This window comes from Candidatus Nitrosopumilus sp. (assembly GCF_965223225.1).
GTDB lineage: Archaea > Thermoproteota > Nitrososphaeria > Nitrososphaerales > Nitrosopumilaceae > Nitrosopumilus.
The window spans coordinates 288,358-343,401 of the sequence record NZ_CBDCVU010000004.1 but is presented as its reverse complement, the minus strand read 5'-3'; the positions used below and the strand labels follow the sequence as shown (position 1 = coordinate 343,401).

At 34.8% G+C, this 55,044-nt stretch carries 69 protein-coding genes and 3 tRNA genes (2 of these 72 cut by a window edge); 21 read left to right on the top strand and 51 right to left on the bottom strand.

Annotated elements, in window-relative coordinates:
- The 8 genes from ACOQN3_RS02300 to ACOQN3_RS02265 form a co-directional block, all read right to left on the bottom strand.
- A protein-coding gene (locus tag ACOQN3_RS02300) for an inorganic phosphate transporter (RefSeq protein ID WP_420544875.1) crosses the window boundary here: on the bottom strand, window positions 1–814 show its 5' portion. The gene continues 173 nt to the left of window position 1, outside the view; only the first 814 of its 987 coding nucleotides appear in the window; its start codon is at window positions 812–814; its stop codon lies off the left edge, out of view.
- Between the two features lie 10 nt (window positions 815–824).
- Window positions 825–1,454, bottom strand: coding sequence for a DUF47 domain-containing protein (locus tag ACOQN3_RS02295; protein ID WP_420544874.1), 630 nt, complete (start codon window positions 1,452–1,454; stop codon window positions 825–827).
- Window positions 1,455–1,723: 269 nt separating this feature from the next.
- A complete protein-coding gene (locus ACOQN3_RS02290; RefSeq protein ID WP_420544873.1) occupies window positions 1,724–3,316 on the bottom strand; it encodes a hypothetical protein in 1,593 nt (530 codons plus the stop codon).
- Between the two features lie 199 nt (window positions 3,317–3,515).
- Complete coding sequence (locus ACOQN3_RS02285; protein WP_420544872.1) at window positions 3,516–4,127, bottom strand: substrate-binding domain-containing protein; 612 nt, start codon at window positions 4,125–4,127, stop codon at window positions 3,516–3,518.
- 91 nt (window positions 4,128–4,218) lie between these two features.
- Window positions 4,219–5,796 (bottom strand): 6-bladed beta-propeller, encoded by a 1,578-nt coding sequence (locus ACOQN3_RS02280; RefSeq protein ID WP_420544871.1) that lies wholly within the window; start codon window positions 5,794–5,796, stop codon window positions 4,219–4,221.
- Window positions 5,797–5,864: 68 nt separating this feature from the next.
- Window positions 5,865–6,650 carry an ABC transporter permease gene (locus tag ACOQN3_RS02275; RefSeq protein WP_420544870.1) on the bottom strand — a complete coding sequence of 262 codons (786 nt, stop codon included), beginning with the start codon at window positions 6,648–6,650 and terminating at the stop codon, window positions 5,865–5,867.
- Complete coding sequence (locus ACOQN3_RS02270) at window positions 6,647–7,645, bottom strand: ATP-binding cassette domain-containing protein (protein WP_420544869.1); 999 nt, start codon at window positions 7,643–7,645, stop codon at window positions 6,647–6,649. Before ACOQN3_RS02270 ends, ACOQN3_RS02275 begins: the two co-directional genes overlap by 4 nt.
- 228 nt (window positions 7,646–7,873) lie before the next feature.
- On the bottom strand, window positions 7,874–8,326 hold the full coding sequence (locus ACOQN3_RS02265; RefSeq protein WP_420544868.1) for a PRC-barrel domain-containing protein: 453 nt from the start codon (window positions 8,324–8,326) through the stop codon (window positions 7,874–7,876).
- An 87-nt stretch (window positions 8,327–8,413) separates the two neighbouring features.
- Here ACOQN3_RS02265 and ACOQN3_RS02260 point away from each other — a divergent pair, with 87 nt between their 5' ends.
- On the top strand, window positions 8,414–8,752 hold the full coding sequence (locus tag ACOQN3_RS02260; protein WP_420544867.1) for a nitroreductase/quinone reductase family protein: 339 nt from the start codon (window positions 8,414–8,416) through the stop codon (window positions 8,750–8,752).
- Here the strand turns inward: ACOQN3_RS02260 and ACOQN3_RS02255 are convergent.
- Complete coding sequence (locus ACOQN3_RS02255; protein ID WP_420544866.1) at window positions 8,742–9,536, bottom strand: ArsR/SmtB family transcription factor; 795 nt, start codon at window positions 9,534–9,536, stop codon at window positions 8,742–8,744. The genes ACOQN3_RS02260 and ACOQN3_RS02255 overlap by 11 nt on opposite strands.
- 147 nt (window positions 9,537–9,683) lie before the next feature.
- Here ACOQN3_RS02255 and ACOQN3_RS02250 point away from each other — a divergent pair, with 147 nt between their 5' ends.
- The gene (locus tag ACOQN3_RS02250; RefSeq protein WP_420544865.1) at window positions 9,684–11,927 is read left to right on the top strand and encodes a beta-propeller domain-containing protein; all 2,244 of its coding nucleotides are present in this window, start codon (window positions 9,684–9,686) and stop codon (window positions 11,925–11,927) included.
- Between the two features lies 1 nt (window position 11,928).
- Here ACOQN3_RS02250 and ACOQN3_RS02245 read toward each other — a convergent pair whose 3' ends face one another.
- Window positions 11,929–12,573, bottom strand: coding sequence for a hypothetical protein (locus tag ACOQN3_RS02245; protein ID WP_420544864.1), 645 nt, complete (start codon window positions 12,571–12,573; stop codon window positions 11,929–11,931).
- Between the two features lie 80 nt (window positions 12,574–12,653).
- On the opposite strand from ACOQN3_RS02245, the gene ACOQN3_RS02240 reads away from it, so the two are divergent.
- Complete coding sequence (locus ACOQN3_RS02240) at window positions 12,654–13,133, top strand: hypothetical protein (RefSeq protein WP_420544863.1); 480 nt, start codon at window positions 12,654–12,656, stop codon at window positions 13,131–13,133.
- Window positions 13,134–13,136: 3 nt separating this feature from the next.
- On the opposite strand, the gene ACOQN3_RS02235 is transcribed toward ACOQN3_RS02240, so the two are convergent.
- Together ACOQN3_RS02235 and ACOQN3_RS02230 are read right to left on the bottom strand one after the other, a co-directional pair.
- Complete coding sequence (locus ACOQN3_RS02235; RefSeq protein WP_420544862.1) at window positions 13,137–13,496, bottom strand: tetratricopeptide repeat protein; 360 nt, start codon at window positions 13,494–13,496, stop codon at window positions 13,137–13,139.
- A 49-nt stretch (window positions 13,497–13,545) separates the two neighbouring features.
- Complete coding sequence (locus tag ACOQN3_RS02230; protein WP_420544861.1) at window positions 13,546–15,012, bottom strand: peptidase; 1,467 nt, start codon at window positions 15,010–15,012, stop codon at window positions 13,546–13,548.
- A 152-nt stretch (window positions 15,013–15,164) separates the two neighbouring features.
- On the opposite strand from ACOQN3_RS02230, the gene ACOQN3_RS02225 reads away from it, so the two are divergent.
- The gene (locus ACOQN3_RS02225) at window positions 15,165–15,335 is read left to right on the top strand and encodes a hypothetical protein (RefSeq protein ID WP_420544860.1); all 171 of its coding nucleotides are present in this window, start codon (window positions 15,165–15,167) and stop codon (window positions 15,333–15,335) included.
- A gap of 51 nt (window positions 15,336–15,386) precedes the next feature.
- Here the strand turns inward: ACOQN3_RS02225 and ACOQN3_RS02220 are convergent, their stop codons facing one another.
- Together ACOQN3_RS02220 and ACOQN3_RS02215 are read right to left on the bottom strand one after the other, a co-directional pair.
- Entirely contained in the window at window positions 15,387–15,530 is a 144-nt protein-coding gene (locus ACOQN3_RS02220) for a hypothetical protein (protein ID WP_420544859.1), read from the bottom strand.
- A gap of 51 nt (window positions 15,531–15,581) precedes the next feature.
- On the bottom strand, window positions 15,582–16,469 hold the full coding sequence (locus ACOQN3_RS02215; protein WP_420544858.1) for a hypothetical protein: 888 nt from the start codon (window positions 16,467–16,469) through the stop codon (window positions 15,582–15,584).
- A gap of 111 nt (window positions 16,470–16,580) precedes the next feature.
- Here ACOQN3_RS02215 and ACOQN3_RS02210 point away from each other — a divergent pair.
- Together ACOQN3_RS02210 and ACOQN3_RS02205 are read left to right on the top strand one after the other, a co-directional pair.
- A tRNA-Glu gene (locus ACOQN3_RS02210) sits at window positions 16,581–16,655 on the top strand.
- A 175-nt stretch (window positions 16,656–16,830) separates the two neighbouring features.
- Window positions 16,831–17,487 carry a DNA repair helicase gene (locus ACOQN3_RS02205; RefSeq protein WP_420544857.1) on the top strand — a complete coding sequence of 219 codons (657 nt, stop codon included), beginning with the start codon at window positions 16,831–16,833 and terminating at the stop codon, window positions 17,485–17,487.
- Here the strand turns inward: ACOQN3_RS02205 and endA are convergent.
- Window positions 17,484–18,047 carry a tRNA-intron lyase gene (gene endA / locus ACOQN3_RS02200; protein WP_420544856.1) on the bottom strand — a complete coding sequence of 188 codons (564 nt, stop codon included), beginning with the start codon at window positions 18,045–18,047 and terminating at the stop codon, window positions 17,484–17,486. The two genes, ACOQN3_RS02205 and endA, sit on opposite strands and share 4 nt — an antisense overlap.
- Window positions 18,048–18,141: 94 nt before the next feature.
- On the opposite strand from endA, the gene ACOQN3_RS02195 reads away from it, so the two are divergent.
- A complete protein-coding gene (locus tag ACOQN3_RS02195) occupies window positions 18,142–18,651 on the top strand; it encodes a 50S ribosomal protein L16 (protein ID WP_420544855.1) in 510 nt (169 codons plus the stop codon).
- On the opposite strand, the gene ACOQN3_RS02190 is transcribed toward ACOQN3_RS02195, so the two are convergent.
- Window positions 18,643–18,906 carry a hypothetical protein gene (locus tag ACOQN3_RS02190; RefSeq protein ID WP_420544854.1) on the bottom strand — a complete coding sequence of 88 codons (264 nt, stop codon included), beginning with the start codon at window positions 18,904–18,906 and terminating at the stop codon, window positions 18,643–18,645. The two genes, ACOQN3_RS02195 and ACOQN3_RS02190, sit on opposite strands and share 9 nt — an antisense overlap.
- Window positions 18,907–18,969: 63 nt before the next feature.
- Here ACOQN3_RS02190 and ACOQN3_RS02185 point away from each other — a divergent pair.
- Window positions 18,970–19,043: transfer RNA gene (locus ACOQN3_RS02185), tRNA-Gly, on the top strand.
- 2 nt (window positions 19,044–19,045) lie between these two features.
- Here the strand turns inward: ACOQN3_RS02185 and ACOQN3_RS02180 are convergent.
- Together ACOQN3_RS02180 and ACOQN3_RS02175 are read right to left on the bottom strand one after the other, a co-directional pair.
- Window positions 19,046–19,477 (bottom strand): hypothetical protein, encoded by a 432-nt coding sequence (locus ACOQN3_RS02180; protein ID WP_420544853.1) that lies wholly within the window; start codon window positions 19,475–19,477, stop codon window positions 19,046–19,048.
- Window positions 19,470–20,798, bottom strand: coding sequence for a cation:proton antiporter (locus ACOQN3_RS02175; protein WP_420544852.1), 1,329 nt, complete (start codon window positions 20,796–20,798; stop codon window positions 19,470–19,472). The genes ACOQN3_RS02180 and ACOQN3_RS02175 overlap by 8 nt, the downstream gene beginning before the upstream one ends.
- Before the next feature lie 434 nt (window positions 20,799–21,232).
- Here ACOQN3_RS02175 and ACOQN3_RS02170 point away from each other — a divergent pair, with 434 nt between their 5' ends.
- Entirely contained in the window at window positions 21,233–22,741 is a 1,509-nt protein-coding gene (locus ACOQN3_RS02170; protein WP_420544851.1) for a chemotaxis protein, read from the top strand.
- Here ACOQN3_RS02170 and ACOQN3_RS02165 read toward each other — a convergent pair.
- The 4 genes from ACOQN3_RS02165 to ACOQN3_RS02150 are packed head-to-tail and all read right to left on the bottom strand — an operon-like array spanning window position 22,738 to window position 26,987.
- The gene (locus ACOQN3_RS02165; protein WP_420544850.1) at window positions 22,738–24,801 is read right to left on the bottom strand and encodes a cellulose synthase family protein; all 2,064 of its coding nucleotides are present in this window, start codon (window positions 24,799–24,801) and stop codon (window positions 22,738–22,740) included. The genes ACOQN3_RS02170 and ACOQN3_RS02165 overlap by 4 nt on opposite strands.
- Before the next feature lie 46 nt (window positions 24,802–24,847).
- Window positions 24,848–25,795 carry a 4Fe-4S dicluster domain-containing protein gene (locus ACOQN3_RS02160; RefSeq protein ID WP_420544849.1) on the bottom strand — a complete coding sequence of 316 codons (948 nt, stop codon included), beginning with the start codon at window positions 25,793–25,795 and terminating at the stop codon, window positions 24,848–24,850.
- A 36-nt stretch (window positions 25,796–25,831) separates the two neighbouring features.
- Entirely contained in the window at window positions 25,832–26,140 is a 309-nt protein-coding gene (locus ACOQN3_RS02155; RefSeq protein WP_420544848.1) for a hypothetical protein, read from the bottom strand.
- Window position 26,141: 1 nt separating this feature from the next.
- The gene (locus ACOQN3_RS02150; protein ID WP_420544847.1) at window positions 26,142–26,987 is read right to left on the bottom strand and encodes a sulfurtransferase; all 846 of its coding nucleotides are present in this window, start codon (window positions 26,985–26,987) and stop codon (window positions 26,142–26,144) included.
- 89 nt (window positions 26,988–27,076) lie between these two features.
- On the opposite strand from ACOQN3_RS02150, the gene ACOQN3_RS02145 reads away from it, so the two are divergent.
- Window positions 27,077–27,892, top strand: coding sequence for an NAD(+)/NADH kinase (locus ACOQN3_RS02145; protein ID WP_420544846.1), 816 nt, complete (start codon window positions 27,077–27,079; stop codon window positions 27,890–27,892).
- Entirely contained in the window at window positions 27,882–28,391 is a 510-nt protein-coding gene (locus ACOQN3_RS02140; RefSeq protein WP_420544845.1) for an NOB1 family endonuclease, read from the top strand. The genes ACOQN3_RS02145 and ACOQN3_RS02140 overlap by 11 nt, the downstream gene beginning before the upstream one ends.
- A gap of 122 nt (window positions 28,392–28,513) precedes the next feature.
- On the opposite strand, the gene ACOQN3_RS02135 is transcribed toward ACOQN3_RS02140, so the two are convergent.
- From ACOQN3_RS02135 to ACOQN3_RS02100, 8 genes are read right to left on the bottom strand one after another with little or no spacing between them, the layout of a single operon-like run.
- Entirely contained in the window at window positions 28,514–29,206 is a 693-nt protein-coding gene (locus tag ACOQN3_RS02135; RefSeq protein ID WP_420544844.1) for an ERCC4 domain-containing protein, read from the bottom strand.
- Between the two features lie 49 nt (window positions 29,207–29,255).
- Window positions 29,256–29,657 carry a prefoldin subunit beta gene (locus ACOQN3_RS02130; RefSeq protein ID WP_420544843.1) on the bottom strand — a complete coding sequence of 134 codons (402 nt, stop codon included), beginning with the start codon at window positions 29,655–29,657 and terminating at the stop codon, window positions 29,256–29,258.
- 23 nt (window positions 29,658–29,680) lie between these two features.
- The gene (locus ACOQN3_RS02125; protein ID WP_420544842.1) at window positions 29,681–29,926 is read right to left on the bottom strand and encodes a KEOPS complex subunit Pcc1; all 246 of its coding nucleotides are present in this window, start codon (window positions 29,924–29,926) and stop codon (window positions 29,681–29,683) included.
- Window positions 29,910–30,122, bottom strand: coding sequence for a 50S ribosomal protein L37 (locus tag ACOQN3_RS02120; protein ID WP_420544841.1), 213 nt, complete (start codon window positions 30,120–30,122; stop codon window positions 29,910–29,912). Before ACOQN3_RS02120 ends, ACOQN3_RS02125 begins: the two co-directional genes overlap by 17 nt.
- Window positions 30,123–30,135: 13 nt before the next feature.
- Window positions 30,136–30,942 carry an exosome complex protein Rrp42 gene (gene rrp42, locus ACOQN3_RS02115; protein ID WP_420544840.1) on the bottom strand — a complete coding sequence of 269 codons (807 nt, stop codon included), beginning with the start codon at window positions 30,940–30,942 and terminating at the stop codon, window positions 30,136–30,138.
- A 3-nt stretch (window positions 30,943–30,945) separates the two neighbouring features.
- Window positions 30,946–31,680 (bottom strand): exosome complex exonuclease Rrp41, encoded by a 735-nt coding sequence (rrp41, locus tag ACOQN3_RS02110; protein ID WP_420544839.1) that lies wholly within the window; start codon window positions 31,678–31,680, stop codon window positions 30,946–30,948.
- On the bottom strand, window positions 31,680–32,360 hold the full coding sequence (gene rrp4 / locus ACOQN3_RS02105) for an exosome complex RNA-binding protein Rrp4 (protein ID WP_420544838.1): 681 nt from the start codon (window positions 32,358–32,360) through the stop codon (window positions 31,680–31,682). The genes rrp41 and rrp4 overlap by 1 nt, the downstream gene beginning before the upstream one ends.
- The gene (locus ACOQN3_RS02100) at window positions 32,360–33,046 is read right to left on the bottom strand and encodes a ribosome assembly factor SBDS (protein WP_420544837.1); all 687 of its coding nucleotides are present in this window, start codon (window positions 33,044–33,046) and stop codon (window positions 32,360–32,362) included. Before ACOQN3_RS02100 ends, rrp4 begins: the two co-directional genes overlap by 1 nt.
- Window positions 33,047–33,244: 198 nt before the next feature.
- Between ACOQN3_RS02100 and ACOQN3_RS02095 the strand changes: the two genes are divergently transcribed.
- The 5 genes from ACOQN3_RS02095 (at window position 33,245) to ACOQN3_RS02075 (ending at window position 35,928) form a co-directional block, all read left to right on the top strand.
- Window positions 33,245–33,910, top strand: a complete 666-nt coding sequence (locus ACOQN3_RS02095; protein ID WP_420544836.1) for a DNA-directed RNA polymerase subunit D — start codon at window positions 33,245–33,247, stop codon at window positions 33,908–33,910.
- 68 nt (window positions 33,911–33,978) lie between these two features.
- The gene (locus tag ACOQN3_RS02090; protein ID WP_420544835.1) at window positions 33,979–34,302 is read left to right on the top strand and encodes a 50S ribosomal protein L18e; all 324 of its coding nucleotides are present in this window, start codon (window positions 33,979–33,981) and stop codon (window positions 34,300–34,302) included.
- On the top strand, window positions 34,295–34,759 hold the full coding sequence (locus ACOQN3_RS02085; RefSeq protein ID WP_420544834.1) for a 50S ribosomal protein L13: 465 nt from the start codon (window positions 34,295–34,297) through the stop codon (window positions 34,757–34,759). The genes ACOQN3_RS02090 and ACOQN3_RS02085 overlap by 8 nt, the downstream gene beginning before the upstream one ends.
- On the top strand, window positions 34,756–35,205 hold the full coding sequence (gene rpsI / locus ACOQN3_RS02080; protein WP_420544833.1) for a 30S ribosomal protein S9: 450 nt from the start codon (window positions 34,756–34,758) through the stop codon (window positions 35,203–35,205). Before ACOQN3_RS02085 ends, rpsI begins: the two co-directional genes overlap by 4 nt.
- 3 nt (window positions 35,206–35,208) lie before the next feature.
- The gene (locus tag ACOQN3_RS02075) at window positions 35,209–35,928 is read left to right on the top strand and encodes a nucleotidyltransferase family protein (RefSeq protein WP_420544832.1); all 720 of its coding nucleotides are present in this window, start codon (window positions 35,209–35,211) and stop codon (window positions 35,926–35,928) included.
- Here the strand turns inward: ACOQN3_RS02075 and leuD (ACOQN3_RS02070) are convergent.
- Genes leuD (ACOQN3_RS02070) through ACOQN3_RS02055 form a run of 4 tightly spaced genes read right to left on the bottom strand, consistent with a single transcriptional unit; the run spans window position 35,906 to window position 39,666 of the window.
- A complete protein-coding gene (gene leuD, locus ACOQN3_RS02070) occupies window positions 35,906–36,490 on the bottom strand; it encodes a 3-isopropylmalate dehydratase small subunit (RefSeq protein ID WP_420544831.1) in 585 nt (194 codons plus the stop codon). The two genes, ACOQN3_RS02075 and leuD (ACOQN3_RS02070), sit on opposite strands and share 23 nt — an antisense overlap.
- Entirely contained in the window at window positions 36,490–37,905 is a 1,416-nt protein-coding gene (leuC, locus tag ACOQN3_RS02065; protein ID WP_420544830.1) for a 3-isopropylmalate dehydratase large subunit, read from the bottom strand. Before leuC ends, leuD (ACOQN3_RS02070) begins: the two co-directional genes overlap by 1 nt.
- A gap of 1 nt (window position 37,906) precedes the next feature.
- Window positions 37,907–38,398, bottom strand: a complete 492-nt coding sequence (gene leuD / locus ACOQN3_RS02060) for a 3-isopropylmalate dehydratase small subunit (protein ID WP_420546582.1) — start codon at window positions 38,396–38,398, stop codon at window positions 37,907–37,909.
- The gene (locus ACOQN3_RS02055; protein ID WP_420544829.1) at window positions 38,398–39,666 is read right to left on the bottom strand and encodes a 3-isopropylmalate dehydratase large subunit; all 1,269 of its coding nucleotides are present in this window, start codon (window positions 39,664–39,666) and stop codon (window positions 38,398–38,400) included. The genes leuD (ACOQN3_RS02060) and ACOQN3_RS02055 overlap by 1 nt, the downstream gene beginning before the upstream one ends.
- Before the next feature lie 120 nt (window positions 39,667–39,786).
- On the opposite strand from ACOQN3_RS02055, the gene ACOQN3_RS02050 reads away from it, so the two are divergent.
- Both ACOQN3_RS02050 and ACOQN3_RS02045 read left to right on the top strand, forming a co-directional pair.
- Window positions 39,787–40,566, top strand: coding sequence for a coenzyme F420-0:L-glutamate ligase (locus ACOQN3_RS02050; protein WP_420544828.1), 780 nt, complete (start codon window positions 39,787–39,789; stop codon window positions 40,564–40,566).
- A 43-nt stretch (window positions 40,567–40,609) separates the two neighbouring features.
- Window positions 40,610–41,164: a hypothetical protein gene (locus tag ACOQN3_RS02045; RefSeq protein WP_420546581.1), complete on the top strand. Its 555-nt coding sequence runs from the start codon at window positions 40,610–40,612 to the stop codon at window positions 41,162–41,164.
- Here the strand turns inward: ACOQN3_RS02045 and ACOQN3_RS02040 are convergent, their stop codons facing one another.
- Window positions 41,165–41,497: a hypothetical protein gene (locus ACOQN3_RS02040; protein WP_420544827.1), complete on the bottom strand. Its 333-nt coding sequence runs from the start codon at window positions 41,495–41,497 to the stop codon at window positions 41,165–41,167.
- A gap of 104 nt (window positions 41,498–41,601) precedes the next feature.
- On the opposite strand from ACOQN3_RS02040, the gene ACOQN3_RS02035 reads away from it, so the two are divergent.
- Window positions 41,602–42,135, top strand: coding sequence for a hypothetical protein (locus ACOQN3_RS02035; RefSeq protein ID WP_420544826.1), 534 nt, complete (start codon window positions 41,602–41,604; stop codon window positions 42,133–42,135).
- On the opposite strand, the gene ACOQN3_RS02030 is transcribed toward ACOQN3_RS02035, so the two are convergent.
- Genes ACOQN3_RS02030 through ACOQN3_RS02015 form a run of 4 tightly spaced genes read right to left on the bottom strand, consistent with a single transcriptional unit; the run spans window position 42,128 to window position 45,657 of the window.
- Entirely contained in the window at window positions 42,128–42,562 is a 435-nt protein-coding gene (locus tag ACOQN3_RS02030) for a hypothetical protein (protein ID WP_420544825.1), read from the bottom strand. The genes ACOQN3_RS02035 and ACOQN3_RS02030 overlap by 8 nt on opposite strands.
- Window positions 42,563–42,611: 49 nt before the next feature.
- Window positions 42,612–43,574, bottom strand: a complete 963-nt coding sequence (locus tag ACOQN3_RS02025) for a 2-oxoacid:ferredoxin oxidoreductase subunit beta (RefSeq protein WP_420544824.1) — start codon at window positions 43,572–43,574, stop codon at window positions 42,612–42,614.
- Window positions 43,564–45,486: a 2-oxoacid:ferredoxin oxidoreductase subunit alpha gene (locus ACOQN3_RS02020; protein WP_420544823.1), complete on the bottom strand. Its 1,923-nt coding sequence runs from the start codon at window positions 45,484–45,486 to the stop codon at window positions 43,564–43,566. Before ACOQN3_RS02020 ends, ACOQN3_RS02025 begins: the two co-directional genes overlap by 11 nt.
- 27 nt (window positions 45,487–45,513) lie before the next feature.
- Complete coding sequence (locus ACOQN3_RS02015; protein ID WP_420544822.1) at window positions 45,514–45,657, bottom strand: hypothetical protein; 144 nt, start codon at window positions 45,655–45,657, stop codon at window positions 45,514–45,516.
- A gap of 54 nt (window positions 45,658–45,711) precedes the next feature.
- On the opposite strand from ACOQN3_RS02015, the gene ACOQN3_RS02010 reads away from it, so the two are divergent.
- Entirely contained in the window at window positions 45,712–46,671 is a 960-nt protein-coding gene (locus ACOQN3_RS02010) for a 2-hydroxyacid dehydrogenase (protein ID WP_420544821.1), read from the top strand.
- A gap of 184 nt (window positions 46,672–46,855) precedes the next feature.
- Here ACOQN3_RS02010 and ACOQN3_RS02005 read toward each other — a convergent pair whose 3' ends face one another.
- Both ACOQN3_RS02005 and ACOQN3_RS02000 read right to left on the bottom strand, forming a co-directional pair.
- Window positions 46,856–47,245, bottom strand: coding sequence for a ChuX/HutX family heme-like substrate-binding protein (locus ACOQN3_RS02005; RefSeq protein ID WP_420544820.1), 390 nt, complete (start codon window positions 47,243–47,245; stop codon window positions 46,856–46,858).
- Between the two features lie 26 nt (window positions 47,246–47,271).
- Window positions 47,272–47,553, bottom strand: a complete 282-nt coding sequence (locus tag ACOQN3_RS02000) for a hypothetical protein (RefSeq protein WP_420544819.1) — start codon at window positions 47,551–47,553, stop codon at window positions 47,272–47,274.
- A gap of 87 nt (window positions 47,554–47,640) precedes the next feature.
- On the opposite strand from ACOQN3_RS02000, the gene ACOQN3_RS01995 reads away from it, so the two are divergent.
- Window positions 47,641–48,951, top strand: coding sequence for an NAD(P)/FAD-dependent oxidoreductase (locus ACOQN3_RS01995; RefSeq protein WP_420544818.1), 1,311 nt, complete (start codon window positions 47,641–47,643; stop codon window positions 48,949–48,951).
- A gap of 36 nt (window positions 48,952–48,987) precedes the next feature.
- On the opposite strand, the gene ACOQN3_RS01990 is transcribed toward ACOQN3_RS01995, so the two are convergent.
- The 10 genes from ACOQN3_RS01990 to ACOQN3_RS01945 all read right to left on the bottom strand — a co-directional run.
- Window positions 48,988–49,293 (bottom strand): hypothetical protein, encoded by a 306-nt coding sequence (locus ACOQN3_RS01990; protein WP_420544817.1) that lies wholly within the window; start codon window positions 49,291–49,293, stop codon window positions 48,988–48,990.
- Between the two features lie 80 nt (window positions 49,294–49,373).
- Complete coding sequence (locus ACOQN3_RS01985; RefSeq protein WP_420544816.1) at window positions 49,374–49,820, bottom strand: CBS domain-containing protein; 447 nt, start codon at window positions 49,818–49,820, stop codon at window positions 49,374–49,376.
- Window positions 49,821–49,949: 129 nt separating this feature from the next.
- Window positions 49,950–50,050: transfer RNA gene (locus tag ACOQN3_RS01980), tRNA-Ser, on the bottom strand.
- A 69-nt stretch (window positions 50,051–50,119) separates the two neighbouring features.
- Window positions 50,120–50,566, bottom strand: coding sequence for a hypothetical protein (locus tag ACOQN3_RS01975; protein ID WP_420544815.1), 447 nt, complete (start codon window positions 50,564–50,566; stop codon window positions 50,120–50,122).
- Window positions 50,567–50,591: 25 nt separating this feature from the next.
- A complete protein-coding gene (locus ACOQN3_RS01970) occupies window positions 50,592–51,614 on the bottom strand; it encodes an RNA-guided pseudouridylation complex pseudouridine synthase subunit Cbf5 (RefSeq protein WP_420544814.1) in 1,023 nt (340 codons plus the stop codon).
- A complete protein-coding gene (locus tag ACOQN3_RS01965) occupies window positions 51,611–52,171 on the bottom strand; it encodes an AAA family ATPase (RefSeq protein ID WP_420544813.1) in 561 nt (186 codons plus the stop codon). The genes ACOQN3_RS01970 and ACOQN3_RS01965 overlap by 4 nt, the downstream gene beginning before the upstream one ends.
- On the bottom strand, window positions 52,168–52,788 hold the full coding sequence (locus ACOQN3_RS01960) for an EMC3/TMCO1 family protein (RefSeq protein ID WP_420544812.1): 621 nt from the start codon (window positions 52,786–52,788) through the stop codon (window positions 52,168–52,170). The genes ACOQN3_RS01965 and ACOQN3_RS01960 overlap by 4 nt, the downstream gene beginning before the upstream one ends.
- Before the next feature lie 3 nt (window positions 52,789–52,791).
- On the bottom strand, window positions 52,792–53,379 hold the full coding sequence (locus tag ACOQN3_RS01955; protein ID WP_420544811.1) for an adenylate kinase: 588 nt from the start codon (window positions 53,377–53,379) through the stop codon (window positions 52,792–52,794).
- Complete coding sequence (gene secY / locus ACOQN3_RS01950) at window positions 53,357–54,787, bottom strand: preprotein translocase subunit SecY (protein WP_420544810.1); 1,431 nt, start codon at window positions 54,785–54,787, stop codon at window positions 53,357–53,359. The genes ACOQN3_RS01955 and secY overlap by 23 nt, the downstream gene beginning before the upstream one ends.
- Window positions 54,780–55,044: the 3' portion of an uL15 family ribosomal protein gene (locus ACOQN3_RS01945; protein WP_420544809.1), read on the bottom strand. It continues 161 nt past the right edge of the window; 265 of the gene's 426 nt are visible here — the last part of the coding sequence; its start codon lies off the right edge, out of view — the gene reads right to left on this strand; the stop codon is at window positions 54,780–54,782. The genes secY and ACOQN3_RS01945 overlap by 8 nt, the downstream gene beginning before the upstream one ends.

The following is a 55,044-nucleotide window of genomic DNA, read 5'->3' as shown; positions in this document are numbered from 1 at the left end:
CAGGAATGCCTAGAGTTGCAAAAATTGCCAACATCAATCCACCCCCAGTTTCAGCAGCAAATCCCTGATATGGCTTAAGCTTCGTAACCTTAACACCAAGTGTCTTGATAACTTTGTATCCTCCAAAGAAAGTTCCCAATCCCATCGCAGTAGCTGCAGCAAAAATAACCCATAATGGCATATCAAGCTCAGGTATCATTCCAGCTGAAAATAAAATCAAAACAATAATTCCCATAGTTTTTTGTCCATCATTTGCACCATGAGTCAAGGCAAACCAAGCAGAAGATATTATTTGTAATCTACCAAAAGTTTTGTTAACAATCGTGGGCTTACGATTTGCAAATATTGTAATTATTAATCCGGTCAAAAGTAATCCAAAAATTAAACCTCCAACGGGAGCAATTACAATGCCGGCAAAAACTTTTGTCAGACCACCTAAAACTAGTTTTTCAAATCCCAATCCAGCAATTCCTGCACCCATTATACCTCCCACTAAAGAGTGACTATTCGAGATAGGCAAACCAAAGTAAGTACATAAGGTGCTCCAACCAATAGCACCTGCAAGACCACCTACAATCATGTAGACTGTGATGTCGTCAGGACTAACAATTCCTTTTGCGATTGTTGTCGCAACAGCCACTCCAAAAATAAAAGGACCTATGAAATTTGCAACTGCAGATAAAGATACAGCATGGAGAGGTTTTAAAACTCTGGTGCCTATAACGGTAGCAACAGAATTTGCAGAGTCATTAAATCCATTTACAAAATCAAAGATTAATGCAACTATTATTGCACCTATTGCTATCTCAATCAATTAATCACCTTCAGGTATATTTCAAAACAATATCTTCAATCACATCTGCAACATCAACACATCTATCAGAAGCAGTTTCCATGGTTTCATAGATATCTTTTAGTTTAATGATTTCAATGGCGTCACTTGTTTTAAACAATTCACGTATAGCTTCTCGATAAAGATCATCAACACGGTGTTCGATATCACTAGTATTTCTACAGTGATCAATCATATCTTGAGGGTTTTTGATTCTTTGAAGTTTAGATATCATATACTCTACTTCTTTTGTTGCATTAACAAGTTCTTTTGCCATCTCTTCACAATATGGAGGAGGAGTAGTAATGTGATAACTGTAAACTCTGGCAGCAATGCCATCCATAAAATCAATCACATCATCAATTTTTGAGGCAATCCTTTGCATGTCTTCTCGATCTAAAGGAGTTATGAAGGTCTTGTTTAACTCTGAAAAAATATCTCTTGTCAGAACATCAGCTTCGGTTTCAAGTTTGTGAATTTTGTTAGCTTGATCAGTATCAGTAAGATCGGAAAACAGTACTACCAATTCTTCTGAAGTTTCAACAGCTTTTTTTGCCAGATTATCAAGAATAGATAAAAGTTCTTTCTCGTTTGATTTTACCCAAGACAGCCACTGTCCCATGATCACTGGAATCTCATTAGAGTAATAAACCAATACTAGGTATAACTATCAAGTCTATATAGAAAATACAAAATATTTTTGTATATAACTTTAAAAATGAATAAGGGATTTAAAAAAATCAATTTTTAAATATTTTTTCAAGTATAAAATGATCAATCAAATCAAAAATGCGATCAATTATTAAAATTAGAGTGATTTCTTTTAGAAGATATCAAGATACAAAAAGATCATATGCAATATTCAATTAATAAAAAGAAAAAAGAGTAAGGTTACTCTACATAGAATCCAGGTGCCCAATCATCAGTATTTTTTAGATCATTGGTGCTACGGTTACTGCCTTTTTCATATGTTTCAAACATTTCATCATAGATAGGGTTGTTAGGATGATATCCTTTGCACTCTAAGTGAAATTCATTTGTTAATGAAAATCCCTTAAAGAAACTTTCTTCTTTATCATGCTGTGTTTTGATAACATAGTCAACATTTCTACAATCAGCGTAATTGAATCCTCTTATGGTTTTTTCACCATGTATAAGACTCACATCAACATCAAATAGGTTGGAAATAGAGTTAGTACCAGATACTTTCTGGCCATTCTTTCTCATATCATCAACATGTTGATATAACAAAGGATAGCTTCCTGGAACTCCAACTAGTTCAAATGTTGGATTGGCTTTATCCAAAATTGTTCCTTGTTCAAAAACAGGTAAATCAATCACTTCTTGCCCATTATCAAACGTAAATGTAGCTATAACCTTAGGTCCAGTACCCATGTTGTATGTGTTTTCTGTGTATTCATTGTACATCTTGGTATTTGACCAAACTGGTTTACCGTCTTGCATTTTGTCATATGTAGGGTTTTGAGGAGTCATTCCTGCACATGTGAAGTCTATTTTTTCAATCACCGCAAAACCACGTTTTCCAGTATATCCTTCTTCTTTGTCTTGATATGTATCAACAAAAAATGAGGACACCGTACAATCCACAAAGTCAAGGCCTCGCACAAATTCACCGTTGTTGGTAAACTTTACAGATGCTTCAAAATCAGTGTTGTAAGAACTAGCTAAACCACTTGTCTTTCTTGCTTGATTTATTGCATTATCCAAGAGAGGATGTTCTGTTACAATTCCTTCCACATGGAAGCTAGGTCCAGAATCATTGCCTTCCTCAAATCCAGCAGTTAGTTCAAAGATAGGAAATTCCATTGTTTCTGTTCCTTCATCAAACTCAAAAGTAACTGTAGTTCTTGCATCATGTGCAAATTTGAATGGTGATGAGCCATAGTCATATGCAACCAAGCTTGTAGAAGAACGTGGTTGATTTTTTATTTTATCACCAGATACAACACCACCACATCTAAAATCAATGTCATCTACAATTGCAAATCCTACTTTTTCATAAAATCCATAGCTTTCATAGTCATCTTTCTCTGTTTCAATTTTATAGTCTAAAACTTCGCAGTTATAGTAATCTACTGTTCGTATTGATTCACCATTTTTAGATATTTCTGCATATACATCAAAAAATCGGTAGTCATACTCAAAACTACTGCCTCCAGTGGTAGTCATCATTCTGTATTTGAAAGCATCATCTAATGCTTGATGTAAATGAGGTGCTTCGTCAACAACGCCTTGAACATTAAATGTGGTTCCAACATTTGAAACAAAATCAGATGTCATCTTAAAGACAGGAAAACTATGAGTCTCAATACCGTCTCTAAATTCAAATGTCAAAACTGCACTAACATCATCAGCCATTTTGTATTTTGTTGCTTCTCCCTCTGCAAATACATCATTCAGTGTCCCTACAGACAAAGTTGCAAAAACTGCAAACATGATAGTCATTATCATTTTCATAGTCATTAGTTGACACAGTTTATTTTTAGAGTATAAGTTAAATGAACATTCTTTACGTATAGAACATATCAATAAAGTACATTTGTAGAACTATATAGATAATTTTAAGAAAAACAAGCATAAGAACGAAGAAAAATAAAAAGAGATTTAGACTTTGATTACGCCTTTCTGAATTAAGAATTGTAGTCCATTTATGTAGTCCTGATCAGTTATCAACCCTCAGACACCATTTTGCATTATCTCGAACCCATTGAGGAATTTCCAAGTTGCCTGTGTCTGCTGATGCTTCATAGTCCCATAAAATTTCCCCATCACAGATAACTTGAGACAAACCCTGCTTACCAATTTCAACAATCTTATCGGCTAATGGAACATATAACAAGCTAGTTGCATATTCCTGACCAACGATATCAGAAGTAAGTTTCATTCCTTTTTCAGGAACTTCAGGCAAATTACACACTAGAACTACACCTCCAATAGATTCAGGAATGTGTAATGTTCCAGGAGCTAATTCACGTTCTGCTTCACTCATTGGTTTGTCAGATGCTGCAAAGTTCACAGTTTGTTCTATGCGTTGCTTAATGCCTTCTCCACTTCCAATTGATTGATAGTTCAGATTTACGTTGTCGTGTATTTTGTTATATTCAACTCTCCACAAATCAATTAGTGGGAACGGAAATGTTGCACCTGCTCCTGTTAGATTAAACTCCAAGTCAGAAATAGGTTCATCAGGCATTGAATCAGCATGTGCGTTTAATGGCGGTACAATTGCAACAAGAGTCACAATCACCAGTATTGATGTTATCTTTGTTCTCATTAGATGACACATGTTTTGTAATTTATTTACAAATAACAATCATAGATTACGTAAAAACAATATCTCTCCTAGTACCATATAGAATACAAAACTAGGATTCACAAAGTATAGTCACATCATAACCATGCTCAGAAACATAGCATCGATCTGAATGTTCTCCACCATCAATGACATCATATCCAGAGTTTCCATAAATTACATCAACACCAGTTTCACCCTTGAGGATATCATTGCCGGCATTACCCTTGATGTCATCATCTCCAGATCCGCCAGAGATTATATCCTTGCCGTCTCCTCCAAATATACAATCATCACCATCACCACCAGAGATAAGATCATCTCCAGCTAAACCAAAAATTAGATCATTTCCAGGAGTTCCCTGAAGTACATCATTTCCAGGAGTTCCTTTGATTACATTATAGAAAGAAGAATCATTGCCACATGCTTTGACATAGACAGTTTGGATTGTGTTAGACGTCAATCCAACATTATCAAATGCAATCCATGTTACAGTGGTGACACCAATAGGATACAAATCAGGTGCATTGTTTATGATAGTGCTTATCCCACTTGCATCAGTAGCATTGGCCTCACCTATAGAAACAGCACTCAACATATCAGTTGCCTCTACAACCAAAGATTCAGGAGCAACTATTACAGGACGTGTCTGGTCCTTAACTACAACTTCAACTACCTCAATATCTTCATAGTATTCCAAAACAGGAACAGTGTAAAAATCGGTCTCATAATATTGAATTTTGTGATTTGCAGAATCAACAATCAGCAATTCACCATTTAATCCAAAGTCAACATCAGTGACAACATCAAAGGAATAATCAGAATAAGGTCCTAGTTGATCAAAGATAGATAATCTCAAATCAGAATCTTGAGATAAATGCAAAATAGTATCATATGCAGCATTTACTACAAACATTTTTCCTTCAGGATCAATTGCTATTGCCTCAGGTGAGAAATCATAGTTTGAGTAATGGAACGGAAAGGATTTCAAAAGAATCCCATCAGAGGAAAATTTTTCAATTTTGCTATTTCCTTTATCTGTTACAAAGATATTTCCATCATTATCAATATCAATTCCAACTACTGTAAGAAATTGACCAGGTCCCTGTCCGCTAGAACCAAAAGACGAGATAAAATCCCCGTCAGTTGTAAATTGTTGAATTCTTTGGTTACCAGTATCTACAACGTACACTATACCATCATAAACTGCAACACCATTTGGAAACAAGAATTGTCCTTCATAGGATCCTCGTTTTCCCCATTCAGCAATAAATTCACCGTCAGTAGTGAATTTTTGAATTCTGTTAAGATCGCGGTCAGCTACAAATACGGCACCATCTGCAACTGTTATTCCAGATGGATAATGAAACTCTCCTGCTTGTTTACCGCTTTTACCCCATTCAGTCACATATTCTCCAGTGCTTGAAAATTTCTGAATACGCTTGTTTCCCAAATCAGTAACGTAGATGCTTCCATCATCTCCAACTGCAACATGTTGAGGATGAGAAAAGTATCCAGGTTTTGCAATTCCAAAAGAACCAATTTCAGCAATATAATCATAATCTCCAAATCCAAAAGAACTTGGAACAAATGAAGAAGTTACCATAAACAACGAAAATACCATGACACATACGACAAGTAGTTTCAACAAGGTAATGTTACAGAATTAGAGAAATACAACCAAGGTTAGAAAAGTTTACAATATTTGTCAACTTTATATCAGAATGGTTTGTTAACCTCACGTGTAAACACATAACTTGCCAAACCAACCATAACAAGAACAAAAAGAAGTATTATTCCAAGGCTTAAGAATATTGAAACTCCACCCTCAGACACACCAGTCATCATTTCACGCACAAGTAATACAGTATATGTGACAGGATTTAGTTTTGCAACAAATGCAAGCCAATTGGGCAATAATTCCAGAGGAAACAAAGCAGGGCTTAGCATGAATAGAGGCATCCCCAAAAAATTGATAATCCCCCAAAAGGTCTCCTGGGATTTTGCAGTAGCAGCCACCATAACTGAAATTCCAGAAAAACCCAATGAAAATAAAATGACAATTGCCATGATTGGAGCAATCATTATTGGGTTAGGAAAAGTGACACCTATTGCCAATGCAATTCCAAGAATCAGACTTGCCTGCAGCGCAGCAATAAGAGATATTGCAGACATCTTGCCTAGTGCAATAGCAGAACGAGAAATAGGAGAAGTCAATGCTTTATTCATGAAACCATATCTTCGATCCCACAGGGTGTTGACTCCTCCAAAAATACTAGTAAAAATGGCAGTAAGAATTATGACACCAGGTGCCATAAATTCAATATATTCACCTTCAAACCCAACGGATTGAATTAATGGTTGAGTTCCAGAAAAAGTGTTACCGATAACTATAATCCAGATTGCAGGTTGTATTAATCGAATTAAAACCCCACTTCGAGATTTTTTGTATCGTTTTAATTCTCTCCAAAAAATGGTGTATGAATCATACACTAACGAATTCATGCACGTAACCTCTTCATCTTTGCATGTTCACGTTTTTTGTTAAATCCACCATCATCATCCCGGATTTCATGTCCCGTGTAAGAAATGAAAACATCATCAAGTGTTGGTTGGGTCAAAGAAATTGAAACAATCTTAATTTTAAGCTCAGAAGACAATTCGAAAATTCTAGGAATTACTTTTGTTCCATTAGATGCAAATAAAGTGATCTTCGAATTATCTTTTTTGATATTTTTCACATATTCTAGCTCTTCAAGTTTGGTTAGGAAAGAATCAGATGCATGAATGTCTTCGATATGAATTGTAATTACTTCATTTCCCATTTCTTTTTTCATATTTTCAGGAGAATCAATCACTTGTATTTTCCCACTATCAATAATGCCAATTCTATCACAAAGTTGATCAGCTTCCTCCATGTAATGAGTAGTAAGAAAAATAGTCATCTCAAATTCCTTGTGAATTTTTTTGATATATGTCCAGATTTTTCTTCTGGTTTGAATATCCAGACCTACGGTAGGTTCATCAAGAAACAACACCTTAGGCCTATGCAGTAATCCTCCTGCAATATCCAGTCGCTTTCGCATTCCACCAGAATATGTTACAACAGGTTCATTTTGCTTACCAGACAATTCAATTAAATCCAAAACGTCATCAATTCTAGAATTTATCTCATTTGAAGGAATGTGATTGAGTTTTGCTTGAAGCAAGAGATTTTCTCTGCCGGTAAGATATTCATCAACAGTTGTCTCCTGTTGCACATATCCTATGTTTTCTCTGACTTTTTTTGGATTTTCTGTGACATCAAATCCAGAAATCAAGGCCTGCCCAGAAGTAGGCTTAAGCAAAGTAGTTAGAATCATCATAGTAGTACTTTTTCCAGCCCCATTAGGACCTAGAAATCCAAAGATTTCTCCAGATTCAACAGAAAAAGAAACATCATTAACAGCCATAACATCACCAAATGACTTTACCAGAGATTTTGTTTCTATGGAGTACATATTTTGATCGCTTAATTCAATTATAAATTGCTAAGTATCATGAAAGAAAAACTCACAAAAATTTTAAAGAAGAATCAACAAACTAGCAACATGAAAGGATTATGCCAGAAATGTCATTCGTCAATGAAGAGATAACAGTAGTGGACGGAGTTCCGGTTTGTCAAGTTTGTGCTAAAAATATCAAATAGTCAAAGACACGTTTCTTTTTGAAAAAATAGATTGAAAGAATTATTCAATATTTTTGAATTCTTCTTTAGTCATTCCCAAAATGACCTTTTCGCCAACTCCCCATATTTCAGATTTGGACAATATTTTTGAGCCCATCAATCCAAAACCTACCTCAATGGATTCTAACTCATTTGTATCAGGGTTTCTATGTAATCTCTTTACTTTTCCAATTTTGTGTCGATCTACATCGATGACGGGTATGCCTGTTCTCACAGGAGGTCTAGAGAGCAATAATGTTTTTTCAGAGAACTTGTCGATATAGTTCTCTGAAAGAAAATAGTCCTTATGAAATCCCTGATGGATTGTGACACCCGATACAGTCAACGTGTCTTGGTTTATGTGAATGTGTTTTACCTTTCCATATTCTATGCCTTCTCTATCAATTACCTTTTTTCCGGTAAAAGAATCTGCAGTAGCTAAGTTAGTTGGCATTCCTTCAAGCTTTACAGACATGAAACTAAATTATCAGATTTGCTTATCAGGTCAAGTATCAGAATTTTCTATCAATGGGGTTAAATTACTTGACAATGTAATAGCGCTATGCAGATCAAAGAAGAGAGATTCAGACCAATACTCATAACCAAGGGAAGAAAGACAGGTAAAGAGCACCAAGTTATGTTACGAGCCGTGAACTATAAAGGAAAAATATATTTCTCAAGACACAGACCTGATGGGGATTGGTTCAAGAATGCCATAGCAGACCCACAGGTGCACATCATATACAACAATAAGAAATTTTCAGGAAAAGCAAGGAAGGTAACAGATGATAGTCTGAGTGCAAAAATATCTGAATTGAAGTATCCCGGAGAAGAAAGAGCAAAAGAAGCAAGAGTCACAATCGAAGTGACGTTAGAAGACACAGAGCAACCTAAGAATTAGATTTTTTTAGAAATTTCCATAGATAGTAAATTGTAATACTACCAAAAATTAACGTGATTAGCAACAGAGGAATAAAAATTTCAGAAGTTGCAGACGAATCAATGTTTTTTGTTGCAATTTCAGATATATCCATTTGAGGTTGATCAATATTTTGAGACTCAATATCAAAATCCGATTCAGGTAAGGACTCTGAAACAGTAGATGGTACAGAAGATGCAAAATTTTGACTTTCATCTTCAGCACCTGAAAGAGATCTTGTCAATGCCACATCAGATTCATCAGTAGAAGAGAGTTGTTTTTCAACGGAAACATTGTTGATGGAATCAGGTTTATTCTGTGGAATTTGTAAAAGCGAAAAAAAGCCAGACACCCCAGTTGCAACAGCAAATCCTGCAACCTTGTAAATATGTCGAAAAGATCTTACAAGCAGTTTACTTTCCTTGGTACGATCAGAAAAACTAGGAGGGACAATCACAATACTAAACTTGCTTGCAGAATACACTTTCATATCCTGAGACTTTGTATTTTTTTCAACCCGAATTATTTTAACAACTCCCAGATTTTGTAATTTGTTTAAATGGTATTTTACTAATTGAAGAGAAATTTTTGTTTGTTGAGCAATTTGATTTGCAGTCATTTCATTATTGAACAACAATTGAAGGATTTCACGACTTGAATCATTTGTAAACAATTCTCCAAAGGATTTGATTTTCTCATCATCAGTTGCAAGAATTTTGATTTTTTCTACCAATTCATCGTTGTCGTATTTTTCATCAGACGGCATTAGAGTTGACAATAATGGAGAGTCATATGTAAATGGTTTGGTAAAAATACAATTTCACTAAACCTTTTATCGCAACTTACCAAGCAATAGTAATCGCTAAATCATGTCATTACAATCAAATTATTCAGAAGAGGAGAAAAAAGGACAATGAATTCAAAAATAGGAATTCCCATTGCAGTGATTATTTCAATAATCCTTACTGCAGGCATAATGTATTCAATTGAATTTCAAGAACAAGAAACCATAGAACCAACTCAGACCACTAGCACGCCAGAAATAGTCTATGTGGATAGATCAACATCAGATTTTTTTGAAGGAACACAAGAAATTAAAAAAATCTCCTCTCAAGATGATCTAATCAGAGTTATTGATGCATCCAGATCAGTTGGAAGTGGTTTTTATGAAAGTAGAATTCTTGCGATGCCAACTATGGCAATGGATGATTCAATCATGCTTGAGTTTTCAGAATCAGCAGCAGAGCCAACATCAATGCCGCCAGTGGCAAACGTAAAAGACGCCTCATCAGTCAGAGATGGTCCAGATTACTCTACTACAAACGTACAAGTTGCTAATGTAGATGAACCAGATTTTATAAAAAATGATTCAAAATATGTGTACGTTGTCTCAAGAAACACTCTTTCAATAATTGATGCATATCCTGCACAAGATGCAAAATTAGTTCTAAAAATTGCACTAGACATAGAATCTCAGCATATCCAAAACATGTTCCTCAATGGAGACAGATTAGTAATATTTTACAATAGTCAAAGTGACGACGAGATCATTCCACAGTACGATTTTATCCCAAGAAGATCATACAGCTCAGTCACTCATGCTTTGATAGTTGACGTTTCAGACAAAGAAAATCCAACAATTCTAAAAGATTATTCAATAGATGGACACTTTAGAGATGCCAGGATGATTGGGGATTATGCATACTTTGTTACAAATAGCAACATAGACCACCAGTACCCAAGGCTTCCAATAATTTTGGAAGATTCAATGCCGTTGATGACACCGGATGCCTTTTATTTTGACAATATGGAAGAGTTTTCAAATTTCAACACATTAACAGTCATAGATATTTTTGGAGATACAGTAAATTCGGAGACATTTCTAATGGGATACACTGGAACGTTTTACGTATCAGAAAACAATTTTTATCTCACTTACCAACAAAATACTCCTTTTGAATTCTATGAAAACTTGGCTCAGAACAGGTTCTTTGAGGTGGTAGTACCATTACTGCCAGACGAAATTCAGCAAGAGATTCTAAAAATCAGAGAAGACACATCAATTAGTTTGCCAACTCAATGGATGAAAATTTCAGAATTAATGCAGAACTCATATAATGAATTATCAAAAGAACAAAGGGAAAAATTATTTGATAGGATTAAAAAGGCATTAAACGAGTATGATGCAAAAATCCAAGAAGACACAAGAAAAACCATCATACACAAGATATCAATTGACAAAGACAGCATCGAATATGTATCGAAGGGTTCAGTTCCAGGCAGACTGTTAAATCAATTTTCCATGGATGAGAATCAAGACAGGTTCAGAGTTGCAACAACTATAGAACACTATACAGAATTCCAAGGAACCACACGCACAAATGCAGTATACGTATTAGATGAGAACTTGGAAATTGTAGGTCAGTTAGAAGATATTGCACCTGATGAGAGTATTTTCTCTGCAAGATTTATGGATGACAGACTCTACTTGGTTACATTCCAACAAATAGATCCATTCTTTGTAATTGATCTTTCTACAGACAATCCAAGAATCTTAGGGGAATTGAAAATCCCAGGATTTTCAAATTATCTACATCCATTTGATGAAGAACACATCATAGGAATAGGAAGAGACACAAAAGAAACAGACAATGGACGAGTCCAGCAGTTAGGAGTCAAAATAGCATTGTTCAACGTATCAGATGTAGAGAATCCTCAAGTTGCAGATGAGATCACAATAGGAGACAGAAGCACAAATTCAGAGGCCCTGTACAATCACAAAGCCTTCTTCTTTGACAAATCAAGAGGAATATTGTCAATACCAATTAGTGGAAACGGAGATAGTCTCAAACAAGAATTCAACTCAAAGATTATTGCGCCAGAATTTAACCAATGGAGTGGATTCTATGTTTATGACCTAAACAGTTCAGAAGGATTCGAATTAAAAGGAGCAATAACTCATGTGGATGGGGATTCACGTTACTACGGAATGTCAAATGCACGAACTTTCTACATTGAAGATGTACTATACACAGTATCAGAAGAATATTTGAAGATGAACTCAATTGAGGATCTAGAAAACATAAATACAATCAAACTTGAAAACACTGGAAAATTTATCGAGTATCTTGAAGAAGAAATAGAAATAATTCGATAATCTATACCAAATGAACTATAGTGGTCAATCCACGTCTATCAATTTCAACATCATTTTCAGTTTCACAAACAGTAACGGTAAATGAAATCACATCTCGCCTTTTTCCATTTTCAGCATGTAGTTTTAGATGAATATCCATCATTTCAAATTCTTTTAGAGGTAAATCAGTTTCTTCCAAATAAGCACCACAAGTAGATTCCATTCTAAATCTGTCATCTTTAAAATGAAATCCAAGTTTTGTTTTTCTTCCATCTCTACCACTTGCCTTGACATTTACATCAATTATACCAGGACTTGCTTCAGTATAACTTGCAGTGTTATTTATGAAAACTCCAATCTCAAGAGGCTTACCGGCAGTGGATTCAGCCATTTTTTGAATACCATCATTCATCACAACATCTACTGCTTGAATGGATTGAGCTACTTTGGCAATCCATTCATTTGTGCGGGTAATTGTGGCACGTATTCCAGATCGTCTTCGTTTGTCTTCATCTTCAGGCAATTTGTAATAATCAACCCAGGCTTCGTAATCATGGGAGATATCCTCGATAAAATCAATACAGGTGCGTTTGTATTCATCAACATTATCAGTCCTCTCTGAGGCATCGTCTGTTCTCATTCCATCGTAATCCATCGGCATTGCCATAAACAAAATTAAATCAAGTTCTAAAAAAACCAATCTTGCCCAAGATGAATGATTATAAAAGGAAATTTTGAAAAAATAGCATGATATTCTCAGAATTAATTTCAGATTTACAAACAGAATTAAAAAAAAATATGCCACAAATCAGATTCCTTCTAAAGAAAAACCCAGGTATGGGATATACCAGGATCGTAGAGATTGGAAAAGAGGTTGGAAAGAAATACAAAATTAAGCTAATTGTGAACTTTCCAAAAGAGGGAAGAATAGAAGAATTTGAAATGTATGGGAAAAGAGACCTGAGTTTAATTGTAGATTATGAACGAAAGAGATTCCCCATAGACAGAGAAATAATCAAAGAAAAGGCAACTGAGATGCTTGGAGATGTTCAGACTCAAGATGCATACATGTATGAAAATAAAGAAGGAGTAAGAGTATTTACAAAAAATTGGAAGATCGATATCTTGCCTCATTCAGTCCATATTTGGACAGAATTTGATGAAAGAGTGACAGCCTTTTGTAACTGGCTAATGGAAAACGCATACCAGATGAAAAAAATAGAATAAAACCTACAGAGACTCTAGTTTGTCAAGTAACTCTTGCGCTTCAGAATTTTTTGGATCCAAATCAATTATTCGTTCGCAGCAATCAATGGCCTCAGCCTTTTGCTGTAAAGCTAGATGAACGTTTGTCTTAAGAGTAAGAGTCTCAATGTCTTTTTTATCAAGTTGAAAGGCTTTCTCAAAATAAGGTAATGCTTTTTTTGCATCATCAACGATGAAAAAGATACTCCCCATGATGAACATAAAATCATGATCTTCAGAATATTCAGATTCTAGACTTTTTCCTAACGCAATTGCCTTATCATATTCACCTTTTTTCAATAGTTTTCTTAATTCACGTTTTGGATATTTGAAGAGTCCAACCATTTTTGATTTCGATTTTCTTTAAGAAACTAACAATTTGAATGTAGGCATGTTAGGATGAAATAGTCATTATGCCTTCTTTGATAAGAAATTGAATGCCTTGAACAAATGCATTGTCATCTATTGCACCTTCTGCCCACCATCCAGCATTGTTTTTAATCCAAGGAGGGATATCATTTGAACTTGAGCTTGAACCCTGAGCAGTAGGAGGAATTTGCATTATGCCTTCTTTGATAAGAAATTGAATGCCTTGAACAAATGCATTGTCATCTATTGCACCTTCTGCCCACCATCCAGCATTGTTTTTAATCCAAGGAGGGATATCAGTAACAGGTTCAACAACAGGAGGAGTAGTTACAGGAGGAAGAGTCACAGTAGTTTTAGACTCATTAGGTGAAATTGCTACAGGTATTTTTAGATAATCAGATGCTTTAGATGGTACAACTCCTTCAGGAGCCAATCCATATACCCAAATTACATAATTAACATTTCCAGGATCCTCTTTTACAATCATATCAAGAATATATTGACCAGATGGAGAATAGAGAAATTGTCTACCCTCTTCTTGTGCAATTGATCTCAATGGAGTAAGGTTATCATCTACAACTAGAAAATCAAATTGGACTTGGTTTAAGAATTCAGTGTCATCATATTTACTAATGAATTTTATCAACCATTGCATTTCACATTCTTGTTTTGGATCTTCAGGTCCATAAAATGCATGTATTTGATAATCAAAATTAGCAGTAGGCTTCTTTACGCTAATCTCTTTTTCAAAATCAGCGTCACAGCCAAGTGCATCAAATTCAGCATCTGTTGACACAATTCCTGTAAACGGACTTTGTTGAACATTTTCTTCATATTCTAATAGTGTGAATCTATACTCAGGAGGAGGAATGCCCTCAGATACATGTGTGTAAGTGGTAGCCTTTACAGGAAATGGAAAGCCATCTACAATCCAGACTTTACTAGTGGCTCCACCGGTTTTCCAAGAAATTAGCACAGTGTCCCAAGTTCCTGATGGTACTGTGATTGTTTCAAGTGCTGTTGGTACCACTTGCTCACCTCCAATGTTTCCAATTTTTCCCCAAGATTTAGCAGAGAACTCTTTTGGTCCTTTTCCTCCTGCACTACCATCAGCTGTAGCAAATGCAGACAACCAAGAAACAGAAGATTTGAATGCTCCTCGATAAACCCCCAAGGATTCACTTCCACCAGTGGGTTCTGGAGCTATTTTTCCAAGTTCCATTTCACCAACAATAACCTTATTCCCATCATAAACTACGGCTTCTGCAAGCCATTTTGTTTCTGTACCTACTTGTTTATCGCCTTTAATCCACATATCTAATCCAAATTCAGCACATTCTTTGTAGTCAACATGACATACATTATAAGAGAAAAAATCACCTTGCTTGAGACCCTCTCCTGCATACCAAGATCCTTCTTTATCAACTCCACCTGCTTGGAATTGAGCATAAGCAGAAGGTAGGAGAAAAGCACCTAAAAATAAAGTTGCCAAAACAGGAAATAGAAAAAATATTGCTTTCAAACTAATAAAAATAATAAAAACGGATAGTTAAACGTTATTCAGAAATGTGTAATTTAAGAAAAATACAAGATAACCAGTTTTCAAATAAGCAAATATAGAGGAAAATTAGGAGAAATACAGAGATGTGTGATTGTTCTAAAGTCCACTTGTTTGAAGTAGAATTCAAGCTTGATGGCATGACTGTAGTTCCCACCCACAAGAATTGCGGATTTGCCCTGAATGAAAAACAAGCAGAGAAATTTCAGAAAGAGCTTGTAAAGTCATGGGGATTTGAAGACGAAAACGAAGAATAACAATAATAATAAAATTAAAAAGAAAAAATAAGATTGTTAGTTACCATCAGACTACATTTGTCCAACGGCTTCTTTACAAACGTCAGTATTGCATTTGCAATCTGAACCGCATATGCAATGACCTTGCATTGCACAATCACATGCATAATCAGGATCGCCGCTATCTGCTTCGCATCCACATGCTTGATCTACCATGATAACCCTTAATCTTACTTATTTTAAAAGGTTGATACAAGACATTAGAAGTTAATTTTTTGACAAAATATCAAGAATAGCAAAACTAGACTTTGAGACAAGATCTGCTTGTTCAAGCAATAGATTTGAATCAGATTCGATATCAAATGCAATTTTGAGAATATGAATTAGGTCAGGGTTTTTATTAAGAGTGCTTTTGATTTGTATGAAATTTTCTTTATTGACATAGCACAGATAAAAATAGCAATCTGAAAGCATCGAATTCTCTACAAAGAAATTATATTTTTTGAAGATGATTTCATCAAATTTATCATGTTTATTTACAAAATTAGAAAAACCAATGGTAGACTTTACCATGCGCTCTAGAAGAGTTGGGGTTGATCGTTCAAGACCAAGTACATCCATGGCAACAGAAATATGTTCATTGATAGGATTTTTTTCAAATTTTCTAATGTGGTTAAGCATATGAGAGGGGCTCAACCGTATTTGATTCAACGACAGGATTGCCTCTATCAGATATAAGGATGCACACTTTTGCCAGCATGTAGCAAACATATTAGAATTTTGAATAGCATCTCGTGTTTTTTGACAACAGAATAAAGATTCTATCAGACTATTTCTTGCAAAGTCAACAAAAAGATCAGATTTTTTTTGATTTATCTTTGAAAGTAGCATTTGCAGATTCCATGACTCATCTTGAATGATATGTAAATTTTGGTACTGAAGTAATTTTTCTGATTGAGTTTCAGATAATGATGCATGATGAATAATCACAGATTCATCACCGTTTTGAACTATAGTATTTAGATCTGGACTATCGTCAAAAACAACAATATCATAGTTACAGGAATCAAAATTGTCATCGGATATTTTACATCCTGCAATTCCTATGGGAAAACTCTCTAAATTATTATCTTTGATGAATTTCTGAATATCCATATAATTGAAGATTAGGAACTTTCTATAAGGAATCAAACTTACTAAATTTTACAATTGCATGTAAACTCAAAACATTTCCTTTAAATTGAGATTTAGATTGCTTGTTTTCAAGCTCCTATAGTGTAGTCCGGTTAAGCATACTGCCCTCTCAAGGCAGTGACTCGGGTTCAAATCCCGATGGGAGCATTTTCAAAGTTGAGAGAATAATGAAGAATGTCAATTCAACAAAATATAGGCTCAAAATGAACATCAAGAGAAAGACAAGGATTTAAGAAAGATGCAGGTCAAAACTCAAGGAAATACGTGAACCGTTGATTTTTATTCAAAAATTAATGTATACGTATTAACAATAGATGTCATAATGGGCCTAAAAGAAATTAACCTGAAAGAAGAGTATCGTTCTGACAGAGATGACATAGTCGCAGAATTTTTCTTTCCATGTTTGAGCAATTGTATAGAATATGATAGATGTGTAGATTTTCTATCCCTTCAGACATTAGCAACAATAGCAATGGCATTTGAGAATTTTATTGAGGGGAAAGCAAAGATAAGAATGGTAACAGGACATAGATTCCGAAGTACAGACCTGAATTTATTTAGTAAATTATTTTCAGACAAATACAAAAAATCATTTGAAGGAAAAACAATCAGAAGCTCAAAGATTCAGAAACTACAAGAAATAGTAGATAACGGACAAATTGAATTAAAAATCGCCATCCCAAATTCTGAACAAGTAACAGATTCATTTTCTGAAAGAATAGGAATATTCAGAGACGAGAGAGACGATGCAGTAGCATTCACAGGTACATCCAAGGAATCATTTTCCACACAAACCAGAGACTTTGAATCAGTGGATGTTTTTACCTCATGGAATGACAAAACTCGCGTTGAGAGAAAAATGAAAGATTTTGATGATCTTTGGAAAAATAAGACAAAATACGTAGAGGTGTACGATTTTATGTATGCAGAAAAGAACAACTTTTTAAAATATTCATCAGATTGGATACGAGAAGATTAGAGATTAAAAGAAGCATCCAATCTTGAGTTATTCATGTTAAAATTTATCTTGTTTATTTTGTAGTAGATAACTTCCCCACGTCTTTCTATAACTGCAATTATTGGTTCTTTTCCCATTTGAGTAATTTGCTCAATTTTTTTTTGCAGGTTACCCATTTTGTCTTGTTGGCCTTCATTTAATCCAAAGATTAAGAATTTTGCACTCTTGTTTCCAAAATGACCTCTCTCATAGACTCGAAAATCAGAACCAAAACCAAAACCATCTTTTACAACATATCCTCTGTTTCGTAAATCTCGATAAATTAAGAACTTGGTTAGAGAGTCAGAATCAGATTTCTGACAAATATTCATAAAAGAATCGAAATTGATTTGTTTTTTTCCCTTGTGGAGAATTAATTTGTCAGAATATAAAAAATAAAGAGTTTCAAAGGATTTTAAAAATAGTTTATCATTTTCGATGTCGCCATATCCCTTTTGGGTTAGATCTTGGATCAGATTCTTATCATGGATGCAAGTTTGATCTGAAACTAATGTACCAGTAATCAAGGGAGTTTCTTCCATAATGAAGAAAAAATCAAAGGATTTCCATATAAGCATTGGAGGAATCACACCCATGACTAACCGTTAAAATATGGGCATTATGGTCTCTTGAATCATGCACGGAGCGAATTACAGGGAAGGAAATGGTCAACCATTTACAAGAAAGGAATACATCAAAGGAAAACCACAAATAAAAATTGCAAAATTTCAAGGTGGAAAAAGAGGAAATTATCAATACTGTGTTCAACTGTGTTTAAATGAAAAAATTCAGATAAGACATATGGCTATCGAGTCAACCAGATTAGCGGCAAATAAAACATTAGAAAAAACTACTGGAGAATCAGGCTATTATTCCAGACTCAGAATTTATCCACATAATCTCCTAAGAGAGAATAAAATGATTGCAACTGCAGGGGCAGATAGACTTCAAGAAGGAATGAGAAGAGCATGGGGTAAAGCTACCAGCCTAGGTGCAAGAGTAAAAGAAGGACAGTGCATAATGGAGTTATATGTTAATGGGGACAACCATCTGGAAGCTGCAAAAAAAGCCCTGAAAGGAGCATGTGTAAAGCTACCAGGAACACCAGCAATCAAAGTAGTAGATTGGAATAAACCTTCACCATAAGGTTTCCAGAACAGATTTCTTTGATTTTATCAAATTCATAAATTCTTCAAATTCTTCATCATTAGGTTCACGGTTAAGAATTCTTTTTGATTGATAGTAAAATGAATTGTAAAGCCTGCCAACAACAACACCCAATGAGAAGGATTTAGAATCATCTGAATCAGAAAAGAAGCAACCAATCTGATCTAGGTCTTTATCGTCAGAAATAATATCAGATATCTTTTGTTCTAATTTTTTTAGAATTTCTTCATGCATAAAGAAAGTAGAATAAAATGCTTAAAAACAGTTTAATATCCAAATTCAATCCTTAGATGTGTTGCAGTTATAGTACAGTTTGGTTAATATTCGAGCTTGCCAAGTTCGTGACCCGGGTTCAAATCCCGGTAACTGCATCTTATTTTTGATTTTTTGGAATTAAAGCATTTTTTATAATTTCAAGTGCATCATTTGCCTTTTCAGGTTTTGGAAGTTGAATCATAAATACATTTTCTTTGCCATAATTTGATTTGGGAGAAGAAAGACCAAGCATAGAGGTTTGGGCCAAAGATTCAAAAAATGATAAATCGGTTTTAGCATCAACCAAGAATTTTTTTAAAATATTTCCCTTTGAGAAAGTAAGGACAATTTCGACAAAGACATTTCCCATACCATCTTGTAAGATATTCAGATCAGTGTTTACTGAGATTGATTGTCCTGCAATTTTTGACAGCATTTCATCATATTCTTTCTCATCTATAGTGATGCAGGGAGTATCTTTCCCATCAAAATCAAAAACAGTAATTCCAGGATGGACTTGATCTTGCAGATGTTTTAGTTCTTCAGACATTTTCTTTTTCCTCTATTGACGATATTATTTTATCTCCTGCCTTTACCAAAAAGGGAGACATAAAAGCAGTAATTATAGAAATTATTCCAATTAGTGGGAATAAGAAGGCACTAACTGCACCGATATCAATTCCAACCTTAACAATAACAATAGAGAATTCACCTCTTGGGGCGGCCAGGGTAAATGCAGAACGCATAGACTTGGCTCGTTGTTGTCTGAAAATAATATTTCCTATCAAATTTCCACCAAACTTCATTCCAGTAGCAACGGCGATTAATGCGACGGCTATGAAGAGGTAGTTTTCAAGCTGAGATATGTCCATCAGAGCACCAACAGAAATAAAGAATATGGCTACAAACATGTCTTTGATAGGACTTGAGAGAAGTTTTGCAACTTCTGCAGATTTAGATTCTGCTATCAACACTCCTGCTAAGAAAGCCCCAATTGCAACAGATAGGCCAACAATGTTTGCCAATAGAGCATATCCAAAGCACACACCAAGAACACTAAGCAACAAGATCTCACGATGTTCAGCTGCTGCAACTCTATCAATTAACGGAGGAATAACTCTAGTTCCAACCGTAAAGGTACCAACAATTAGACCAGTTGCCACCAATACAACTACAACAATAGACTCTACAGATACACTTCCAACCAAAGCAATAGATTGTAATGAAGATATCAGAATTACTGCAATAACGTCCTCTACAATCAATATACCTAAGACCAATATAGAAGAACTTTTTTTGATCCTCCCCATTTCTTCTAAAATCTTTACAATTATAGCTGTACTAGATATTGATAATGCTGCAGATATGAATAACGCATCCATAAACTCCAAACCAAGCGCACTAGCGGTATAGAATACAACACCCAAAGTTGCAAACAAACCCAAAGTGCCGACCCCAACTGCAACTCTGCCTATACTACGTATCTTGGAATATGGAAATTCAATTCCAATTACAAATAACAACAAAATTACACCAATTTCTGCAAAAAGATGTAAGGCAGAAATATCAGAGAGGATGCCTACACCCTCTAGAACATCACCAGGAGTTGCCCCTTCAGGCAACACCCAAGACCAAAATGGAGAAAGAGGACCAATAAGCATTCCTGCAAAAAGATAACCAATAATCAGTGGTTGTCTAATTTTGAAAAATGCAAGAGTGACTACAGCTCCAATTATCATAATAAATGCCAGGTCAGTCACAAAGCTAGTATGTGGAAGTTCAGGAGTAATCTGCTCAATCAAAGTACTTACAGTGTTATTTAGAGAATTTTGAATTCCTCCAGAATCTAACTGAAGTAAATGATTTTGCAATGATATCACTTAACAAATTTGTTTAAAAGTTATTCCTAATCAAAAATTCGTAAAATAGATACGGTCTGTTTTATGAAAATTTATGACAGGCTCAACATTAAAACGAACAATTATCTTCTTCTTACAATCAACAGTAACGCAACTGCAGAGTGATGATTAGGTCAACTGAATTTAGATGTAGAGACATGACCTGGGGTATCTGACTGCATTATTGGTCACTATAGAATCACCTAATTATTAATAGTACGGTACCATACCGTACTATATGATTCAATGCGAATATTGTCCAAAAGGATTTGTCGAAACAGCAAACGGTTTAGCTGAAAAGACTTTTCACGAGTTACTTCATGAACCAGCGGTTGTAAACAAATAACCTTTCACATTTTTTATTTTAGACCCAACTTTTTTTATCAGAACAATATAATCCAAAGCAAATGGTGGTAAAGAAAAAAACGACTACAGATAAAACAAAAAAAGTTGTAAAACGGGAACCTAGTCCTGCAGCTTTGCTCAAAAAAGTAGTCGGAGTATCGGAATCCAACAAAACATTACAAAAAGAAATTAAATCAATGTCAAAAATTTTTGCAGAAAATCAAAAAATTTTAGTATCTATGAAGGGCATGATAGATTCCCTAACGCTAACATTAGAAAACATACAAAAACAATCAAAACAAATTAACATTTTAGAAGAGGACACACAAAAACTCTATTCAGGATTAAATCAAATACGAACACAATCAAGTATGGTAGATAAGTTAAATGATCAATCCACTAGATTGCAAGAAGAAATAAACAGAATTTCAGAAGAACAGAAAAAATCTATCAAAGATGATCTAGCCCAACAGGTAGAAGACAGTATGAATTCTATCAGAAATAACTCTCAAATGATAATTAAAATTGCTCAGAGAATTGACGAAGTTAGAGATGATCTTAGAAAAGTTTCAGGTAAAACTGATTCAGTTTTAGAGATTAATTCAGAGATAGAAAAGCTTCAAAATAGCATAGAAGGGATTTCTTTGAAAACTACAAGTTTAGAGTCAGGTCATCAAACAATTCAAAATTTGAGGGAAGAATTGAAGAACATATCAGGAAAAATTGAAACATCCAATGTCAATGACGAATTAAATAAAATAAAAAATAGTATTAATGAAGTTTCATCAGAAGCATCAAAAATCAATTCATTAAGAGGAGTAATCGAGGATATCAAACTTCAGTTTGAGACAGTGGCAAAAAGGACAAACGATGTGGAAAATGCCAGTTTACAATCAATAAGAGATCTTGCGGGAAAGATAGATAAAATTGAGACAAACATAGGATCATTGTCAAAAAGAGCAGATTCTACAGCATTCATCGGAGATGAACTAAGAATAGCTGAGAAAAACATACTAGATTTCAAAGATAAGGTATCTGAGAAAACAAACAACATAGAAGAAAAGATATCTTCAATATCAGAAACTCTAGAGAACCAAGATAAAGCTACATCAGAATTTCAAAGAAAATCAGAAAAATTATTTGATGAGATACACACCATCAAAGAGACAACAAGTAAAGCTACTAGTAATGCATCAAAAGAGATGATGGCATTACTGAAACTCTCAGAGTACCAATCAAATATCAGAATGTATGCCGAATCAAAATACGGAGATGTAAAAATGATTGAAAAGATGGCATCACAAACGAAAGATATTGCAAGATTATTTGACAAAATTTCAATCGAAGCAGGAAACAAAATTCCATTGCCTAACGAAGTCAGACAATGGGCAATAAGCAAGATTTTTGATTGTGCAGACAAGTGGGAAGTTAGATTTAGCGATGTCTACTCAGTTCTAACAAATGCCATAGGACGAGACATCTTAAAAGAATCCGTAAGAATTCAACAAATCAGAGATATCTATGGAATTAGAGGAGTAGACGAAATTAGAAAAGATCTGAATATTAGTTAAATTCCAATTTCATCAGATTCTTTTAGTTGCTCTTTCTTTCTCTTTAATGCAGTGAATATTCCCAAGATAGCAGCTATCCAAATGCTACTAAACAAAATATTTTCCTGACTAGCATACAGGTATGGAGTAGCATCCACAATGTTGGTCTTTATGGATAATGCCCTACTGTTGATATCCAACATTCCAGTGTGATATGCTTCATCATTTTTTGGAACTGTTGATATTATCTTGACATCTTCAGAAAGGGTATTTACATCATTTTGTATTCGCATAAAATTTGTAGATTCTGTACCAAATAACCAAACGGGATTTTTCTCTATCTCACCATCAGCATTAATTTTTTCAGGCATGTCATCCATCACATATTCCAAGTCAATCTGGATTTTTGCAATGTGGGATTGCAATACATCAATATCAGAAGTTCCAATCATGCCATCAAGATGTCCCCTAACCCTATCTAAGGGATAAATATTCTCATTATAACCATAAAAGGCCATAAAACCTCCAAAAGCAATGATTGCGATAATTCCAACCATAGAAACTCGGTATACAGTATTTGCCATTTTCTCCTTCTTCGTCATTTTACGAGAACTACTTGATTTATTTCTTTTAAATCGAGTATGAGATAAGCTCATGTATGCAATGTAGAAGAATCCAATTGTTTGCAATCCAATAATAGGAACAAAGATAGGATTATTTGAAAAAATAGAAATAAAGATTCCCATTATTCCATATACACCAAAGAAGATTTCCAAAAGAGTAGTCTGAGTAAAAGGCAAGTTATAGGCTTTTTCTCTCCAATCATCGTTCTTTTTGACAATTCCATATTTTGGAGTTCTAAGAAATTCATTTTTCTTTCCAAGTACTGCATCAAACACAGCAACTGTGTTATTGACAGACATCCCAGCGTTATAGACAAGTAATGCTGGAAGTATCTTTGCCTTTGATTTCCAAGATTTATGATACATGCTTTGTATGATCATAATATACGCTCCAGGACCCATAGCAAGATAGGTTGCAAGAGTGATTGCAGGAATAAAGCTAACTACATAGAGATTAACCTGTCCTGCCAGTAAAATCGGTAATGCCAAAAACTGTATCAACATCAAAGGATATACTATGTGACGAGTAAGTTGTATGAAAGCTTGAATCTTAGCTTCGATGCCAACTTTCCGTTTAACAGCAATATCTGAAAGAAGTTTGATTGCACATTGAATAGATCCTTTTGCCCATCTGAATTGTTGTCGTTTTGCAGCATTCATTTGAACTGGAAGTTCAGCATCCACTACGATATCAGGTAAAAATACACATTTCCAGCCTTTCATTTGTGCCCTATAACTTAGATCAAGATCTTCTACCAAGGTGGCAGTATGCCAACCTCCAGCATCTTCAATACAATCACGTTTCCATATACCAGCTGTGCCGTTAAAGTTCATGAAAAGATGAGAGTTGCTTTTTGCTTTTTGTTCTATTAAGAAATGAAAATCCAAACTGAGTGCCTGAGCCTGTGTAATTGCAGAATAATTTTCATTTACATGACCCCAACGACATTGAACTAAACCAATGTTAGGTTTGGAAAAATGAGGAATTGCACGTTTTAAGAACCAGGTGGGAGGAATAAAATCAGCATCAAAAATTGCTACAAGATCAGTATCAGTGGTTTGCATCGCATGTTTGAGTGCACCCGCTTTGTAGCCCTTTCTGGTTCCGCGTCTTACATGTTGAATCTGCATTCCAGATTTTTGATATTCGTTTACGGCTTTTGCAAGTAACTCAGATGTATCATCATCAGAATCATCTAGCACCATTATTTTCAATTTTTCTTTAGGATAATCAAGATGGCAAACAGCATCAACCAGTCGTTTTGCAACGTATTTTTCGTTATAAATTGGGAGTTGTATGGTTATCGAAGGAGTGCCCAAATCAGCAGTTGATAAAATTTCTTTTCGTTTTCCAGAAAGGTAAGCAAGATAGTAAAAATTACACGTATACGCGATGATTATTATTGCAGATATTATAAATAAATCAAAAACAAATTGCGTGAAAGGATTAACTGGCATATCCTAGATTTCCAAGATAATTAATCGGTATTTATACTTGCAAAATCTATTTTTGTTCAAAGATCTTAATTGCCTGTGGAGGACAAACACCTTCACAAGCAAGGCAGAATATACAATCAGGTTCTTTTGACATTAATGGTTTTTTCTCAGATGCAGGATTACCAGGAGTTTCAAACCACTCATAAACACCGACAGGACAAGCCTCTATACATCCGCCATCTGCAACACAAATATCATAATCTACGGAGACAAATTCTCCCCAAACACCAAGAATTCCATTGTTAGTGCCTTTTCTTCCCCAAGTTTTGATGGTATGTTCTGCAGCTTCATGGGGTTTAGATGGTTTTAGTTTTGATTTATAGTCAACATCAATTGGTCCGGGTTTTGCGCCATCAGGAATCTCAATTGCATCATCATCTTCGTCCTCTTCGTCATCAGAGGCCTCAACGGGTTTTGGTTTTGCGCCAAGTACGATCTTGGCCAGAGGAGTTAGATCTTCTAATTTTTGAATTGCAGCAACTTCAGAAATTTTTTCGCTCTTTGCTAGAAAAGAGACCATCTTGTCAGCCAAAATGGTGTTACGTAAAATAGTATCAATAACCATCTTTGCAAAATGATCTGCCTTTTTTCTGTAATCCTTGACCCAATTTGGATCTCCGAATTTCTCAATTGGAAAAATTTGATAAATAATATCCACAACTTCACCCGTAACAATCTCTACGGTAACAGAGAGTTCTACTTCTTCATATCCTCGGGCATCAGGATCTTTCATGTTTTGTTCCTTCCATCGATAAGTAGCAAATATTCTATCAGCATACATGTCCATTTCAAATGCCTTTTTGAGACCGTCATGGACAGATTTTAGCTCGTTAGGATCTTCAAGCGTAATTGGCAATCGATAAAGACCAAGTTTGAATCCATGTAAAGGATACACACCACGTTTTGCTGTAGGTGCCTCCATAGACCAGACACGATCCTTAAGAAGTAGTGACATTTGGATTAAATTAATTGATTTTATTTAAAAAGGTTATCAATCATCATCAGGACAGGTGAGTTCTCGCAGTGCTGTATATTTTTTCTCCATCTCTTCGGCATGAATTAAAACATCAGAAACATCATACAGATCCTTTGAAAAATACCACCGTATTGGAACCCAATGGCCAATGCCATCCATGTCATGAATCATACCTTTATCGGCTTTGACGTTTAATTTTTCATCAACGGATGTTTCTTTGACAGTAAGACCTCTTTTTGTTTTATCTTCCATGATAAAATTATCTTCCCCATCCTTGATAAAATAAAATGAGCCTTTCTCAAGAATGGGAAGGTCTAAGAGCAATTTATTTTTCCACGGGGTTGCCTATCATGTTACCCCACTCAGTCCAGGATCCATCATAATTTCTTACTTTGGAGTAACCGAGTAGATATTTTAATACAAACCAACTGTGAGATGATCTTTCCCCAATCCTACAGTAACATATAACATCCTTGTCAGGAGTAACACCTTTCGGTTCATAATTTTGTCTTAATTCATCTACAGCTTTGAAGGTCCCATCAGCATCATTAACAGCAGTAGCCCATGGGATATTGTTGGCATTTGGAATATGGCCTCCTCTTTGAGCATGTTCCATTGGATATTCAGGAGGAGCTGTAATCTGCCCTGAGAATTCTGCTGGAGATCTGACATCAACCATAACAGTATCTTCCTTACCCAAAGCTCTGCTTACGTCAAACAGATAGGCGCGTAATCCTTCATCAGGAGGTTGTGCATCATATGTAGAAGGTGTTATTTGTGGTACATCAGTAGTGTAATCTCTATTCTCTAGTTCCCATTTTTTACGTCCACCATTCATGATCTTCAGATTCTGGTGGCCATAGTACTTGAAAACCCAAAAGACAAATGCAGCAAACCAATTGTTGAAATCACCATAAAGGATAACCTCAGTTTCAGGAGTTATACCATTTTTGGACATTAATGCTTCAAATTGTTTTTTATTAATAATATCACGTGTGACAGGATCATTGATATCGCGTTTCCACCAAATGAGGCTAGCTCCATTTACATGTCCTTTTTCATATCCGTTAACTGGATCATAATCAACTTCTACTATTTTTCTATTCTCGTTGGGAGGGTTTTGAGATATCCATTCTGTATCAACTAAAACTTCTGGATGTGCATAACTCATAGTTTGTATGAGATAATTTTCATACTTAATTGTTTTCCCAACAGTTCCAAAAATATCATTTTTAAGTAAAAGGAGTTGAGAAGAATAGATTGAAGCTTCAAAAGGTTGCAGTTGTAAGTAAAGTCGGTTCAAAAGATTCGGAACAAGCTGCAAAAGATGTTGCAAAAAAACTCTTGGCAAAAAAATCAACAGTATTCACAATTGCTCCGATTCAGGTAGAAGGAGCAAGAAAAGTTGAAACATTAGAGGAGTTAAAACAGGAAAAATTAGACCTAGTCATCACCTTAGGAGGAGATGGTACCACACTACGTGTTTTTAGAAGTTTAGACAACGAGGTGCCCATTCTAACAATCAACGTAGGAGGAAACAGAGGAATTTTGGCAGAGATTACAATTGATGAAATAGATGATGCAATAAATCAAATTTTAAAGGATAAATTTTTCTTAGATAAAAGAATAAGAGTAGTGGCATCATGTGGAGGAAAAGAATTCCCTCCAGCATTAAATGAGATATACATAAGTCGAACAAATTTAACTAAAACTGCTGAAATCGAGATAAAATTTCAAAACGACACAGTAAAACAAAAAATGGATGGAGTAATAGTTGCAACCCCGAGTGGGTCTACAGGTCATTCATTTTCTTTGGGAGGACCAATATTACATGAAAGTTTAGATGTTTTGATCATCACACCTGTTGCGCCAGTTTACAGATTGGAATCAATTGTGGTTCCAGATGAAAAGATTGAGATTTTTTGTTCGCATGATTGCAATATCGTAATGGATGCACAGGTTATAAAAACAGCAGGATATGAAGAGTCAGTAACAATCAAAAAATACAAAAAAACTGCAAACTTTGTAAGATTGAAAAAAAGAGGGCTAAGACAGATGAGCAAACTTGGGTTTTAGAATTTTAGATGCAAGTGCATTTTATGCAGGAATCCCGTTTAGATCGAATAACGAATTCCATACAACATCACTTGTTTACGATGAAATAAAACATATTAAAAAAAATCACAATGCTCTAGGAACACTACTTGAAACTAACCGATTAAAAATTAGAGAACCTACCATAGAGGCAATTAAATCTGCAACCAATGCTGCAAAAAATTCAGGGGATTTTACCCAACTTTCAAAACAAGACATATCAATAATTGCATTAGCCATCGAGATGAAAGGAGAAATAATTACAGATGATTTTGCAATTTCAAATGTTTCAGAAAGTTTAAAATTAAAAATATCACCCATAATGACTAAAGGCATAGAAGATGTAGGAAAATGGATTCATTATTGTCCAGGATGTAGAACAAATCATACAAATGTAAAAGAATGCCCCATGTGCGGGACGGTATTGAAAAGAAAATTGATTAAAAAAAAGTCTCTTTCCGATGCAGGCAATCAACATTAGTGGTTTGAGCCATTTACAATAGTTGAAAGAAAAATCAATCAGAAAAGATATAGAAATTTTGAACTGCAATAATGTCATCATTTTAAAAATTTCAAGATTTCAAAATTATTATAATTAAATCATCACATATCAGTTAAGGTTTTTTGGTTTGATTCCTTGAGGAATTTATTTGTAGATTCCAACATTTTTTTAATTTTCTTTGCACGTGCATCTCCTAGACCCTCAACTTTGGCAAGATCAGCCGTTGTTGCAGTAAAAACTTTCAAAGGAGTTCCAAATTTTGCAAGCATTCGTATTGCAAATTTCTCCCCAATCCCAGGCAATGAACATAAAACGGATAATTGCTGTTTTTCTAGATCAGTTGATTTTTTGATCTTTTTCAAATAAGGTCCCTGATGAGGGTTTTTCTTGGAACACATAGAAACTAGCAATTTTGCTGTGTGAGAAGCACTAGGAGTAGGAATAATTGGAATTTTCAAGTCAAGAACAACGGTAGAAATTGCACCGTAAAAGATAAGTGGATTTTCTGTGATTTCTTCAATTTCATCAACATTACCCTCCATCAGAACAATTGGATGTTGAAAATTTTTTGTCAATCTTTCACATTGATCGTATAATCTTCCATCAAAGACAGAAGACATCAAATCTCTAATGCTCTTTCTTTCAATAACAGTTTCAGGTGCAACAATATAATCACCAATGGGCAAAGTTTTCATCTCCACACTTAACCCTACAGATTTAAGAAGATCAGGAATACCACTTTTTCGTTCTCGTTCATCTACAATTATTCTAAGATCATTAAGTTTTGCCAACAAAACAGATTACAATGGTTTGTTAATATTTTGTTTGAAAATAAAATAACAACTATTTTCGAGGATTGTCATCAGAGGATGCAGTAGAACCTGAAGGGTTAGCAGAACCTGTTTTCATCATTTCAGTGATTTTAGCTTCTTGTTCTTTCAGAGTTTCTTTCACTCTAGATTCTTGTTTTTCGAGAACTGTAGCACGTGTTTTTGACATTTCAAATTTTTCTTCCAATTCTTCAATCAACTCTTTCTTAGTGGACTTTATCAATACAGTACCTGCATGTTTGAAGACAGCATCATCATCGGAGACTTTTTTTAATTCTTCAAGTGCCTTTTGAGTTTCGGCCTTTTCAATCTCAAGATGTTGTTTTTGAGACATTATGGATTGTAGATTCTGTTGTGATTGTTGCATTTTCATAATTTGTTCTTGTAGCCATGGTGGCATTTGTCCTGCAGACACAAAATATGAAAAATGTTATTTCATTATATCTTTACCGATTCTATAGAATCATAGCTAGCTTGAACTAATCTAAGAGTAGAGTTAAGATTTGCTCTTAAATGAGACAAATTCTCAGAAGTTACTAAAATTGTCAGATTATCATCTAGTTTTATTTCAGTTTTAACAGGATTTTCAGGATAAAATGCATTATCTATCGATACAGAATCATGAATAGCACCAGTTTTTTCTTTTGCATTAATGATTATTTTTGCACTAAAGTTTAATGTCATATGCGGTTCCGGTAATTTTAAAACTACATTTTTTACAGGACCAGATTCCAACTGCATCACGTCCAAATGTTTTTGAACCACATTCAGGACAAGTTCTTTTCTCTTTTAATTGGAGGTGAATTTTTGTATATTGTTTTCTAATTTTAATTCCGTATCTTGCACCTAAGCCCTTAAGAGATTTTTTTGCTTTTGCCATTTTTTCAGTCTACCTATTGTCCTTCTTTTAATTTTTCTCTTATTTTTGCTCCAACTCTAACTGAAATTTCACCACATTTTACGATTTCATCCATAGTGAATCCATCATTTCCACCTTTTTGCAAAGCACAAATATTTCCATCAGAATCACTTGTAATTGTAATTCTAGCGTCCATGCTAGCCCATTCCTCAGCATTTGGATCAACTATGATATGATTTCCTATTTTCCCCATTGTGACAGACACAGGGATTGTGGTGATTGGAACTGGAGAGTCTTCTCCTTCTACTAATGTAGGAACATCATCTACAAGATTCCATTTTGGAGTTTTTGAATAAAGTAGAGCTGCAGTAGCAGCATAGGAACATGCATCAAAAAGATTACCATCATAATCAACAACTACATTATCTGCAAATACACCGACAACTGATTTATCTTGCTCAATAACTAATTGAGACAAATCAATCATGTGACTCTCTCTAATTCCCCTATCAACAACTCTAGCTAATTCAATCACATCTGGGCCTGGAGGTCCAGTTTCAACGCTAGGGTGAGATAAAGGTAAAAGTTCAGCAGTACAAATGAAAATACCTTTGTCGCCCATATCAGGAAAAGGCCTATCAGGTTGAATTTTCACACCGCAGATTACTTCGGTATCACCAATTCGTACTCGGGCAGAACCATTAGCTTTTGGAATTACGTTTGTTTCAACAAGAACTTCTCTTGCTTCATCCAAAGATCGTCCATCTACACGCTTTCCATGTTCTAGTAGGTCAAGAATTTGTGTTTTCTTTAATTCATCAACAATAGAACCAGAAGTCATCTTCTAATCATCTCCACTTCCAAAATACTTGTCGTTGAGGGCCTTCTTTTGTAAGTCATAGACAATTTTACAGCCGTTAACTCCAACTTCAACACATTTTTTGAATTCTTCAGGAGTTAATACGCCATCTAGTTGCATCAAGGTTATCTTTTCAAGACTTGGCATATAACCAATAGGCATGTCGGCTTGTCCTGCTTGATCTTCTTCATTATTAACATCAAGAATAACAGTATCAGCAACTTTACCTGCTGCAATGGCTGCAACCATATCTTTCATCGGAATTCCAGCATCAGCCAAAGCTACAGAAGCTGCAGATAGTGCTGCACATCTAGTACCACCATCTGCTTGTAAGACTTCTATGAATACATCAACAGCAGTTCGAGGGAATTTATCCAACATAACTGCAGGTTCCAGAGCTTCTTTGATTACTTTAGATATTTCAATTTCTCTTCTTGAAGGAGCAGGGTTTTTTCTTTCTCCGACAGAAAAGGGTTCCATGTGATATCGGACACGTAAAATTCCAGTATCAGTATCAGACATGTGTTTAGGATGAACATCTCTAGGTCCAAATACTCCAACTAGAATTTTATTATCTCCAAATTCAATATATGCAGAACCATCTGCATTTTTTAATCCACCAGCTTTAATCATTATTCGTCTTGGCTCGTCAACTTTTCTGCCATCGCATCTAATTCCATTCTCGTCCAATAGGACCATTGTAGCTTCTCTTCCACCCATTATGATTCACCTTTTGATTCTAACATTTCTTTTACCTGATCAGTCAAATTAGCCACGTGTGCTTTATCATCAACCATTTGAATGGCTTTTTTAGCCTTTAATAATCCCTCTGAAGACTCGCATGAAACTACAACCCAACCATTTTGTCCAATTGTAATTGCGGCATTTGTAGCCATTTCAATAGCTTGAATCATTGTACCTCTCTTTCCAATTAGGCGTGGAACCTTGCTTGGAGAAATTTGAACTAGATCACCTGAATCAATTTTCCCCAGATCTCTATCAGAAATTGTTACCAAGGGATCTCTAGTCCTATCAAAATTTGCGATTCTAGCAGCAACAAGATCACCTGTCTTTAGTTTAGAGGTTAGTTCATCAGCGTGAGCAGAAAAATCCCTGCCAAAAACATCTTGTGCGGGCAAAAAACCAACATAGCAGGAATTAATATCGAGTTCCCAAGACAAAGAGGTATGAGAAACAACCTTGCCAATAACAAGATCATTAATTTTTGGAATGTATTTTCCTGTTAATGGAATTACCCTTACAGAGTCATCATAAATTTCGGAAATACCAATAGTAGTAGAGATAATCTTATTTCCTTCTAATAGTACATTTTGTTCAGGCCTATAAGGACCACTTGTAACTACATCACCAGGTATGACATATTTTCTTTTATTTTCCATTATTGTATTACCTCTACTGAAGCAGAACCTTTGGTTATAGAACCTAATCTATCAATCACGTTTGGCCTTGCTGCAGCGGGTATTTCAAGTATTGCTTTTAATGAACCGTTATTTTGCCAATCCTCTTTTTTTAGCGAACCTACAGATTTCAAAATAGCATAAGATTGTGATGCATATTGGGCAGGGATAACAATCTCCAGTTGTAAGTTCTCAGACTTTAGTGCAATTATGGATCGTAATTTGTCAACAATGTCTTTTACTTGTTCATCTACATTTTTTTGAGGATCAACTGAGATTCTTCCATCTTTCATAGCTTGTTCTATTCTTAATGGAGGATGTGGAAGATGGGTTTTAGGATCAACGTAAGTTTTAGCAATAAATGCGATTATCTGTTTTTTCTTTTCATCAACCATTTTACGTCTTTGATCAGTAGTAAGATTCAGATCACCTTTTTGCAGTATAATTTTGACAATTTCAGCAGAATCTTCAGTTTTGAATGCTTTAACTAATTTGTCAGTGGCAGGTTTAGTTCCTTTTCCAGAATCAGTATAGATGTCATCAGAAACCAACACTGAAGAAATATCTTTTTTCTTACCCAATTTGTAATCCAATGCAGGATCTGGTTTAACCAAAATTTCAAATTTTTCCCCTTCGTGGGAATACCGTACTACAGTAACATCTGCCATGCTATGTATCAAATAATTTAGTAATTAAGTGATAAGGTATCCTTTCTAATAGAGTCTCATGTGATCCCTTTAAAATTTGAAAAATCTAAAACTTGTATGAGTCATTAGAATGCTCTCACTGGATAAGATTTTTACAAAAAATATCAGCAAAAATAATGGAAAACCAAATGACGAATACAGAACTAGCTAGATTTTTATGTGGACTTTGAAGATTTTCTTCAAGATTTGTCATCTCTGGAAGTTATAAGCAAAGATAATCATAAGATTTCAATAAAATTAAAAGGCATTCCTCTGCAATATTCTAACGCACTCAGGCGTGTTTGCTTAAACGGAGTACCAGTTTTTGCAATTGATACTGTAGATATTATTGAGAATTCATCGGTTCTGCCAGATGAAGGATTAGCACATAGGTTAGGATTAATTCCAATAAAAACAGATTTGTCTAGATTTAACGAACCTGCAAAATGCGATTGTAAGAGTGAAGCAGGGTGTTCTAATTGTAAAGTCATGTTAGTTTTGGATTCAGGGGATGCAGATACTACAAGAACTGTGGTTTCAAGTGAATTATCATCAGAAGATGATTCAATAAAACCAATTTCAGATAAAGTCCCAATTGTACAACTTGCTCCCGGTCAAAGAATTAAAGTGGAATGTTACGCAAGGTTGGGTCAAGGTACTGAACATGCAAAGTGGAATTCTGCAAATATTTCAACACTGACAGAGACAGACAAGGAAGATGAAAGGATTCTCACAGTAGAATCAACAGGTGCTCTCACTCCAGAAGAGATCGTCTTGGCAGGAGTAGAAGAAGTAAGTAATCGATTAAATGATTTTAAAGCAATGATTGGACAAATTAAAGAATAGTCAAGCATAGACATTATATTTGGGTTTTAAACCGCATTATTCACATGACTAATCAAGTTGTTATACGTATGGCAAAAGATCTGAGAAAAGCATCAGCTAAAAATGATGCTCCAATATGGGCAAAATTAGCAGAATATGCCTTAAAACCATCAATTGCTAGACGTGATATCAATCTGAAAAGGATTGGTCAGTTGACAAAAGAAAATGATGTAGTAGTATTTCCAGGAAAAGTATTAGGTACAGGAAATATTCCTCATAAAATTACGCTGTGTTCATTCTCGATTTCAAATTCCGCTGCGAAGAAAATTATCAATAATGGAGGCAAACTGATAAAATATTCAGATTTAATAGAAAATAATCCCACAGGGAAAGGAGTTGTTTTGCTTGGCTGATCAAGAAACTGTGGTTAGAACAGACAAACCAATCGTAGTGGATGCAACGGATCATATTGCAGGAAGACTATCATCACAAGTTGCAAAATTATTACTAAAGGGCAACAGAGTGTCTCTTGTAAATTGTGAAAAGATCATGTTAAGCGGAACAAGGAGTAATATTATTAAAGAATACAGAGAATTTTTAGAAATCAACAGTATCATTAATCCAAAACACGGCCCAGTACATCCAAGAAGACCAGACACAATGATTACAAAAATGATCAGAGGGATGCTGCCATATGGAAAAAAACCATCAGGAATTGAGGCTCATAAAAGACTTAGAACATACATTGGATCACCAAAGGAACTAAAATCAATAGAGAAAATTCAATTTGAAAAAGCAAAAATTAAAAAATCTGCTTCAAACTACACCACAATAGGAGAACTAGGCAGAGTAATAGGGTGGACTGAATGACAACTCCAAAAACTGAAATCTATTTTGCAACTAGAAAAACATCTAGTGCTCACGTATACATTACAAAAGGTCAAGGTAAAGTTAGAATTAACAACATTCCTGTCGAGATGATACCACAAGAAACTGCACGTGAAGTGATTTTAGCACCATTAGAAATAACAGGTGACCTAAGAGAAAAAATAGATATTTCAGTCAGAGTTAGAGGAGGAGGTTTTATGGGGCAAGCTAGTGCAGTAGCCACAGGCATTTCAAGAGCACTGACAGGATGGACAAAATCAAAAAAAGAACCAAAAGAACACCCATTTCCAAAATCCACTAGAGAAGATCTAAGAAATAGAATAACAGAATTTGATAAATATTTGATTAGTGGAGATGCCAGAAGAAAAGAACCAAAGAAATTTGGTGGACCTGGAGCAAGAAGAAGAAAACAAAAATCCTATCGTTAGACTGTGAAGGCAGTAATTTTAGCAGGCGGCAAAGGAACTAGAGGTAAACCATATACAGATTATTTTCCAAAAGCAATGACACCTATCAATGGCAAACCATTGATAGATTACGTCGTAAAATATCTTAACTCTCAGAAAATTATCGATGAAATAATCATAATTGCAGATTTTGAGGGGCTAGGCGGACAAATAAGCAATTATTTTGAAAAGCAGAAAAACATCATCTTTGTTCAAGACTCAGGAAATGGAACTGGTGGAGATTTACTCCACATTGAAAAATTATTGAAAAAAGAATCAGAGTTTCTGCTATGGTTTGTAGATAATTTGTGCGCAATAGATATTGAAAAAATGAAAAAAGTGTTTAAAGAAAAGAAAAGTGTTGCATGTATTGCTACGCGAACTAAAAGAAAGGAAGAAACAGGATTTGCAGTTGTCAAAGACGGAATCATAACAGAATTCAAAGAAAAACCAATTGTAAAACTACACTTGGCAGAATGTCTAGGGATTTACATGTTAGGAAAAGAGGTAATCAAAAAAATAAAAGCAAAACAAGATCAAATAGAAATTAATCTAGCATATGACATATTGCAAGATCTTTCCAAAGAGGGAAAAATAAGTTCTTATGACATAGGAAATAAAGAATGGATTGATGCAGAATCACCAACAGTTTTAGAACGAAACAAGAAAGCAGTAAATAAAATTACAAAACAGATGGGATTTTAGAATTCTCTTCAAATTGTCTAATTTTGTCATCATATTCCAATGTCTGAGAAATATCATCTAATCCTTCTAGAAGAATTCTTTTTTTATGAGAATCAATTTCAAAGGAAATTTCATTAGAAGATGTTGTAATCGTTTGACTTTTAAGATTTACAGTAATAGGATCCTTTTCTAACAAAAGTTCATCAATAATTTCCTGTTTTAATGAGATTGGCAAGATCCCATTTTTGAAACAATTGCTAAAAAAGATATCAGCAAAAGAAGGAGCAATTATTACCAAAAAACCATAATCAAGAAGAGCCCATACAGCATGTTCCCTACTAGAACCACATCCAAAATTAGCGCCAGATATTAAGATTTTAGAATGAGCATACCGAGAGTTGTTTAATACAAAATCAGTTTTTTCTTTTTCATTTTCATCATACCTCCAATTATAAAACAAGAATTTTCCAAAACCTGTTTTTTGAACTAATTTTAAAAATTGTTTTGGAACAATTTGATCCGTATCTACATTGACTTTATCGAGAGGAGTAACAATACTGGTCACATTTACAAATTTCTTCATTAAATCAAATCCATTTTACGTACATCAACAAAATGACCATTTATTGCTGCTGCTGCTGCCATTACAGGACTTACGAGGTGAGTGCGACCTCCAGTACCTTGCCTTCCTTCAAAGTTTCGATTAGAAGTACTTGCACATCGCTCGCCAGGAGATAAAATGTCAGGGTTCATTCCCAAACACATGCTGCATCCAGCTTCCCTCCATTCAAAATTTGCATCAATGAAAATTTTATCAAGACCTAATTCTTCGGCTTGTTTTTTTACTAATTGAGAGCCAGGAACAACCATTGCCCGTACGTTTGGAGATATTTTTTGCCCATGCACTACCTTAGAGGCTTCAATTAGATCTTCTAGCCTAGCATTGGTACATGAGCCAATAAAGACTCTATCAATTTTAATGTCTTCCATATGTGTTCCAGGTTCAAGATTCATGTAAGCAAGAGCTTTTTCAGCACCTTTTTTTTGACTAGAATCGCCCTTTGAAAATTCTTCTGGAGAAGGAATAGACTCGGTAACATCACATGTCATTCCAGGATTGGTTCCCCAGCTAACCTGAGGAGCTATTTCATCAATATTTATGGTGAATTGTTTTTCAAATTTGGCATCAGCATCTGTTTTCAAATAATCTCTCCAAGAATCCACCAAAGATTCATAATTTTTTGGAGTGTATTTCCTATCTCTCAAATAATCAAAAGTAGTTTCATCAGGAGCAATAAGTCCAGCACGTGCACCAGCTTCAATAGACATGTTACAAATTGTCATTCTTTGGTCCATAGAAAGATCAGTGATTCCTTCGCCTCGATATTCAATAACAGTACCATTTCCACCACTTGTTCCAATTTGTTTGATAATTGAGAGGATTAGATCTTTAGCAGTTACTGCATGAGGATTACTTCTTTTTCCTTTCACTAAGATTTCAAAAGGTTTTGGTTTTTCCAACCACAAAGTTTGAGAAGCAAGAACATGTTCGACCTCACTTGTTCCAATTCCAAGAGCTAATGAGCCAAAAGCTCCATGTGTAGAAGTATGGCTGTCTCCACAAACAATTGTAGAACCAGGAAGAGTAATTCCCAATTGCGGGCCAATTACATGTACAATACCCTGATTAGGACTATTGATGTCAAATAGTTTTATTCCAAATTCTTTACAATTTTTTTCCAAAGTTTGGATTTGTACAGCAGACGTTTGGTCCAAAATTGGAAGAGATCTATTATCAGTAGGAACGTTGTGATCCATAGTAGCTATAGTAAGATCAGGTCTACGCACTTTTCTATTATTCATTCGTAATCCGTCAAAAGCTTGAGGAGATGTTACTTCATGGACAAGATGTCTGTCAATATAGATGAGTGATGGCCCACTAGACTTTTCAACTACAACGTGAGATTCCCAGATTTTTTCAAAAAGAGTTTGCCCCATACTAATCCTGTTCTGGTTTGTACTTGAAGAGCCCTCCTGCAGCAATTATCTTGTCGATAATTTCAGAGAATGGCTTCATTTTGTATATTTTGTTTTTGCTGATATTCTTAATTTCATTGGTAGAGATGTCAATGTCAATTTCGTCGCCTTCAGAGATTCCATCATAGGCGTCTTGGTCAATTTCAATTGGAAGTAAAAATGCGCCATCTACAGAATTGCGATAAAAGATTCTTGCAAAAGACAATGCGAGTACGGCCTTTATCCCAGAATGAGATAAAGCGATAGGGGCATGCTCACGGGAGGATCCACAACCAAAATTTTTTCCAGATAAAATAAAATCACCATCTTTTACTTTAGAGTGAAAATCAGGGTCAAGACCTTCCATAGCATGGGTTGCAAGTTCAGCATAATCATGAATTTTGAGATATTGACCAGGAATGATCACATCAGTATCGATATTATCTCGGTCATATTTTATGACATTTCCTTTCATCATAAATCCCTCGGATCAGTAATTTTACCGGTAACAGCTGAAGCTGCAGCAACCATAGGAGATGAAAGATATGTTTGGGACTCAACATGACCCATTCTACCTGGGAAATTACGATTAGTAGTACTAATGCAAATTTCATCTTTTGCCAATACGCCCATATGAGCTCCACAACATGCACCACATGTTGGAGGACCAACTGTGACTCCAGCATCTAAGAAAATTTTCAACAAACCATTCTCCATAGCACGTTGATAAATGGATATTGCAGCAGGCAATATTTCAGTCCTAATTTTGACTTTTCTTCCTTTTAGGATTTTTGCTGCAGCTTCTAGATCCTCGTATTTTGCACCAGTACAGGATCCAATATAGGATTTGTCTAATTCAACAGAAGGAGTTTCTCTCACAATTGAAATATTTTCTGGAGAAAAGGGTTTTGCAACAATTGGTTCCATTTCTTCGCTTTCATATTCAAAAACTTTGGCATACTCAGCATCAGAATCACCGTGAGTTAATTTGATATTTGTAGCTCCTCTGCTTTCTAAATAATCTACAACTTTTTGATCAGGTTCAACAATACCATTTTTGGCACCAGCTTCGGTAGTCATATTGCATAATGTCAAACGGCTTTCCACGGACATCGCATCAACACCAGTACCGCCAAACTGCATGGTTCTATATGCACCACCATCAGTTCCAATTTCCCCAATTATTTTGAGAATTAAATCCTTGGCCATGACATGGTCTGGCAACTTTCCATTTAATTTGAAGTAATAAGTTTCAGGAATTTTAAACCAAATTTTTCCATTCAATAAAACATATGCAATGTCAGTATGTCCCAAGCCACAAGCGAAAGCTCCTAATGCACCAGTAGTATTAGTATGAGAGTCTCCACCAACATAGACATCTCCAGGCATCACCATTGCTTCTTCATGAGACAAAGTATGACAAATCCCATATTGTCCCATGCCATATTTGAAATGCTTCTCAATTCCAAAATTTTTTGTAAAATTGGATAGTTTTACAATATTTTCTGCCGAAACTTTTTCGGCAGATGGAACAAAATGGTCTTCAGCAACCCAGACTTTTTTCGGATCCCATAACTTGTCAACTGAGATTCCTTGTTTTTTGAGTTTATCAAATACCTTTAGCACACCTGGCCCAGATACATCATGAACCATAACTTTATCGACATTGGCAAATACAACATCGTCTGGAGAAACGCTTGTTTTTCCAGATGCACGTGCCAATATAGTTTCAACAATATTCATAACAGAAAGATTTGACAGGACTACAGATTAAAAGCTTTTCAGAAAAAAATCTTCAAACAAAAATAGACAATTAAAAACACACATCACAACAGTAAAAAAAGAAAAACAGTGCATAAACACATGAAATTAACGGTTTTACCACTTTTGGCAGAGAGAAAGACGGAGAAATTTGATATTTTTGAATCTATACAAGAAACTTTAGAAAGAAATAATGAAAGATTTCAAGATGGAGACGTAATAGTAATTTCAACAAAATACATCTCAAATGCTCAAGGTAGAATTATCAACACACAGAAAACATTGGTATCAGAAAAAGGTAAAAAAATTTCAGAAAAATTTCAGTTAAGGCCTGAAATTGCAGAAATCATAATAAGAGAGTCAGATAAAATTTTAGGAGGAATAGGAGGATTTCTAATTACATCCTCGAATAATGTTTTAGCACCAAATGCAGGAATTGATAAATCTAATGCAAAAAAAGGAAATGCAATTCTGTATCCAACAGAGCCATATCTAACAGCAGAACAGATACGTAGAAAAATTTTCTTAAAATGGTTTGTGCATGTAGGGGTGATTTTAGTAGATAGTAGATTAATGCCTGCTAGAATTGGAACTTCAGGAATTGCTGTTGCATGTGCAGGTATAGAACCAGTATTAGATATGAGAGCAAAAAAAGACTTGGATGGAAATCCACTAAAAGTTACATTTCAAGCAACAGTAGATAATCTTGCAACAATCGCAAATTACAAAATGGGGGAAGGGGCAGAGCTAAAACCATTTGCGATAGTTAGGAATTCAGAAGTAAAACTCACAGATAGGAAAATAGATCCATCGGAAGTGGCAATTTCTCCAGATCAATGTATCTATGTGAGAGGGTTATCAAATCCACCTTTGGTTGATTGAATGTAGTTCTGCTTTAAATAGAGGTATTTTAGTGGAAAAAACAATGGAGTATCTAACAACATACCCAAAGACAATATCATTTTTTGATGGAATTAAACATAAGATTCACGTTGACAATAAGGAAGGAGTAGAGCAACTTCATATCGTGGTTAAAAGAAATTTTGAAGAATTAATGAAAATTTTCACAGAAGAAGGATTTACTAAAGTAAAATTCGAACATAAGCAACCAGATCAAATTGGGAATGGTTTGAATTTGAAATTAAAAAAACCTTGGGAAATGCACGTCAGAATGGTTGACTTGAAAAAAGGACTAATTGGAATTCATGCAGAAGTAGAAGTGTCAAGAGATTATCTTCAACATTTGTTTTCCCAAAGAACACCTGTGGTTTACGAAGTAGAAGAGATTCTAAAAAAATATCAAATAGAGTACAGCATCTGGCATGACAAAATCAAGAAAAACGTACATGCAATTGTTGACAATTACAAAGTAAAACTTGCAACGCCCAGTCTTCCAGTTTTTGCATGGAAGCCAATGTTATTTGTAATTGGAACAATTGCGGCTTTTTATGGCTGGAAATATTTTAACACTATATTGTAATTAGACTCCAAGAGTTTCAGCCTTGCTTAACTCTAGAAATACCTTATCGCCAACAGAAAGCCCCATTTCCTTGTATTCATGCATTTCAAGTTTCAATTGTGTGACACCACCTTGCATTCCACCAATACCACCACCTATTCCAGACAACATTTTGTTTAGATCCTTCATCATATCATTCATGTTAGTGAATCCCATAACTTTGGGACTTCCAAATGGTGAAGGAGGGTTTTGGGTACCTTCTTTGAGATCTTTAACTGAAGATAAAGAGACTATGACATAGGGAGCGCCATCAGGTGCAGCATCAATACTTCTAACAACATATTCTTTTTTCATATCTAATAAGATAATCTCTTTCCATATATTTTTAATTTTAATGTAAAATAGACTGTTTATTTAAAAATTGAAGCTTTAATAAGAATTTTTGAGAAATTTAGATGATGGTAGAAAGTTTAAAAACAAATTTAACATACTATGGAATTTCCCCATGGGAAATTGAGGTTCTATACGGATTTCTAAATTCACATTTTACAATTATTCAAAATGAAATAGAGCCAAATGATGAAAATTTTGTCAGTTATTTAGATCTCCAAATTCCCCTTACATTTAATGAAGCATTTTTTCAATGGTTTGATTTCAAACGATGGGAAAAAGTCAAGGCAGTATTCAAAGAGATGAAAAGAAGGAGAGGAACAGATAATGCTTTAAAGATAAAAATTAATTTTGTCGGAGAGCCACGAATTGTGTTTAATATCGACGTAGCAGATAAACAATGGTTTGATAATGCATTAGAGAAAATCGATTTTGTTTTAGAGTTATTGCCTTATCATTTAGATCCAAAAAAACTCCCATCGGAAATTTTAGAGATCGATTATAGATTTGATTCAGCGTCAATAAGATGGAGATTGAACATGGCATTATCACAAAATAAAAAATTTATCTATAAAGGAAATGAGTGGAAGGAGATTATTTGATATCTTTCTGAAAAGGTTCTAGCAAATTATGCAGTTCCTTATATTTTGATTCAAGGAATTCCAAAGCGTCATCTAGTTTTTTTGTTTTTCCGTATTTGTAACGTATTAGCTCCCTATGATGCCAATATGTTTTTCCAGATTCACCAGAAAGAGTAGTAAAATAATCAGGCCCCTTTAGAGTATCAGGCAAATTCACAAAATGAGGAAACACGATTTCAACGATAAACCATTCATCACCATCAGGATAATCAGAACCAGTATCAATATCGAAAAACACATGAAGCAAATCCGACTGCATAAACCCACTGTCATTGATATTTGGATGTTTTACAGAAGATTTCTTAAAATCAAGATTAATCAGTTGAGGTTCAAAGAACCCGGTAATGATAGACTTTCTAAAAATTTGATTAGCCTCATTAATGTTCAACAGAAGATTATCCCATAACTAGCCTATAACTTGTTATGTATTTGAATTTCTAAATTCTCAGGGAGTCTAGTAACGATGATACGTCAGTGGTAGGCATTCCGTTTTTGGAAATTTTTTGTTTGGATGGAGGGTTTTCAAGATAATTTGGTATTTTGTCTGTTAAACGAGTGGTAAATGGAGACACCAACTCATTTTGATAAAATATGCCAGTTGGGATCTTGGCATCCCATTCCAGAGATTTTATCAAAGCTTGTGACAATTTTTCATTGACTTCAGATTCTTCGGCATAGTGTACCGATGGATCATACATAGTATCTTCAAGTTTGTAAATCCTAGAATGCCTCTCCATGGATTCTTGGGCTAGATCTACTCCAGCATACCAGTCTCTTGTATTGATATCATTGTATGTAGGACAAGGTTGTAAAACATCAAGAAATGATAATCCTTTATGACATACTGCTTTGATGATTAAATCCTTGAGATGTCGTACATCATATGAATAACCACGTGCTACAAATGTGAATCCACTTGCTACAGCTAACCCTATTGGATTTACATTATAATTCGTATTTGGAGAGGGTAATGATTTTGTCTTTTCTCCTAATTTCAGTGTAGGAGAAGCTTGTCCTTTTGTAAGACCATAGACGCCATTATCAAAAATTATGTAAGTCATGTCCACATTACGTCTTCCTGCAGCAACAAAATGTCCTGCCCCAATTCCCAATCCGTCACCATCTCCACCTACAGCTACCACAGTCATATCAGGATTCGCAAGTTTCCCACCTTGAGCAAAGGTAAGAACTCGTCCATGCAAAGTATGTATTCCATATGTGTTGATAAAATGAGATGTTTTACCAGAACATCCAATACCAGAGAAAATTACTGCTTTATCTCTTTCGACACCCATTTCTGCAAGAGCCATTTGCAATGCATTTACAATTCCAAAATCGCCGCAGCCAGGACACCAATCATTATGTACGTCAGTTTTGTAATCTGCAAGCTTAAGCGCCATGACTTAAGACCTCTCTTTTTTGTGCTTTATTTTCAATGATTTTCTTTAACGAATCAAAAATTTCAGTACTTGTCATTCCTCGTCCCGTATATTTTAAAATATAATAATCAATTTCTCTAGATAAGTTTTGCTTAAAGATTTTTCCTAGTTGTCCAGAGTGATTAGCTTCAATATCAATTAAAATTTCAACATTATCGCCAAGAAGATGTTTTAGATAATCAGCAGGGAATGGATGAATCAGTTTTATTTGCACAAACCCCACATCAAATCCTTCTTTCTTCAACATGAATAGAGCATCAAGAATTGGTCCTTTGGTAGAACCCCAAGAGATTATGGTGTGTTTATGAATTCCATACGATTTGAGTTGTTGATTTTCTGGAATTTTTTCAGATATCAATTCCAATCTTGACATTCTCTTGTCCATCATTTTGATTCGTACCTGAGGATCCTCTGAAATATGACCAGATTCATCAGATTCATCACCAGTACTCCAAAAAATCCCATTGTCTAATCCAAGTCTGGATCTAGGAGATACACCATCATCATTATCAAGAGAGAATCTCTTGTATTCACCCTCAATTTTATCCAGTAATTTTCCTCTATCAATAGAAACTTTGTTCGGATCAAATTTTTCACACGTTACAACGGAACTGGAGAGAAATTTATCCATCATGTGAATGACAGGGACTTGATAAACATCTGCATAATTAAAACAATTTCCAGTATCATAGAAACTCTCTTCGATGTCACCTGAAGCATAAACGATTTTAGGAAAATCACCATGACCGGCAAATACAGCAAAAAGTAAATCGTCTTGTCCATGACGAGTTGGAAGACCGGTCGAAGGACCACTTCTTTGATACAAAGTAATTACAATAGGAACTTCATTTATGCCGGCCCAGCCAAGAGCCTCAGCCATTAGAGCAAACCCAGGACCTGAGGTCGAAGTGGAAGAGCGTGTTCCAGTTAATGCCGCACCAATCACCATACCAATAGCTGAAATTTCATCTTCGGTTTGAATAACGGCAGTAGATCCAGGTCTGTCATCATGGACTTGTAAAATTTCATTAGATTCCAAGTAAACACTTTCATCTGATGCAGGAGTTATAGGATAATAGGATTGGAATCTACACCCACAAACCATTTTTCCTATGGATGTTCCATAATGACCTTGAACAAGAATTGTATCAGATTGTTTTGAAATTCCCTTTAATGTTTGATCAATATTGTCAAAATTCTGAGTAGCATGAAGATATGAATGTCTAGCTGCCTGTTTGTTTATTTCAGCAATTAGGGGTTTTTTTGAAAATATTGAATCAATAGAGTCAAGTAAAGATTCAGAAGGCATTTGGATTAGTCCAAGAGACAGGGAAACACCAATGACATTATACATTCTTACTAAACCTCGTAATTTTGGATTGTTAGATTTGTCAGCTAGATCTTCTAATAATTTTTTAAATGACACAGGAAAAAGTTTAACTCCTTTTTCATTTGCAATTTCTAAAACTCCGGATATTGTAAAAGGTTTATTTTTTGATTCTAGAAATTTATGCAGTCTTTCTTTGAAAGGATTATCAAGTGTTCTAACCCTTCCAGTATCAATATCATTCAAATCAGAATCATAGATGATACTCCCAGTTGATGAAACTTCATCAAAATGACGGAAGATAGTTTCGGCATCAAAAGACACCATCAAGTTTACTTCATTGACATTGGAATGGATCTTTATGTCAGAAACTCTTACTGCAAAATAGCTATGCTCCCCCTTAATATTGGAATAAAATTCCCTTTTTCCAAATATCTGATATCCCATTTTAGCACAAACTTGGGAAAAAATATTAGCACCAGACTCAACCCCACTTCCTTGAGGACCTCCAATAAGCCAAGTAAAATCAGTAGATTCAGCAGCCATGTATTTCACCAAAAGAAGATTAGACTTCTAGCCACCTGTTGCTGCATCAAACAATGCGCACTCACATTTATCACGTTCACCACAATAAGGACATACACAGACACATTTCTCTATGGAATTTCCACACTCTATACAAATAGCAAATTCTTCCTCCTCAGCATTAGAAGACACAAAAGAACTAGAAAGAAATCGTATAAATGGTTTGAGATAAATTCCAATTAAAGTATGAAAAAAATTTTTCTAACGAGAACATTAGACGATTTAACATTAAAGAAATTAAAAAAAAGGTATCAAGTAGAGGTTCATTCTGGAAAAATTCCAATTTCTCAGACAAAACTACGATCAAAAATAAGAGGCATAGAAGGGTTAATCTGTTTTCCATATGATAAAATCGACAAAAAAACAATAGACTTGGCAGAAAATCTCAAAGTCATAAGTACCTATAGCGTCGGTTTTGATCACATAGACACAGAATATGCAAAGAAAAAAGGAATCAAGATTGGATATACGCCAGAAGTTCTAACAGATGCCACTGCAGATTTGACATTTGCATTACTACTTGATCTTATGAGAAGAGTGTCAGAAGGAGATCGAACAATTAGGAAGAAAAAATGGAATGAGGTTTATGGTGCGTTTGATTATGTGGGTTTTGATCTGCAAGGAAAAACATTAGGAATTATCGGATTAGGGAGAATTGGAAGAGCACTTGCTAAAAGAGCCAGTGCATTTGACATGAAAATAAACTATCATAACAGAAAAAGAGTATCAAAAACCTTAGAGAAAACTTTAGGTGTAAAGTTTGCATCCTTTGAGAAAATAATCACAGAAAGCGACATCATTTCGATTCATGTACCACACACTAAAGAAACTGAACACATGTTCAATTCGAATGTATTTAGAAAAATGAAAAAGACAGCATTTCTAATAAATACATCAAGAGGAAAAGTGGTTAACGAAAAAGATTTGATAACAGCACTCAAGAAAAAAACCATTGCAGGTGCCGGATTGGACGTATTTGAAATTGAACCAATTGAAAAAGACAGCCAATTACTAAGATTGGAAAATTGTCTAATCACGCCACATATTGGGAGTTCCACAATAGAAACTAGGAAAAAAATGGCAGAAATTACCATGAAAAATTTGGATTATGGGATCAGAGGGGAAAAACCGATCTACACACTATAGCACACAATTTAGGCCTAGTTCGTGAATAGAAAAATTGTGCAGTTTTTATATCTAATTTGCTAAGTACAACCAGATTGAAAAAATTCAAACATACCAATGAAGAATTAGAATTAGCTAAACTACAATCTGAAAAAGAGAAGAAGAAAAAAGAATCTAAAGAATGAAATTTTTCTCCTTGTCTTTTTCAGACAAGGTTTTTTTTAAAATCAATGAAAGTAGAATATTTATCACGTAATGTATCATATTCAAGTTTTCTATTTTGGATTAGTTTTTTGGAATCATCATACATTTTTGTAAAGAAAGCTGCAACAATACGATTTTCTTCATCATCATAGAAATGTATGCTATAACTAACTCGTTCGGGTTTTTCTTCTTGTATAAATTTGGCTGATTTTATTAACTCAGAATTAATATGCAGGTGAGCCGGATCATCATTTTCACCAATTGTGATCCATTTCTCTTTTTGTTTTATTTTATTAGGGGCCCTTATCTCACTTACAACACCATTATTTTTTACGATAAGTAAAACATTATCAATTTTGATTATATCAGAAAAAAGATCATAAAGTAACATGTACATTAGAAATAAAATAACTTATTTCAGTTTTTAGGATTTTTCATATCAATTTGTACAAAATCCTCTTCATCTCCATGAATGCAATCAGTTCCAACAGCTTTTACTGTAGCAAAACTAATTTTTCCTTCATGAAGTTTTCCTTCTCTTTGAAGAACACCAATTTTACCAGAAACAATTTGTTTATGCTTGTTACACGTAACACCTACCATATATTCATCCTTTTTGTCTATTATCGATACAATAAATTCTGGAGGGCTAATACATTGCTTCCCGTTTTCCATTACAGAACATCTATCAGGTAACACAAACCATGTTTATGGGCATCAGATATTAATCTTGATTATAACTGATTCAATTTAATATCAACTAAAATAAAATAAGAGTAGAATCGTTTGAATCAAAATTTTGACATTGTAATTGTAGGAGGAGGAATACTTGGAACTTCCATAGCATATTTCCTGTCGTTTCTTAACACATCAAAAAAAATTGGCGTAATAGAACAGGCTCACAAGGTTGCTTTTCATACAAGTGGGAGAAATACTGGAAAAGTACACGCACCTTATCTTTATGATCCTAATAAGAAGAAATTATTTGCAAAATCAGCTTTTCAGGGATATGAAATGTGGAAACAATATGCTGAATTAAAAAATCTCCCATTCAAAGAAGACGGAGTCATTGAAGTAGCCCTAGATCAACAAGGAGTAAAAATTCTTGAAAAATATGAAAAATGGGGAAAAGATAACGGATTGGACCAAAAAGACTTAGAATTATTGGGAAAATCAGATCTAAAAAAGATTGAACCTGAGATAGAATGTGAGGCAGCTCTATATGTACACAGAGATGCGTCAACGGATTACTCAATACTTACTAAATCGATTATGTCAGACAGCACGAAAAATAACATTAAATTTATTTTAAATAAAAAAGTCACAGAGATAATTAATAAAAATGGATTTTGGCACATAACATTAAACCATAATCAAAAGATTTCTGCAAAAGTTTTGATTAATGCAGCAGGAGGAGAATCAATAGATATTGCACACCAAGTAGGAGTAGCAGAGAATTTTACGGATGTTCATTTTAGAGGAGAATATTGGCAAGCTCCAAAAGAATATCTCAAAATAACAAAAACTAGCATTTATTCGGTTCCAGAAGTTCCTGAATATCCATTCTTAGACCCACATTGGATTATTAGGGTAGATGGGAGATGTGAAGTAGGCCCCAATGCTGTTCCAGTTTTTAGTCCTTATGGATATAACAAAACTGAAAACATAAAAGAATTTATTCCAAAAATATTAGAAATGATTGGATCAGGTGCAAGAAAAACAATTTTTGACAAACAGTTTCAAGAATTAGCAATAAATGAAATTAAATCATCCATGTCTAAAACTACAATGATAGACAGAGTAAGAAGATTTTTGCCCAAGATAAATCCAGAGAAATTCAAAACAAAAGGAACTGCAGGAATACGATCATCAGTCATTGATCAAAATGGAAAGTTTGTTCCAGATGTAATTCTGTTGGATCATAAAGCATCTTTTCACATTTTAAATTACAATTCACCAGGTGCAACGGGAGCTTTGCCATTCTCAGCTTATGTGGTAAACCAGCTTAATGAAAAAGGAATAATTCAAAATGAAAATGCAGATTCCAAATGCGGGCCATGGAAATTTAGTGAAATAATTGAGAAAATAAAAGACTAATTTTCGATTGTCAGTCTTTATATCTAAAAAAATAATTTAGAACACATTTCTTCCTTTTTTAAAATGAATTATGAAAATTGCTGTTCCAGAGAATGCCAGAAGCATTGCAGTTATTGGAATATGGATTTCAGGATGTTGATAAAAATGATAATTTGTTGGAAACATCTGATTGATCACGTACGAATCATAAAATAAGAAAAACATTCCAATAGTCATTATTATTATACCAATTTTTCCAAGAGATTTATCTAATTTCTTTGAGATTTGACTTTTTTCTTCTGAATGCAGAGGTTCATCGAGTTGTTCATCAGAGATATCTGAGATATCTTTTTCATCAATCAATTGGAATAGTAAGAAAAAACATGGTTAATTAGAATTGCTAAGATAGTAAAGAGTATAACCAAATGCTAAAAGAAATTTACTCAGCCACTTGGGGATTTACTAATTCGTAATAAAATATCATCACAAATCTTACGCATTTGAGAATCAGAACCAAGACTAGATATCCTAATTATATCACTAGTGGTGATAATTCCAACAACATTGTCCTTTTCTATTACAGGCAATTTGTGAATTTTTTTACTCTTCATTATTTCAGATGCCTCCCATATTGTATCATCATAAGGAATTGTAATCAGTGGAGAAGACATAATTTCGGATACATCAGTAAATAGAGGCAAACCTTCAGATGCAACCTTAGTAACAAAATCTCTTTCAGTTAAAATTCCAACAGATTTACCATCATTTTTAACAATTACACAACCAATTCCTTCATCAGTCATTTTTTTTGCGGCATCTTGAATAGAAGTAGAGTTATCGACAAAAATCAAATTTTTATTCATTACTTGATGTACAAACGTACTGTTCACAATAAGCTAACAATTTTCAGTTATTTGAGAGGAATTCCAAATTATCAAATTTGAAAATCAGATGAAGAAGAATTTCAATTACCAAGTTTATTTTAAAACAACATCACAACAGAGTTTTTAATTAATTGATGGCGCCGGGAGGGAGATTTGAACTCCCGTTCCCTTGCGAGAACGCGCTTTATGGTAAATTATTTCCAGGCGCGCGCCCTACCAGGCTAGGCGACCCCGGCACAGTCTTGCGACAAAATTATTTTGTAAAATTTGATTATATATTGTGTTACTTGAGAAATCCAATAGGATTACTTCCAAATCGTGACAGTGGCAGATTTTTCAATAGACATTCCTTGAGGATCAGTTCCCTTTACAGATATTTTATAGAGACCTTCAAGAGCGCCATCACCATCATTCTTTTTTTGATCCCATAGAAAAATAACTTCTTCGCCAGGATCTAAAATAGAAACTGAAGGTGTAGAAGATGGAGAATACATCAAAATTCCAGATAAGCCAGTAATCCTCAACCCATAAGAAGTGTCAGTGAAGTTCACCTGTGTTGTACCAGAATTAATTATTCGGATTTGGATGTCTTCACCTTTTTTAAAATCAAATTTTTCAGTTACAATAGACAAAGAAGATCCTTCTACATAGATTAATTGACTAGTATTTTTTACATCCATTAAAAAAATTCCATACCCAAGTCCAGCAAACACCCCAATACCAACAAATATGATCAGACTTTTAGCTAACAATTACTGAGAAATAGTTTCTTGATTTTTATTCCTTTGGAGATGAATCAGTAGATGATTGAAATGGGGGTTTTGTTCTCCATTTCTTAGGATAAGTATTTGGCGACATGATGATTCTTTTTGTTTCAAATGCATATCCTTTTGTCGCATCACGAATTTCATTTTCGTCCATTAAAGATTCAGCTAAAGCAACTGCCTCTCCTTTTTGAGTGTAAATTCCAACAACATCACCACGTTTTAAGTTTGGAGATATTTCTAAAATTCCAGGTATTGCGAGTTGAGCACCATGACATAAAGCATCAACTGCAGAGTCTCGAATTACTACAGATTTTATTTCACTAAACGCATATTCTACAGGTTTTATCATTTTCATTAGTTTGTCTGCATCTTTTTTTTCTTCCCATAAAGCAAATGCATTTGCAAGTTCATGCATAGTAACCAATCCATCTGATTCATAGAATTGGTCAACTCTTGTTCTTCGTAATTCAATCATCGTAGCGCCTGGTCCAAGTATTTCTCCCATATCATAATACAATTTTCTGATATACGTACCAGATTCGCATAAAATACGAGTTAAAAGTAATCTTTCTTTTTGTTCTAATACTTCAAATTCATATATGTGCCTGGTTCTTGTTTGACGAACCACAGCAGAACGTTGTGGAGGTTTTTGAAAAATTTCACCTCGAAACATATCAATTACTTCATCCAGTTTTTCTTTTGTAGGAAGAGAGTGAACTCTCCCAAGTGCATGGTATTCCTTAGGACCATATAGTAAAACTCCTAATGCTTTAGTAGCTTCACCTAGTCCCAAAGGCAACACTCCTGAAACTTGAGGATCTAATGTGCCACTGTGCCCAACCTTGGGAAGTTTTAAAATACGTTTAACCCAAGCCACTGTTTCGTGACTTGTTGGTCCAGGAGGTTTGTCAAGAATAATAATTCCATAGTTTAACAATTGTTCAATTGTTCTTTTGTCATAAAAAGTTCCATATGCATCATCAGTAATGTCTTGATCTATTTCAACAAGATTTTCAAGCTGTTTAAGAGTCATAACAATTTTCTCACAGTTTCTTTTGCCACATCTATTACTTGTTGTGCAGTAAGATTGTCAGTATTAATTATAACATCAAAAACAGATTTGTCTTCTCCAAAGTCAAAATCATATAGTTTTTTGTATAGTGCTCTGTTTTTGTCAAATCTCTCTTTTGTAATTTCATAAGCTTCATTAGAAGTCATGTTATCTCTAGATTGCATTCTCTTTGTACTACTTGCATGTGATCCTTCAAGCCAAATTTTAATGCCATTTTCGATTAACCAAGGTAAAGTATAACTTGTAATGACCATTCCACCTTGGTTAAAAAGTCCAATTAATTTTTTATCAAGTTTTTTGTCAAATTCGGAATTTGATTCACGTTGTTGTAGAAATTTCATACCATCAGAAGTATCCCACCAGTCATCTCCATCAGAATCAAATCCTTGCTCCTTTGCCATTTCCTTTAACACGTCACCTCCACTAAGATATTGTAGATTAAACTCTTCAGAAAGTCCCTTTGCAACAGTTGTTTTACCTACTGCAGGAGGACCGGAAATGACAATTGATTTGGTCAACTGAGATCCATGGATGTTTTTGTTAGTTTCATAATAATGCCACTAAATGCAATAGATGAAAGAAAATACCAAGCCCATAGATATAGAGCATTTTCCTCTTGACATACATGTTCAGGATCTGCTGCTTGTTCAGCAGTGCAAGTTAATTGAAACATATCACCAGGAATAACATTCAGTGGGATTGGGGATAGTGCAACTGTATATGCAAACAATTGTGGCAGTACAAGATAGAATATTAAGATCAAAGGAACAAAGGTTATCATCATAGGTCTCATGTTCATTTGCATCATTTCCATGGACATCTTGTTCATGTAAGCTGATTTTTTGCTTAATTCATTCATCTTTGCTTGATCTTTTGATCTCATTGCAGCCATTCGTTCTTTTTGCCATGCTCGAGTCTCCTTCATAATACGCTTTAGTTTGACCTGATCAACCATTTTCTTTCTGACCCCAGAGTTGAAAACGTTTAGGAGGATACCAAATCCGGAGACTGCAAACATGGAGTATATGATACCTTTAACCATTGGATCGTCACTACCAAGATGTCCAGCATCACCAAAGAAATCAAATTGAAGTGGTATCGATTCAATAAACAAGAGAATAAAGGTTAAGTCCATTTTTCACAGTCCTATTGTAGTAACTATCTTGTTTACTGCTTCATCAACCTTTCCCTCACCGTTAAGAATGTGTTTAACAGGAGAGCCAGTAATGACAGCACATGCAGAAATCATTCCTGATTGAACATCAAGTTCTTTCTTGATATTAGAAAGAGTGATTTTATCCCTATTACGAGTGTCATCTTTCATTCTTCTATTGTAAATTTCTTCAGGTTTAGCAGAAACAGATACAAAATTTGTGGGTTGAATAATCTTTAGAACATGTTCAGGCAATCCAGGATAGTAACCTTCTTTTGAACTAATAAATGCGTGAGTATCAATAATTACAATTTGTTCATTTTGAGACGCAATCTTTTCTGCAGCCATTTTTTGTAGTTCTTGTTGTTTAGAAACTGGTAATTTTCTCAACTCATCTCTATCTTTTACACCATTTTCTTTGGCAATTTCAAACATCAAAGTTCCAAAACTTGTTACAGACACGCTCTTTTCATGGTCCTTAAGAATCTCAACAATTTTTGAAACTAGTGTGGTTTTCCCAACTCCAGGAATACCCACCATAACAATTTTCTTACTTTCTGCCAAGCAAAGCACCCAACCGCGGCATAACTACTTCAACTTGTTCCCTGACTAATTGAGTGTAATAATTAATCAAAATATCCACCATAAGTAAAACACCTATACCAGAACCAAACACACCAAGGACATCAGAAACACCCGCCAACAAACCTAAGATCATTGAACCAATTATTGTAACAGATGGGATGTACTTGTTCAATAATGCCTCAACAGGCTTGTTTGATCTTCTAAATCCAGGGATTTGGACATCAGCGTCAAGCAAATTCTGGGCAGCACTTTTTGGAGATAAACCTCCTAGTTCTACCCATAATCTGCCAAAAACAACCACTATTCCAACCATAAACAAAACGTATCCTACAGCACGCATTGGATCAAGTACCGCAACATCCAGTCCTCTGGGCGGAGTGATATAGTAAATAATACCTCCAATAGGAGTAGACGGACTAGTTGGATCAAACTGCGCAATAAAGTTCATGAAGAAATTATTATTCCGCGGATTCATGTTTGCCCAAAGCATTTGGAATATGAAAACAGCATTTGCAGTAAGAGCAGAAGCCAAGATGACTGGAATGTTAGATACATACATCATTTTGATTGGATAAACGGCTGAGAATCCTCGATATTTTGTAGACACTATAGGAATCTCAATCTTCATTCCTTGTGTAAATACAAGTATCAATACTACTCCAGCAGTCAGACACAATCCAAATATGCTCGGTAGTTGGTTTGAACGGAATAAGATATTGGAAACATCTCCACTCATTATAGACTGCCCAATATACGGAAGTATACCTATAGTTCCACCATCACCTGCAGGTAACGGACTGAACAAACTCCAGAGAATTTGTTGTGCAACACCTGCCATAATAAACAAGCTAATTCCACTTCCAATTCCCCATCCTTTCTGGATTAATTCATCTAAGAACATGATAATTATAGACGCCGCCATAAGTTGCCCTATCATAACATACAGAACGTTAGCTTCAGTTACGCCAGGTCCATAAACTGCAATGGCATAAACAATTGATTCAGCTACAATCACCACATATGTAACTAATTTAGTAGCAGTCTGGAAAATTCCTCTTTCTTCTGGTTTCTTAAAATCAAATTTAAGAATATCCGAACCTCTCAATAATTGCATCAGCAACCCAGCTGTAACAATCGGTCCTATTCCTAATTCAACAAGAGTTCCCTGTTGAGATGCAAAAATAACTCTGGCAAATGCCAGAAAATCAAATTGAGGTGCAGTTGCACCAAATAATGGAGTCTGACCCATAACCATGTAGATAAGTAGTGCAACCCCACACCAGAGAAGGCGAGTTTGTAAAGGTATCTTCTTTTTTGGTTTTGGCACCTGAGGAATGTAAGGTTCAGCTTTGAAGACGACTTTTCTGATAATTGCGGTAAGACTTCCCTCAGCCATCGTTAGATAACACCTCTCCCCCAACAGCCTTTAACTTCTCTTCTGCAGATGCTGTAAATCGTGGTACTTTGACAGAATAAGCTATGCTAACTTTTCCGCCGCCAAGGAGTTTCTCGTATCCTGCACTTTCAAGGTCTACGACTTTCTTACCTCCTTCTTCTTTACCGAACTTATTGAACAAGTCATCTAGATCTCGGACACTAGTCCATTTCTTGGTGATATTTGGGTGAGGTGGTTTAGTTGAATCATGACCATAA

What these genes read in the sequence shown, in the direction of transcription:
- ACOQN3_RS02295 (WP_420544874.1), bottom strand. Translation starts at nt 1,454, where the DNA reads ATGGGACAGTGGCTGTCTTGGGTAAAATCAAACGAGAAAGAACTTTTA.
- ACOQN3_RS02290 (WP_420544873.1), bottom strand. Translation starts at nt 3,316, where the DNA reads ATGACTATGAAAATGATAATGACTATCATGTTTGCAGTTTTTGCAACT.
- ACOQN3_RS02285 (WP_420544872.1), bottom strand. Translation starts at nt 4,127, where the DNA reads ATGAGAACAAAGATAACATCAATACTGGTGATTGTGACTCTTGTTGCA.
- ACOQN3_RS02275 (WP_420544870.1), bottom strand. Translation starts at nt 6,650, where the DNA reads ATGAATTCGTTAGTGTATGATTCATACACCATTTTTTGGAGAGAATTA.
- ACOQN3_RS02270 (WP_420544869.1), bottom strand. Translation starts at nt 7,645, where the DNA reads ATGTACTCCATAGAAACAAAATCTCTGGTAAAGTCATTTGGTGATGTT.
- ACOQN3_RS02265 (WP_420544868.1), bottom strand. Translation starts at nt 8,326, where the DNA reads ATGTCTGTAAAGCTTGAAGGAATGCCAACTAACTTAGCTACTGCAGAT.
- ACOQN3_RS02260 (WP_420544867.1), top strand. Translation starts at nt 8,414, where the DNA reads ATGCAGATCAAAGAAGAGAGATTCAGACCAATACTCATAACCAAGGGA.
- ACOQN3_RS02255 (WP_420544866.1), bottom strand. Translation starts at nt 9,536, where the DNA reads ATGCCGTCTGATGAAAAATACGACAACGATGAATTGGTAGAAAAAATC.
- ACOQN3_RS02250 (WP_420544865.1), top strand. Translation starts at nt 9,684, where the DNA reads ATGAATTCAAAAATAGGAATTCCCATTGCAGTGATTATTTCAATAATC.
- ACOQN3_RS02245 (WP_420544864.1), bottom strand. Translation starts at nt 12,573, where the DNA reads ATGGCAATGCCGATGGATTACGATGGAATGAGAACAGACGATGCCTCA.
- ACOQN3_RS02240 (WP_420544863.1), top strand. Translation starts at nt 12,654, where the DNA reads ATGATATTCTCAGAATTAATTTCAGATTTACAAACAGAATTAAAAAAA.
- ACOQN3_RS02235 (WP_420544862.1), bottom strand. Translation starts at nt 13,496, where the DNA reads ATGGTTGGACTCTTCAAATATCCAAAACGTGAATTAAGAAAACTATTG.
- ACOQN3_RS02225 (WP_420544860.1), top strand. Translation starts at nt 15,165, where the DNA reads ATGTGTGATTGTTCTAAAGTCCACTTGTTTGAAGTAGAATTCAAGCTT.
- ACOQN3_RS02220 (WP_420544859.1), bottom strand. Translation starts at nt 15,530, where the DNA reads ATGGTAGATCAAGCATGTGGATGCGAAGCAGATAGCGGCGATCCTGAT.
- ACOQN3_RS02215 (WP_420544858.1), bottom strand. Translation starts at nt 16,469, where the DNA reads ATGGATATTCAGAAATTCATCAAAGATAATAATTTAGAGAGTTTTCCC.
- ACOQN3_RS02205 (WP_420544857.1), top strand. Translation starts at nt 16,831, where the DNA reads ATGGGCCTAAAAGAAATTAACCTGAAAGAAGAGTATCGTTCTGACAGA.
- endA (WP_420544856.1), bottom strand. Translation starts at nt 18,047, where the DNA reads ATGGAAGAAACTCCCTTGATTACTGGTACATTAGTTTCAGATCAAACT.
- ACOQN3_RS02195 (WP_420544855.1), top strand. Translation starts at nt 18,142, where the DNA reads ATGCACGGAGCGAATTACAGGGAAGGAAATGGTCAACCATTTACAAGA.
- ACOQN3_RS02190 (WP_420544854.1), bottom strand. Translation starts at nt 18,906, where the DNA reads ATGCATGAAGAAATTCTAAAAAAATTAGAACAAAAGATATCTGATATT.
- ACOQN3_RS02180 (WP_420544853.1), bottom strand. Translation starts at nt 19,477, where the DNA reads ATGTCTGAAGAACTAAAACATCTGCAAGATCAAGTCCATCCTGGAATT.
- ACOQN3_RS02170 (WP_420544851.1), top strand. Translation starts at nt 21,233, where the DNA reads ATGGTGGTAAAGAAAAAAACGACTACAGATAAAACAAAAAAAGTTGTA.
- ACOQN3_RS02165 (WP_420544850.1), bottom strand. Translation starts at nt 24,801, where the DNA reads ATGCCAGTTAATCCTTTCACGCAATTTGTTTTTGATTTATTTATAATA.
- ACOQN3_RS02160 (WP_420544849.1), bottom strand. Translation starts at nt 25,795, where the DNA reads ATGTCACTACTTCTTAAGGATCGTGTCTGGTCTATGGAGGCACCTACA.
- ACOQN3_RS02150 (WP_420544847.1), bottom strand. Translation starts at nt 26,987, where the DNA reads ATGAGTTATGCACATCCAGAAGTTTTAGTTGATACAGAATGGATATCT.
- ACOQN3_RS02125 (WP_420544842.1), bottom strand. Translation starts at nt 29,926, where the DNA reads ATGACATTAAACTTTAGTGCAAAAATAATCATTAATGCAAAAGAAAAA.
- ACOQN3_RS02120 (WP_420544841.1), bottom strand. Translation starts at nt 30,122, where the DNA reads ATGGCAAAAGCAAAAAAATCTCTTAAGGGCTTAGGTGCAAGATACGGA.
- rrp42 (WP_420544840.1), bottom strand. Translation starts at nt 30,942, where the DNA reads ATGACTTCTGGTTCTATTGTTGATGAATTAAAGAAAACACAAATTCTT.
- rrp41 (WP_420544839.1), bottom strand. Translation starts at nt 31,680, where the DNA reads ATGGGTGGAAGAGAAGCTACAATGGTCCTATTGGACGAGAATGGAATT.
- rrp4 (WP_420544838.1), bottom strand. Translation starts at nt 32,360, where the DNA reads ATGGAAAATAAAAGAAAATATGTCATACCTGGTGATGTAGTTACAAGT.
- ACOQN3_RS02100 (WP_420544837.1), bottom strand. Translation starts at nt 33,046, where the DNA reads ATGGCAGATGTTACTGTAGTACGGTATTCCCACGAAGGGGAAAAATTT.
- ACOQN3_RS02090 (WP_420544835.1), top strand. Translation starts at nt 33,979, where the DNA reads ATGGCAAAAGATCTGAGAAAAGCATCAGCTAAAAATGATGCTCCAATA.
- rpsI (WP_420544833.1), top strand. Translation starts at nt 34,756, where the DNA reads ATGACAACTCCAAAAACTGAAATCTATTTTGCAACTAGAAAAACATCT.
- leuD (WP_420544831.1), bottom strand. Translation starts at nt 36,490, where the DNA reads ATGAAGAAATTTGTAAATGTGACCAGTATTGTTACTCCTCTCGATAAA.
- leuC (WP_420544830.1), bottom strand. Translation starts at nt 37,905, where the DNA reads ATGGGGCAAACTCTTTTTGAAAAAATCTGGGAATCTCACGTTGTAGTT.
- leuD (WP_420546582.1), bottom strand. Translation starts at nt 38,398, where the DNA reads ATGAAAGGAAATGTCATAAAATATGACCGAGATAATATCGATACTGAT.
- ACOQN3_RS02055 (WP_420544829.1), bottom strand. Translation starts at nt 39,666, where the DNA reads ATGAATATTGTTGAAACTATATTGGCACGTGCATCTGGAAAAACAAGC.
- ACOQN3_RS02050 (WP_420544828.1), top strand. Translation starts at nt 39,787, where the DNA reads ATGAAATTAACGGTTTTACCACTTTTGGCAGAGAGAAAGACGGAGAAA.
- ACOQN3_RS02045 (WP_420546581.1), top strand. Translation starts at nt 40,610, where the DNA reads ATGGAGTATCTAACAACATACCCAAAGACAATATCATTTTTTGATGGA.
- ACOQN3_RS02040 (WP_420544827.1), bottom strand. Translation starts at nt 41,497, where the DNA reads ATGAAAAAAGAATATGTTGTTAGAAGTATTGATGCTGCACCTGATGGC.
- ACOQN3_RS02035 (WP_420544826.1), top strand. Translation starts at nt 41,602, where the DNA reads ATGGTAGAAAGTTTAAAAACAAATTTAACATACTATGGAATTTCCCCA.
- ACOQN3_RS02025 (WP_420544824.1), bottom strand. Translation starts at nt 43,574, where the DNA reads ATGGCGCTTAAGCTTGCAGATTACAAAACTGACGTACATAATGATTGG.
- ACOQN3_RS02020 (WP_420544823.1), bottom strand. Translation starts at nt 45,486, where the DNA reads ATGGCTGCTGAATCTACTGATTTTACTTGGCTTATTGGAGGTCCTCAA.
- ACOQN3_RS02010 (WP_420544821.1), top strand. Translation starts at nt 45,712, where the DNA reads ATGAAAAAAATTTTTCTAACGAGAACATTAGACGATTTAACATTAAAG.
- ACOQN3_RS02005 (WP_420544820.1), bottom strand. Translation starts at nt 47,245, where the DNA reads ATGTTACTTTATGATCTTTTTTCTGATATAATCAAAATTGATAATGTT.
- ACOQN3_RS01970 (WP_420544814.1), bottom strand. Translation starts at nt 51,614, where the DNA reads ATGACTCTTAAACAGCTTGAAAATCTTGTTGAAATAGATCAAGACATT.
- ACOQN3_RS01960 (WP_420544812.1), bottom strand. Translation starts at nt 52,788, where the DNA reads ATGGACTTAACCTTTATTCTCTTGTTTATTGAATCGATACCACTTCAA.
- secY (WP_420544810.1), bottom strand. Translation starts at nt 54,787, where the DNA reads ATGGCTGAGGGAAGTCTTACCGCAATTATCAGAAAAGTCGTCTTCAAA.